The sequence below is a fragment of the Bacillus sp. RO2 genome (assembly GCF_012911845.1).
Lineage (GTDB): Bacteria > Bacillota > Bacilli > Bacillales > Bacillaceae_I > Sutcliffiella_A.
Genome location: NZ_JAAXCU010000018.1, coordinates 1 through 55788, shown reverse-complemented (window position 1 = coordinate 55788; position 55788 = coordinate 1). Strand labels below are relative to the sequence as shown.

Genomic DNA, 55788 nt, shown 5'->3' with positions numbered 1-55788 from the left:
GGAGTGGTTCTAAGAAGATGTTGCTGAAGTTTCCTTGATTAACATACCCTTTAATATTTTCTGTCATCCAGTCTTTAAGGCTTCCCCAGCTAGATGCTTGGACTTGAGTGCCAGCGAAGAAAAAACAAGACAGAATCAGAAACGAAAACATAAACTTATTTCTAATGACTCGTTACCTCCTTTTCTTCTTTATTAAGAACTAATGATAAAGGAAATTCTAAAATTTAATAAGTTGCATAATGCCTATTTTATTCACTATATAGAACGGTACGAATTGGTTTATTTTACCTATTTTAATTTAAATTCTAGGAAAGTATGTGAATTACTGCTTGGGTAGAATGGCGGACTAATGGCGGACAAACATATCTACCTTTTGTCCAAACACCAAAAAACCCCCAACCACAAAGGGTCGGGGGTTTTCCATATTGGAATCCGAAGATTAACGTTTTGAGAACTGAGGTGCACGACGAGCGCCCTTAAGTCCGTATTTTTTACGCTCTTTCATACGCGCGTCACGAGTCAGAAGACCTGCACGCTTTAAAGAAGCACGGAACTCAGGATCAGCTTGTAATAATGCACGAGCGATTCCGTGACGGATCGCACCAGCTTGACCAGTGTATCCTCCACCGTCAACGTTTACTAATACATCGTAGTTACCTTCTGTTTCAGTAACTGCCAATGGTTGTTTAACAACGTTACGTAGAGCTTCGAATGGGATGTAGTTTTCGATATCACGATCGTTGATCACGATTTGTCCGTTACCAGGAACTAGACGTACACGTGCAACGGAGCTTTTACGACGACCTGTGCCGTAGTATTGTACTTGTGCCAAAGTTATACCCTCCTTATTAATTAACCGCGAAGTTCGTAAACTTCAGGTTGTTGTGCTTGGTGTGGATGCTCGCTTCCAGCATACACATTCAATTTTTTAGCTTGCTGACGTCCAAGACTTCCTTTTGGAAGCATGCCTTTGATTGCTAGTTCTAACATCTTTGTAGGATAGTTAGTACGCATTTCTAAAGCCGTTCTTTGTTTAAGTCCACCTGGGTGCATTGTGTGACGGTAGTAGATCTTACCGTTCAACTTGTTACCTGTTAAGTGGATTTTTTCTGCATTGATGATGATTACATGATCTCCAGTGTCTACGTTTGGAGTAAAAGTTGGTTTATGTTTACCACGTAAAATGGATGCAACTTCACTTGCAAGACGACCTAAAGTTTGACCTTCAGCGTCAACCACGTACCATTTACGATTTACTTCGCTAGCTTTCGCCATAAACGTTGTACGCATTAAATTTCCCTCCTAAAAAAAATAAACCTTTTATTTTTCATTTCTTCATATATTTTATTCAACACGATGAAACTCTTCCGGGGCTTGATCGTGGGGTTAAAATACATACCATGTGATATCTTATATCTTTTTTGCGATATTGTCAAGAAAATGTTACACCAGGATTAGTTGTCATCATAAACCACGTCCCAAAGGTATAAACCGTGTGCTGGTGCCGTTTTTCCTGCCGCTCCCCGATCTCTTGCTTCCAGGATTGAAAAAATATCTCTTGGTAATTTTTTACCTTGTCCTATTTCCAGTAAAGTACCTACAATGATGCGGACCATGTTATATAAAAAGCCGTTACCGACAATGCGGAACACAAGCTCCTCCCCATTCAACTCTACATCAAGCGAGTAAATGAACCGCACCTTGTCCTCCACTTCCGTTTTTGCAGAACAGAAACTGGTGAAGTCGTGTTCTCCAATAAAATGCCCACACGCCTCCTTAACAGCTTCTAAATCTAACGGGTAAGGGTAGTGAAACACTTGATTTCGGTCAAAAACATTAAAGTCCTTTGCAAGGCTCACCTTGTAACGGTACTCCTTTTTTACCACATCAAAACGCGCGTGAAAGTCCCCTGAGACAGACTCCACTCTCTTCACCCAAATATCTTTTGGCAAATGAGCATTCAGCGCCTTCTGCCAGGCTGCCTTAGGAATGGTTAAAGGAGAATCATAGTGCAATACTTGACCTACGGCGTGAACACCTGCATCGGTGCGGCCTGAAGCGGAAACCTTTATCTCCTTCCCTTTGTGGATTCGAGACAAGGCCTTCTGGACCTCCAGCTGAACTGTACGCTTTTCCTTTTGAATCTGATAGCCTTCAAACTGTGCCCCGTCATAGGTTAGGGTACATTTCAATCTATTCATCATATCTAACTCCATTATGTTCGAATAAGAACTAAGATAAACGTAAGGATAGCCAGCGTCACCAACAACAAAGTGTCTTTCCACTGCCATTCAAGCAGACGGAATTTCGTTCTTCCTTCGCCGCCTCTATACCCTCGTGCTTCCATCGCCGTAGCAAGCTCCTCTGCGCGTTTAAACGCACTGATGAACAATGGGACAAGCAAAGGCACCAATGCCTTAACACGCTCTTTCAGAGGTCCTACAGTGAAGTCTGCACCTCTCGCACTCTGCGCCTTCATAATTTTGTCCGTTTCTTGCATCAAGGTTGGGATGAATCGCAAGGAAATTGACATCATAAGCGCAAGTTCATGAACAGGGACCCCTACCTTTTTAAACGGACCAAATAACGTCTCCATCCCGTCAGTCACCTCAATTGGTGTAGTGGTCAAGGTAAGGATGGTGGTGATCGTAATCAAGAATAAAAAACGCAAAGATATAAAGATAGCCTGTATGATGCCTTCTTCGTACACTTCAATAAAACCTACTTCAAAGAGCAAGTTGCCCTCTTTTGTTAAAAAAACATGAAAAAGCATGGTGAAAATAATGATCCAGAGAATCGGCTTCAAACCTTTTAATATAAATGGAACCGGTATTCTGGTAAGCAACACAATGGTCAATGTAAAGGCAGCAAGCATGGCATAGCCCCAGACATTATTGGCAATAAACACAACCATGACGAAAATAAAGACAAGCAGCAATTTTGCTCTCGGATCCATCCGGTGAATAAGAGAGGTACCCGGCACATAACGACCGATTATTAAATTATTCATCACCCTCACCCCCCTTTTTCAAACGGGAGGCGATCGCTTCTGCCACTTCTTCAACAGTCAGACACACTTCACTGAATTCTAAATTCAAACGCGAACCCAGCTCTTTCATAAACAAAACCGTCTCCGGAACGTCCAGCCCAAGTTTCTTAATTTCCTCTGCCTGGCTGAATATTTCCCTTGGTGTCCCTTTTAACCCAACCGTCCCTTTATTCATGACCACAATCGAATCTGCGTACTTTGCCGCATCCTCCATGCTGTGTGTGACTAGAATGGTGGTAAGGTTCTGCTCTTTATGCAGTTTATAAAACAGGTCCATGATCTCTTTACGTCCTCGTGGATCGAGACCAGCTGTCGGCTCGTCCAGTACAAGGACTTCCGGTTGCATTGCAAGCACGCCGGCAATGGCAACCCTGCGCATCTGTCCCCCACTTAAATCGAACGGAGAAGACTCCAGATATCTATCTGGCAGACCGACAAGCTTAAGTGCTTCTCTAGCCCGTTTTTTTGCTTCCTCTTCAGGAACACCAAAATTAAGCGGACCAAAACAAACATCCTTCTCCACGGTTTCATCAAACAACTGGTGCTCAGGGAATTGAAAAACAATTCCTACCTTTTTACGCAGGGCTTTTATATTCTTTTCTTTTTTATTCGCATGTAAGGTGATATCTCCAACTTGAATGCTTCCACTCGTAGGTCTTAACAGTCCATTAAGATGTTGTAACAATGTAGACTTCCCGGACCCTGTATGGCCAATAATGGAGGTATAGGAGTTCTCAGGAATTATCATGTCTACATCATAAAGCGCGACCCTTTCAAAGGGAGTATTCAGCTGATAACGATGCTCTAAATCTTTGATTGTAATTTGCATAACTCATTCATCAGCCTTTCCCTATTGGTCGGGTCTGTATCAAACTCCACACCCAACTGTTGCAGTTTATTCGCCAAGATGATAGGAAAAGGCAAATCAAGACCTATCTCCACAAGCTTATCTCCCATTAGAAAAACTTCCTCGGGGGTTCCTTCGCCATACACTTCTCCTGCGTTCAGTACAATGATTCGGTCTGCTCTTGCTGCCTCTTCCAGATCATGGGTAATGGATATAACCGTTACTCCCACCTGTTGTCTAAGCTCTTCTATTGTGTCAATTACTTCTTTCCGTCCAATAGGATCGAGCATGCTTGTAGCTTCATCCAAAATGATAATGGATGGTCGCAGCGCAATTAAGCCTGCAATCGCCACCCGCTGCTTTTGGCCTCCAGAGAGCTGATGTGGCTCTTGGGTTAAAAAAGATTCCATCCCTACTTTTTCAATCCCCTCTGCCACGCGGGAAATCATTTCTTCACGGGGGACGCCAATATTTTCTAAACCAAACGCAACATCGTCCTCTACCGTTGAGCCTACAAATTGATTATCGGGATTTTGAAAGACCATTCCTACCTGCCTTCTAATATCCCAAATCGTATCTTCTGCTAACTTTATTCCCTGCACGGTAACAGATCCTTCTGTCGGAAGCTGCAAGCCGTTTAATATTCTAGCCAACGTGGATTTGCCTGAGCCGTTATGGCCAACGATGGCGGTCCATTCTCCTTGTTCCACTTTAAGGTTAATATTCTTTAACGTATTCTCTTCTTGGTTTGCGTAGCGGAAGGACAAACCCTTCACTTCTAAGATGGCCATCGAAAATACAACTCCTCTCTTCTCCGCTTAACTGACTCTCTCTATTATAGCCTTTCAACTCAAAAGAACTCTACTAACACCGCTGTTGATTTCCGCAAATGGCTTCGCTTTCCTAGGGGCGCTGCTGGAGCCTCCTCGGCAAGCCTGCGGGGTCTCCACCTAGCGCTACCTCCCTCAGGAGTCTACGCCTTTTGCTCCAATCAACAGCTATAAATTTTATAGAATATTGGTTGAAAGATTTCACTTCATCTCGAAACTTTAGGAAAAATACTTAAACTTGAATATAGTGAAACCAGTAACCCCCTGTTGCTTGGAGTGCAAGGTGTGAGACTCCTGCGGGGGAGAAAAGGTTGGTTTAGACCCCGCAACGAAGTGAGGAGGCTCAAGCACCTTCCCGCGGAAAGCGAACACCTGGAACGCAAAGCAACAAGGGCGTTAAACCAAATCCATAAATCAAGACAAAAAAATAAAGGGCTTAGATCAGTCATTACAACTGTCCGCCCTTATTTATGACTGACTATAGTAAGCTCAAAGATTCGTTGCCTCCTCTTTAGCCCACTATCATCTAATATATATTATACAAGTTCAATGATAACCATTGGAGCTCCGTCTCCACGACGAGGTCCAAGTTTCATGATACGAGTGTATCCACCTTGACGCTCTTCATAACGTGGAGCGATATCAGCGAATAACTTTTGAACTGCGTCTTGACCAGTTTCTGCGTTCGCTACTTCATGACGAACGTAAGAAGCTGCTTGACGACGAGCGTGTAAGTCACCACGCTTACCAAGAGTAATCATTTTTTCTACTAAAGAACGTAATTCTTTCGCACGTGCTTCTGTAGTTTCAATGCGCTCGCTGATGATCAAGTCAGTAGTCAAGTCACGTAACATTGCTTTACGCTGTGCGCTAGTACGACCTAATTTTCTGTATCCCATGTTGATGTTCCCTCCTTCTGTAGAAAGTCATGAAACGTTCAAACACATAAAGATGCCTAGTTTTCCAAGTAAAAACTAGTCATCTTTACGCAGGCCAAGACCAAGCTCTTCTAATTTGTGCTTGACTTCTTCTAAAGATTTACGGCCTAAGTTACGAACTTTCATCATATCTTCTTCTGTCTTATTTGCAAGTTCCTGAACAGTGTTGATGCCAGCACGCTTCAGGCAGTTGTAAGAACGAACAGATAGATCTAATTCTTCGATAGTCATCTCTAGAACTTTTTCTTTCTGATCTTCTTCTTTTTCTACCATGATTTCAGCGTTTTGCGCTTCATCTGTTAGACCTACAAATATATTTAAGTGTTCAGTTAAAATCTTTGCCCCAAGTGCTACTGCTTCTTGTGGACCGTTACTACCATCTGTCCATACATCTAATGTAAGCTTGTCATAGTTAGAGACTTGGCCTACACGTGTATTTTCAACATAATAAGAAACACGAGAAACTGGAGTGAAAATGGAATCAATCGGAATAACACCGATCGGTTGGTCTTCACGTTTGTTTCCGTCCGCTGGTACATATCCACGACCGCGTTTTGCAGTGAAACGGATACGCAGGTGAGCGTCCTTCGCTAACGTCGCGATATGAAGGTCAGGGTTAAGGATTTCAACATCGCTGTCATGTGTAATGTCAGCAGCTGTTACAGCACCTTCACCTTGCACATCAATCTCTAACGTCTTCTCATCATCTGAATAGATTTTTAATGCTAGCTTCTTAACGTTCAAAATAACTGTTGTAACATCTTCAACGACGCCTTCAATTGTTGAGAACTCATGCAGTACACCATCTATTTGGATAGATGTTACAGCGGCACCAGGAAGTGAGGATAAAAGAATACGACGTAAGGAGTTACCCAAAGTTGTTCCATATCCACGCTCAAGTGGCTCGACGACGAATTTACCATAGTTGGCGTCATCGCTGATTTCAACCGTTTCGATTTTTGGTTTTTCGATTTCTAACATTCATAACCCTCCTTCAAAACGTCGAAACCCCGGAAAGACATATAATGTCTTACCGAAATTCCCCATAGGTATGTCCCGATTGTGCACAACAACAACATTTAATTATCTCTGTATATTTTTAAACTGTATCATCAGCCATTATTGACATGTATACAAAATCTATACAGACAAATTAAACACGGCGACGTTTTGGTGGACGGCAACCGTTATGAGGTACTGGGGTTACGTCTCTGATCGCAGTTACTTCAAGACCAGCTGCTTGTAAAGCACGAATTGCTGCTTCACGGCCAGCTCCAGGGCCTTTAACTGTAACTTCAAGAGTTTTTAAACCGTGCTCCATGCAAGCTTTAGCTGCTGTTTCAGCTGCCATTTGTGCTGCGAATGGAGTAGATTTACGAGAACCTCTGAAGCCAAGAGCACCTGCACTAGACCACCCAATTGCATTTCCGTGAGAGTCAGTAATCGTTACGATTGTGTTATTGAATGTAGAACGGATATGCGCGATACCAGTTTCAATATTCTTTTTCACACGGCGTTTACGTGTATTAGTTTTGCGTGCCATATTTAACTTACCTCCTTACTTACTTAAAATTATTTCTTTTTGTTTGCTACAGTACGACGAGGTCCTTTACGTGTACGAGCGTTGTTTTTAGTGTTTTGACCGCGAACCGGTAAACCACGACGGTGACGAAGACCACGGTAGCAACCGATCTCGATAAGACGTTTAATGTTTAGAGATACTTCACGACGAAGGTCTCCCTCAACTTTAATTTTGTCTACGATGTCACGAATCTTTCCTAATTCTTCTTCCGTTAAGTCGCGAACGCGAGTTTCTTCAGAAACACCAGCTTCAGCCAATACTTTCTCAGCTGTAGAACGACCAATACCGAAAATGTATGTTAATGAAATTACAACGCGCTTGTCGCGAGGAACATCAACACCAGCAATACGTGCCATATATGCGCACCTCCCTCAAGTTATCCTTGTTTTTGTTTGTGTTTCGGGTTTTCACAAATAACCATGACTTTGCCTTTTCTACGAATAACTTTACATTTTTCGCAGATCGGCTTAACAGATGGTCTCACTTTCATCTTATATTACCTCCCTGATAGTACGGAGTGCTAAAATAGGTTTATTTAAAACGATACGTAATTCTACCGCGTGTTAAATCGTATGGAGAAAGCTCCACCGTTACTTTATCTCCTGGTAGGATTCGAATAAAGTGCATACGTATTTTCCCAGATACATGAGCCAACACAGTATGACCATTTTCCAATTCTACTTTAAACATAGCATTTGGTAAAGTCTCAATGACCGTACCTTCTACTTCAATTACATCGTCTTTCGCCATTAATTAAGTTCTCCCTTCTTCAAATCAGTAACAAGCTCATTGACATACTTGGTTAGTGCAAAACGCAGCTTCCCATTTGTCACACGGCCTGTTTCCTTCATACTGTTCTGAACTTCTGGAGACACGTAATCAAAAAATTCAAGATGATGAATGTTCTTTTTCTTTGGGCGGTCAAACTTCCGCTTGTCTCCATCCGCTAGGACGACAAAACGCTCATCAAGAATTTTAATAATTACGGCATACTGTCCGGCATCTCTGCCTTGAGTAATCGAAACAATTTGGCCTACTTGCAAAGTCGAATCAGATTCGATCAAGCAATATCACCTCTTAGGCTTTTGTTAAGATCTCGTAGCCTGTTTCTGTAATAGCGACCGTATGTTCAAAATGAGCACACATTTTACCGTCAACAGTAACAACAGTCCAGTCATCTGCTAGCGTTTTTACGTAGCGGGTGCCTGCATTGACCATTGGTTCAATTGCAAGAACCATACCAGGTTTTAACCGTGGACCTTTATTAGGAGGTCCATAATGAGGAATTTGTGGGTCTTCATGTAAGTCTTGACCAATTCCATGCCCTACATACTCTCTCACAATTGAAAAATCGTGTGCTTCCGCATACGTTTGAATCGCATGGGATACATCAGAGAGACGAGCGCCCGGTTTTACTTCCTTGATGCCTTCATACAATGATTGTTCCGTGACTTCAAGTAATCGCTTTGTTTCATCGGATATGTTACCTACAGCATACGTCCAAGCGGAGTCACCGTGGTAACCATTATACTTAGCACCAATATCTATGCTAATGATATCTCCGTCTTTCAGAACACGATCGCCGGGAATACCATGAACAAGTTCTTCATTAACAGAAGCGCAGATGCTTCCGCGAAAACCATTATACCCCTTAAACGAAGGAATTGCATCATGTTTGCGGATGAATTTCTCAGCAATATCATCCAATTGCTTCGTTGTTACACCAGGTACAATGTGCTTTTTTAATTCTTGGTGTGTCAGAGCGACAATTCTACCTGCTTCTCTCATGATCTCAAGTTCACGAGGAGTTTTACAGATAATCATTACGCACGACCTCCAAGAAGTTCTTCTATATCAGCGAATACTTTATCGATCGCTTGTTGGCCATTAATGTTGCGAAGATAGCCTTTGGACTCATAAAAGTCTAACAATGGCTTAGATTGTTTCACGTTAACTTCAAGACGGTTACCCACTGTCTCTTCGTTGTCATCAGCACGTTGGTAAAGCTCTCCTCCACATTTGTCACAAACGCCATCCTTTGCAGGCGGGTTGAATACCAAATGATAAGTAGCTCCGCAATCTTTACAGATACGACGCCCTGTTAAACGTTCCATAAGAATGCTTTGGTCCACATTGACGTTGATGACAAAGTCAATTTTACGACCTAGTTCTTCTAGCATTTGCTCAAGTGCATCTGCTTGGGGAACCGTTCTTGGGAAACCGTCTAATAGAAAGCCGTCTTTGCAATCTTCTTTTTCTAATCTTTCACGAACGATACCGATCGTCACTTCATCCGGAACAAGCTGACCTTGATCCATGAAAGACTTGGCTTTCATGCCTAGTTCAGTTTCTTCCTTCATAGCAGCACGAAACATATCTCCAGTAGAGATATGAGGGATATTGTACTTTTCGACAATTCGTTCTGCTTGAGTACCTTTACCGGCACCCGGAAGTCCCATTAGAACTAAATTCATCTTTTTGCCCCCTCAGTATCTTGTGAAGTATATTGGGATAAATTTATCCCAATTACTTCATTACTTGATGAACCCTTTATAATGACGCTTCACTAACTGGCTTTCTAGTTGTTTCATCGTCTCAAGTGCTACACCTACGACGATTAATAGACTAGTACCGCCAATCTGCACTGCTGCAGGAAGACCTGCAAAGCTCATAAAGATAATAGGTAGGATAGAAATAGCTGCTAAGAATAATGCCCCAACAAATGTTAGTCGGTAAATAATCTTTGTCAAATATTCCTGTGTATTTAAACCAGGACGAATTCCTGGAATATATCCGCCTTGTTTCTTTAAGTTTTCTGCCATCTGTTCAGGATTAGACTGAACAAATGTGTAGAAGTAAGTGAAGGCAATTATAAGAGCTACATATACAACCATACCGATTGGATTCGTATAGTCAAACGTACTAATGATCCATCTAGTCACAGCATTCTCGTTAAAGAATGAAGCGATTGTCGGTGGTGTAATGATAAAGGATACTGCAAAGATAACCGGAATTACCCCTGCTGCATTAACCTTTAAAGGTAAGTGTGTAGTGTGTCCTCCACCAGTAGGAGCGCGACCTGCCGTCTTCTTCGCATACTGAATCGGAATTTTACGTAACGCTTGTTGAATGAAGATTACACCTACGATTACAGCCAAGATTGCAAGGATGATGAGTGCAACAATAACAAGATTTAAGAACAACTGATCACCAGCATCCTGGATTAAAGATGCGTAAATCTGATTTGCGCCGGTTGGGATTGCAGATACGATACCAGCGAAGATTAGAATGGAGATTCCGTTTCCTACGCCATGTGCCGTGATTTGCTCACCAAGCCACATCAAGAATGCAGTTCCTGCTGTTAACACTAATGCTATAAGCAGATAAGTAGTGAAAGTCGGATTCATAATCAATTGACCATTGGCCATTGTATTGAAACCGATCGACATACCAATTGCCTGGATGAAACCAAGTACAATGGTGAAATACCTAGTGAATTGAGCTAATTTGCGACGTCCAGCTTCTCCTTGTTTTGACCACTCCGTAAATTTCGGAACAACATCCATTTGCAATAACTGCACAATGATGGACGCTGTGATGTATGGCATTACACCCATGGCAAGAATAGAGAAGTTCTGAAGAGCTCCACCACCAAAAGTATTCAGGATACCAAAAACACTAAGTTCATCCTGGAATTTCAAAATGTCAGAGTTCACCCCTGGTACTGGGATAAACGTACCGATACGGAATATTACTAACATTAATAGGGTGAAGACAATTTTCTTTCTTATATCACCCACGCGCATAAAATTGGAGAATGTCTGGAACATTAAATCACCTCAACTGAACCGCCAGCTGCTTCGATAGCTTCCTTAGCTGCTGAGGAGAATTTATGAGCACGAACTGTAAGCTTTTTCTCGATAGAACCATTACCCAATACTTTAAGACCAGCGTTTAATTTGCTAACTAAACCTGTTTCAACAAGTAATTCAGGAGTAACTTCAGTTCCTTCGTCAAAGCGGTTTAAAGTATCAAGGTTGATAATTGCGTACTCTTTGCGATTGATGTTCGTGAATCCGCGCTTAGGTAAGCGTTGGAATAGAGGTGTTTGACCACCTTCGAATCCAGGACGAACGCCACCGCCAGAGCGTGCATTTTGACCTTTATGACCTTTACCAGAAGTTTTTCCGTTACCAGAACCAGTTCCGCGACCTACACGGTTGCGCTCTTTACGAGATCCTTCGTTAGGTTTTAACTCATGAAGTTTCATTGTGGCACCTCCTTATTTAAAAAACCGTTTCTATTTATTGCTCTTTCACAGTAACAAGGTGAGATACCTTGTTAATCATTCCACGGATAGCTGCGTTATCCTCATGGACAACTGTTTGGTGCATCTTTTTCAAACCAAGAGTTTGAACAGTCGCACGTTGATCTTGTGGACGACCGATTACACTGCGAGTGAGGGTGATTGCTAATTTGTTCGCCATTTTGTTTCCCTCCTTATCCTAACAGTTCTTCTACCGTTTTACCACGCAATTTAGCAACGTCCTCTGCACGTTTCAATTGCTTTAATCCGTTAAGTGTTGCACGGATCATGTTGATTGGTGTGTTAGATCCTAAAGATTTAGAAAGGATGTCTTGAACACCCGCTAACTCAAGTACCGCACGAACTGGTCCTCCAGCGATAACCCCTGTACCTTCAGAAGCAGGTTTCAATAGGATTTCACCAGAACCGAACTCACCAAGTACTTGGTGAGGAATTGTTGTACCAACGATAGGTACAGCAACCAAGTTCTTTTTCGCATCTTCAATTGCTTTACGGATTGCTTCAGGTACCTCTTGAGCTTTACCAGTACCAAAACCAACATTACCGTTTTTATCTCCTACTACTACAAGAGCAGCAAAGCGGAAACGACGTCCACCTTTTACTACTTTCGCAACGCGGTTAACCGTAACAACGCGTTCTTCAAGTTCTAATTTGTTTGGATCAATACGACGCATCAGTGTCCCTCCTTTGTCGATTAAAATTCTAGACCAGCCTCACGTGCAGCATCTGCTAATGCTTTCACACGGCCGTGATATAAGTATCCACCGCGGTCGAATACTACTGATTTGATTCCTTTTTCAATTGCGCGCTTTGCAACAAGTTCTCCAACTGCTTTAGCGGACTCAACGTTGCTACCGTTTGCTGTTACATCTTTGTCAAGTGTAGAAGCACTTGCGATTGTTACAGCGTTAGTATCGTCGATCACTTGAGCGTAAATGTGTTGGTTGGAACGGAACACATTTAAACGTGGACGAGTTGCAGTTCCTGATAACTTAGCACGAACACGAGTGTGTCTTTTCTTACGAGTAGAATTCTTATCAGGTTTTGTAATCATCGTGCAGTCACTCCTTTCTATCTGCTTATGCCGTATTACTTAGCAGTTTTACCTTCTTTACGACGTACTTGTTCACCTTCATAACGAATACCTTTACCTTTGTAAGGCTCTGGTGGGCGAACGTCACGAATGTTAGCTGCTAAAGCACCTACGCGCTCTTTATCAATACCTTTAATAACGATCTTTGTGTTTGCCGGTACTTCCACTTCGATCCCCTGTTCAGGAGTGATCTCAACTGGATGAGAGTAACCAACGTTAAGAACTAGTTTGTTACCTTGCTTAGATGCACGGTAACCTACCCCGATAAGTTCCAATCCTCTTTCGAAACCAGTTGTAACACCTTGAACCATGTTGTTTAAAAGTGCACGAGTTGTTCCGTGGATTGTACGGTGTTCTTTGCTTTCAGAAGGACGTACTACTGTTAATACGTTCTCTTCAACTGTAATAGCCATATCTTGGCTGAATGTACGAGTTAATTCACCTTTAGGACCTTTTACGGTAACTGTGTTGTTGTCGTTTGTAATTGTAACCCCAGTTGGGATTTCAATAGGTTTTTTACCTACACGTGACATAGTTACACCTCCGTTCATTTAAAGAAATTTATTACCAAACGTATGCTAATACTTCTCCACCAGCTTGTTTTTGACGAGCTTCTTTATCAGTGATAACACCTTGAGAAGTAGAGATGATCGCAATACCTAAACCGTTTAATACACGAGGTACTTCATTTGCTTTTGCATAAACACGAAGACCAGGCTTACTGATACGCTTAAGACCAGTAATAACACGCTCGTTGTTTGCACCGTATTTCAAGAAAATACGAATGATACCTTGTTTGTTGTCTTCGATAAATTCTACGTCACGTACGAAACCTTCACGCTTTAAGATTTCAGCAACTTCTTTTTTGATTTTAGAAGCAGGAAGTTCAAGCTTCTCGTGACGTACCATGTTCGCATTGCGGATGCGAGTAAGCATATCTGCAATAGGATCTGTCATAACCATTTAATTTACCTCCTTCCCAATTATCGGGTTTTACCAACTTGCTTTTTTAACGCCAGGAATTTGGCCTTTATAAGCTAATTCACGGAAACAAATACGGCAAAGCTTAAACTTACGGATTACAGAGTGGGGACGTCCACAACGTTCGCAACGAGTGTAAGCCTGCACGTTATATTTTGGTGTGCGCTTTTGTTTCGCAATCATTGATTTTTTAGCCACATTTTCGCCTCCCTCTACCACACGCTGGTATTATTTTTGGAATGGCATTCCGAATGATGTTAAAAGCTCACGAGCTTCTTCATCAGTGTTAGCAGTAGTAACGATAACGATATCCATACCACGAACTTTGCTAACTTTATCGTAATCAATTTCAGGGAAGATAAGTTGCTCTTTCACTCCAAGAGTGTAGTTTCCACGACCGTCGAAAGACTTTTTAGAGATTCCACGGAAGTCACGAACACGTGGTAGAGAAACAGATACTAACTTATCTAGGAATTCGTACATACGCTCACCGCGTAATGTAACTTTCGCACCGATAGGCATTCCTTCACGAAGACGGAAACCAGCGATAGATTTTTTCGCTCTTGTTACAACAGGTTTTTGACCAGTGATTGAAGTTAACTCTTCAACAGCTGCGTCTAAAGCCTTAGAGTTTGCTACTGCATCACCAACACCCATGTTGATAACGATTTTCTCAAGCTTTGGAGCTTGCATCACAGATTTATAGTTAAACTTGCCCATTAGAGCAGGAATAATTTCGCTTTGATACTTTTCTTTTAGGCGGTTCATCAAAAGTACCTCCTTTCTTAAACGTTCTATTTATCTAATTGTTCACCTGATTTTGTTGCAACACGTACTTTTTTACCGTCAACTACCTTGTATCCTACACGAGTCGGTTCACCGGACTTAGGATCTAAAGGCATAACGTTTGATACATGAATAGGTGCCTCACGGTTGATGATTCCACCTTGAGGATTTTCTTGAGATGGTTTAGCGTGCTTTTTGATCACGTTGATACCTTCTACAAGAACACGGTCTTTCTTAGGATAAGATTCAAGAATAACTCCTTGTTTCCCTTTATCCTTACCAGAGATAACTACAACTTTATCACCTTTTTTGACATGCATCCTTTCGCACCTCCTTGACAAACATCTTTTCGATTTATTACAGAACTTCTGGAGCTAAAGATACAATCTTCATGTAGTTGTTATCACGTAGTTCACGTGCAACTGGTCCGAAGATACGAGTTCCACGAGGGCTCTTATCATCCTTGATGATTACGCATGCGTTCTCATCGAAACGGATGTATGAACCGTCATTACGACGAACTCCGCGCTTTGTACGTACTACAACAGCTTTCACTACGTCACCTTTTTTAACAACGCCTCCTGGTGTTGCTTGTTTCACTGTACAAACAATTACATCACCAATGTTAGCGTAACGACGACCAGATCCACCTAGTACTTTAATAGCAAGCACTTCACGAGCACCTGAGTTATCAGCAACTTTCAAACGAGATTCTTGTTGAATCATGCATGGTACCTCCCTTCGGAATTAAATATCCGAACTTATATATTAGATAATTACAGCTTTCTCTACAACCTCTAGCAAACGGAAACGCTTCGTAGAAGATAATGGACGAGTCTCCATGATTTTTACGATGTCGCCAGTTTTAGCCGTGCTATTCTCATCATGCGCTTTGTACTTTTTAGAGTACTTAACACGTTTGCCGTAGAGTGGGTGAGTTTTGTAAGTTTCAACTAGTACTGTGATTGTTTTATCCATTTTATCGGAAACAACACGACCAGTGTAAACTTTACGTTGGTTACGTTCACTCATTTTCGCGAACCTCCTCTTGATTATTTGTTAGAAGCGATCTCTCTCTCGCGAACTACTGTTTTCATACGAGCGATTGACTTACGTACTTCGCGAATACGAGCAGTGTTTTCTAATTGACCAGTCGCTAATTGAAAGCGTAGGTTAAATAACTCTTCTTTTAAAGATTTCACTTTTTGTTCAATCTCGGCAGTGGTTAAGTCGCGTAGTTCATTAGCTTTCATTAGATTCACCACCAATTTCTTCACGTTTTACGAACTTACATTTAACTGGCAACTTGTGCATAGCTAAACGTAATGCTTCACGAGCTACTTCTTCAGATACACCTGAAATTTCAAACATAACCTTTCCAGGTTTAACAACTGCTACCCATCCTTCTGGAGCACCTTTACCGGAACCCATTCGGACCTCTAGAGGTTTTGCAGTGTATGGTTTTGAAGGGAAAATTTTAATCCAAACTTTACCGCCACGTTTCATGTAACGAGTCATCGCACGACGCGCAGCTTCGATTTGACGGTTAGTGATCCAAGAAGCTTCAAGAGATTGTAATCCGAACTCTCCGAAATGTACTTCTGTACCGCCTTTCGCTTTACCACGCATTTTTCCACGATGTTCGCGGCGATATTTTACGCGTTTTGGTAATAACATAATTATTTTCCTCCTTCCTCAGTTTTCTTCTTCGTAGGAAGGACCTCTCCACGGTAGATCCATACTTTCACACCTAATTTACCGTAAGTTGTATCAGCTTCTGCTGTACCATAGTCAATATCAGCGCGAAGAGTATGAAGTGGAACTGTACCCTCACTATAATGTTCAGAACGAGCGATATCTGCTCCGCCTAAGCGACCAGAAACCATCGTTTTAATACCTTTCGCACCAGCGCGCATTGCACGTTGAAGTGATTGCTTTTGAGCACGACGGAAAGATACGCGGTTTTCTAATTGACGAGCGATGTTTTCAGCTACTAATTTAGCATCAAGATCTGCTCTCTTAACCTCTAAAATGTTGATGTGTACACGTTTACCAGTTAATTGGTTAAGTGCTTTACGTAATGCTTCAACTTCCGTACCACCTTTACCAATAACCATACCTGGCTTAGCAGTGTGAACAGTAACGTTCAGACGGTTTGCAGCACGTTCGATTTCTACTTTAGAAACAGATGCGTCATTTAGACGTTTTGCGATGTATTCGCGAACTTTGATGTCTTCATGTAGCAGGTTAGCATAATCTTTGCCTGCGTACCATTTGGACTCCCAGTCACGAATGACTCCTACACGAAGACCGATCGGATTTACCTTTTGACCCACTGGTTATCCCTCCTTCTTTTCTGATACCACGATTGTAATGTGGCTAGTACGTTTGTTAATTTGGCTCGCACGACCCATTGCACGAGGGCGGAAACGTTTCAAAGTTGGACCTTCGTTAACGTATGCCTCTGTTACAACTAGTGAGTTTGCGTCCATTTCAAAATTGTGCTCTGCATTTGCAATAGCGGACTTTAGAACCTTTTCGATTACTGGTGAAGCAGCTTTTGGAGTTAATGCCAAAATAGCTACCGCTTCGCCTACTTGCTTGCCTCGAATTAAATCCATAACTAGACGAGCTTTACGAGGAGCAATACGAACTGTTCTTGCAACAGCTTTAGCTTGCATGTAAAAGCCTCCTCTCTAATTAGCGTTTTGTTTTCTTATCATCATTTCCGTGACCTTTGTAAGCACGAGATGGAGCGAATTCTCCAAGCTTGTGACCTACCATGTCTTCTGTCACATATACTGGTACGTGTTTACGGCCATCATATACAGCGATTGTATGTCCGATAAATTGTGGGAAAATAGTAGAACGACGAGACCAAGTTTTAACAACTTGTTTACCCTCAGTTTCATTTAACTTTTCAATCTTGTTCATTAAATGATCATCTACAAAAGGCCCTTTTTTCAAGCTGCGACCCATGTGGAAACCTCCCTTCGTGATTGCTCTACGGCTCCGTTGAACCGTAGTACAACCCCGTTATTTTTTACGACGACGAACGATAAATTTGTCAGACTTGTTCTTTTTCTTACGAGTTTTGAATCCAAGAGTCGGTTTGCCCCAAGGAGTCATAGGTGACTTACGTCCGATTGGAGAACGTCCTTCACCACCACCGTGTGGGTGATCGTTAGGGTTCATTACAGAACCACGTACAGTTGGGCGAATACCCATCCAACGAGAACGTCCTGCTTTACCAATGTTGATAAGTTCGTGTTGTTCGTTACCAACTTGACCTACAGTAGCGCGGCAAGTGGATAGAATCATACGAGTTTCACCAGAAGTTAAACGTACAAGTACGTATTTACCTTCTTTACCAAGTACTTGAGCAGAAGTTCCTGCAGAGCGAACTAATTGTCCACCTTTACCTGGTTTTAACTCGATGTTGTGGATTACAGTACCAACTGGGATGTTGATTAGTGGTAATGCATTTCCTACTTTGATGTCTGCTTCAGGACCAGCCATTACAGTCATTCCCACTTCTAAGTTCTTAGGAGCTAGGATGTAACGCTTTTCCCCATCTGCATAATTGATTAACGCGATATTAGCGGAACGGTTAGGATCGTACTCGATTGTAGCAACGCGTCCTGGTATACCATCTTTATCACGTTTAAAGTCGATGACGCGGTATTGACGTTTGTGTCCACCACCTTGGTGACGTACAGTCAATTTACCTTGGTTATTACGACCACCTTTTCTGTGTAACGGTTGAAGCAAGCTTTTTTCTGGTTTGTCTGTAGTGATCTCAGCAAAATCAGAAACTGTCATGCCACGACGTCCATTAGAGGTTGGTTTGTATTTTTTAATCGCCATCATGTTCCCTCCTTTTCGATGATGTTATTATTTTTGTATTAAACCTCGAAGAATTCGATTTCTTTGCTATCAGCTTTTAAAGTTACGATAGCTTTTCTACGACGGTTAGTTAATCCGCTATGACGACCTACACGACGGAATTTACCTTTGTAGTTCATGATGTTTACTTTTTCAACATCTACGCCAAAGATCGCTTCAACAGCGTCTTTAACTTCAGTTTTATTAGCTCTAACATCTACTTCAAAAGTATATTTCTTTTCAGTCATTAAATCTGTAGAACGCTCAGTAATCACGGGGCGCTTAAGAACATCACGATGATCTCTCATTATGCAAGCACCTCCTCTAATTTTTGAACAGCGTCTTTCGTAAAGATTACTTTATCGTGGTTAACAACGTCTAATACGTTCACACCAGTTACTGTAACAACTGTTACTCCAGGAATGTTACGAGCAGATAAAGCAACGTTTTCGTCAGCGTCAGCTGTTACGATCAACGCTTTACGATTGATTTCTAAACCTTTTAATACAGAAGTCATTTCTTTTGTTTTTGGTGCATCAAAAGCTAATCCTTCTAATACTAATAGTTCGTTTTCTAATACCTTAGATGATAATGCAGATTTGATAGCTAAGCGACGAACTTTTTTAGGAAGTTTGTAGCTGTAGCTTCTTGGTGTAGGACCGAATACGATACCACCACCACGCCATTGTGGAGAGCGGATAGATCCTTGACGAGCACGACCAGTACCCTTTTGACGCCATGGTTTGCGTCCACCACCTGCTACTTCAGAACGTCCTTTTACTTTTGCAGTACCTTGACGTTGAGATGCTCTTTGCATAACGATCGCATCGAACAATACGCTGTTATTTGGCTCAATACCGAATACAGCATCTGCTAATTCAACTTCACCAACGTTTGCGCCAGCTTGGTTGTATAATGCTACTTTAGGCATTTGTAGTTCCTCCTTTCCTAAACAATTAGTTTGCTTTTATAGCACTTTTAATTGTGATTAAAGATTTTTTTGGACCAGGTACGTTACCTTTAACAAGTAATAGGTTACGTTCTACGTCTACTTTCACGATCTCAAGGTTCTGGATAGTAATGCGCTCTCCACCCATGCGTCCAGGTAATAGTTTACCTTTGAAAACACGGTTTGGAGCAACAGGTCCCATAGAACCAGGACGACGGTGATAACGGGAACCGTGACTCATTGGGCCACGAGATTGGTTATGGCGCTTAATTGAGCCTTGGAAACCTTTACCCTTTGAGATTCCTGTTACATCTACTACATCGCCTTCTGCGAAAATATCAACTTTGACTTCTTGACCAACTTCTAAGTTAGCTCCACTGATTTCACGAATGAAGCGCTTAGGTGCTGTGTTCGCTTTAGCAACGTGTCCTTTTAAAGGCTTGTTCGCTAATTTATCGCGTTTGTCAGCAAAACCAATCTGAACCGCTTCGTATCCGTCTGTTTCAACAGTTTTAACTTGAAGTACAACGTTTGGTGTAGCTTCAATTACTGTTACAGGGATAAGATCGCCGTTTTCAGCAAAAACTTGAGTCATACCAACTTTTCTTCCTAAGATTCCTTTGGTCATCAGTCACACCTCCTAGATTAATTAAGTAATTTATTGATTAAAGCTTGATTTCGATATCTACACCAGATGGTAGGTCTAAACGCATTAAGCTGTCAACCGTTTGTGGTGTTGGATTAATGATGTCGATTAAGCGCTTATGAGTGCGCATTTCGAATTGCTCACGAGAATCTTTATATTTGTGTACCGCACGTAAGATTGTGTATACAGATCTTTCCGTTGGCAACGGAATAGGACCAGAAACAGTTGCACCTGAACGTTTTGCAGTTTCAACGATCTTCTCAGAAGATTGATCTAGAATTCTGTGATCATAAGCTTTTAAACGAATGCGAATCTTTTCTTTTGCCATTATTTTTCCCTCCTTTTTTCGCCTATATTATTGATAGACATTCTCCGTGAAAATTAACCTGTCACACTCGCCATGGCAAAGCGGCCGGGTGTGCCAGCAACCTTTCACATCATCGCAGTCAAAGACCAACATTACCTATTATACATGGTGTTAATAGACAATGCAACTATATTTCAAATAAATCTCTGAGCACTTTTCATATTATAACGAGAAGTGAGGTTTATTGCAACAAGTGGGCAAGAGATTTATTCGTTTCAGTTTTTTCCAGTGGAAGATGGTTGTTATTTATATAGAAGAAAGAGGTTATTTTGAGTATTATCAAAGATGTTGTATGGGGGTGTGATCGACGATTGGACCGGAGGGTACTGGTGGATGTGGTTGCATAATCATTATTAGTGGCCGATGAGGGCTGCTAATGTCAATTGTCCGAAGTTTTCGTAAAGTTAGCCGAAGTTTCTTTGAAATTGACCGAAGAAATCCGATAGTTGATCAAAGTTTTTCAGAAATTGACCAAAATAAAAATTAAGTTGACCGAACCTCCCCTTTAAGTTAGTAGTTTTTGTCCGAAGGAAAGCGAAAAATGACCGAACGATTTTTGCAGCACTTAAAACGAGGTGTTATTTATAAATATCTAACTATTATTAAACGTTTTTTGTTTTATGACTACTTTTCATTCGGCACATAACATTACCAGTATTCCAAAGCAGCACCTCACCCTCCCACACTCCCTTAAAAAAACAAAATCAAAAAGCCGGCAACCCTCAATCGGGATGCCGGCTTATAAAAAGATCTATGATAGATCCAAAAATTACTCTTGGATAGTCGCTACAACACCAGCGCCTACAGTACGTCCACCTTCACGAATAGAGAACTTAGTTCCTTCTTCGATAGCGATTGGAGAGATAAGCTCAACAGTCATCTCAACGTTGTCGCCAGGCATAACCATTTCGATACCTTCAGGTAGGTTACAAATACCAGTTACGTCAGTTGTACGGAAGTAGAACTGAGGACGGTAGTTTGTGAAGAATGGAGTGTGACGTCCACCCTCTTCTTTAGATAGTACGTAAACTTCAGCTTTGAACTTTGTGTGTGGAGTGATTGTACCAGGCTTAGCTAATACTTGTCCACGTTGGATGTCGTCACGAGCAACCCCACGAAGAAGTGCACCGATGTTGTCTCCAGCTTCAGCATAGTCAAGAAGCTTACGGAACATTTCTACTCCAGTTACAGTAGTAGATTTAGGCTCTTCAGTTAAACCGATGATTTCGATAGTGTCACCAACTTTAACTTGTCCACGCTCAACACGTCCAGTAGCAACTGTTCCACGACCAGTGATAGAGAATACGTCCTCAACTGGCATCATGAATGGCTTTTCAGTGTCACGAGCTGGTGTTGGGATGTAGTCATCAACTGCAGCCATAAGCTCAACGATTCTTTCTTCCCACTCAGCGTCTCCTTCAAGAGCTTTAAGAGCAGAACCTTTGATTACAGGAACATCGTCTCCAGGGAAATCGTACTCAGAAAGAAGGTCACGAACTTCCATTTCAACTAGTTCTAATAATTCTTCATCGTCTACCATGTCGCATTTGTTTAAGAATACTACTAGGTAAGGTACACCTACTTGACGAGAAAGAAGGATGTGCTCACGAGTTTGTGGCATTGGGCCGTCAGCAGCAGATACTACTAGGATTCCGCCGTCCATTTGAGCAGCACCAGTGATCATGTTTTTAACATAGTCAGCATGTCCTGGGCAGTCAACGTGCGCATAGTGACGAGTATCAGTTTCGTACTCAACGTGAGCTGTAGAAATTGTGATTCCACGCTCTCTTTCTTCTGGAGCAGCATCGATCATGTCGTATGCCATTGCAGCACCTTTACCGCTCTTCTTAGCAAGAACAGTAGTGATTGCAGCTGTTAAAGTTGTTTTACCGTGGTCAACGTGACCGATTGTACCGATATTAGCATGAGTCTTGGATCTATCGAATTTCTCTTTACCCATTGTTATATCCTCCTTAGAATTTCATTAATTTTTATTTTATATGTTATTAACAAGTGATTTCCACTTATTAACCTACATACTATTTATAAAACAAGATTAGGTGAAAATCAATTATTCACCTTTATTTTTTTTGATGATTTCTTCAGAAATCGATTTTGGTACTTCTTCATAGTGATCGAAATGCATTGTGAACACTCCACGTCCTTGTGTGTTAGAACGTAGGGATGTTGCATAACCAAACATTTCAGATAGTGGAACCATAGCGCGAACAACTTGAGCGTTACCGCGAGCTTCCATACCTTCTACACGACCACGACGGGAAGTGATACCACCCATGATGTCTCCCATGTACTCTTCAGGTGTCACTACTTCAACTTTCATGACAGGCTCAAGGATTACAGGGTTACATTTGGATACTGCATTTTTAAGAGCTAAAGATGCAGCTACTTTAAACGCCATCTCAGAGGAGTCAACGTCATGGTAAGAACCATCAACCAATGCTGCTTTAACATCGATTAGAGGGTAACCAGCTAGTACACCGTTCGCCATTGCATCTTCAAGACCAGCTTGAACTGCAGGTACGTATTCACGAGGTACAACCCCACCTACGATTTTGTTTTCAAATTCGAAGCCTTTTCCTTCTTCGTTTGGTTCAAATTCGATCCAAACGTGTCCGAATTGACCACGTCCACCAGATTGACGAGCAAATTTACCTTCAACCTTAGCAGATCCACGGAACGTTTCACGGTAAGCAACCTGAGGTGCACCAACGTTTGCTTCTACTTTGAATTCACGCTTCATACGATCAACTAGGATATCAAGGTGAAGCTCACCCATACCTGCGATGATTGTTTGACCAGTTTCCTGATCTGTATGTGCACGGAAAGTAGGATCTTCTTCTTGTAGCTTTTGAAGAGCAGTTGTCATTTTGTCTTGGTCAGCCTTGGATTTAGGCTCAACAGACAATTGGATAACCGGCTCTGGGAACTCCATGGACTCCAAGATAACTTGGTTTTTATCGTCACATAGCGTGTCACCAGTAGTTGTGTCTTTAAGACCAACTGCAGCAGCGATATCTCCAGAATATACAACAGGAATCTCTTCACGGCTGTTTGCGTGCATTTGTAGGATACGTCCTACACGCTCACGCTTACCTTTTGTAGAGTTGATTACGTAAGATCCGGAGTTTAATGTACCAGAGTACACACGGAAGAACGTTAATTTACCTACATAAGGGTCAGTCATAACTTTGAATGCAAGAGCAGCAAACGGGTTGTCGTCTCCAGATTCACGAGTTACTTCTTCTTCAGTGTCAGGAACGATACCTTTGATTGCAGGTACGTCTGTTGGCGCTGGAAGGTAATCAATAACAGCGTCAAGCATTAATTGAACACCTTTGTTTTTGAATGCAGAACCACAGATTACTGGGTAGAAGTTAACGTCACAAGTACCTTTACGGATAGTCGCTTTCAACTCTTCAGTAGTAAGCTCTTCTCCTTCAAGGTATTTCATCATTAATTCTTCATCCAATTCTGCTACTGCTTCCACTAAGCGTTGACGATATTCGTCTGCTTTGTCTTTGTACTCAGCTGGAATATCTTTCGCTTCAGAACGAGTACCTAAGTCATCTTCGTAGTAGAATGCTTTCATCTCTACTAAGTCGATGATACCTTCAAACTCATCTTCAGCTCCGATAGGAAGTTGAATTGGATGAGCATTAGCTTGAAGGCGATCATGGATAGTTCCTACAGAATATAAGAAGTCTGCACCGATCTTGTCCATCTTGTTAACGAACACGATACGTGGAACACCATAAGTTGTAGCTTGGCGCCAAACTGTTTCAGTTTGAGGCTCAACTCCTGATTGGGCATCAAGAACTGCTACCGCACCATCAAGTACACGTAGGGAACGTTCTACTTCAACAGTGAAGTCTACGTGACCAGGTGTATCGATAATGTTTACGCGGTGACCTTTCCATTGAGCTGTTGTCGCAGCAGATGTGATCGTGATTCCACGCTCTTGCTCCTGCTCCATCCAGTCCATTTGAGAAGCACCTTCGTGAGTTTCACCAATTTTGTGAATACGTCCTGTGTAGAACAAAACACGCTCAGTTGTTGTTGTTTTACCAGCATCGATGTGAGCCATGATACCGATATTACGTGTTTTATCTAAGGAGAACTCTCTTGCCATAGTGTATTTCTCCTTCCTAAGTAACTAGATTTAATTTATACCGAAAGCTGTTAAGTACTTGTCTTAACAGCTCCAGATAATATGTGATCTTACCAGCGGTAGTGAGCAAACGCTTTGTTTGCTTCTGCCATTTTGTGCATATCTTCACGCTTCTTAACGGAAGCACCAGTGTTGTTAGCAGCATCAAGGATTTCATTAGCTAAACGCTCTTCCATCGTTTTCTCTCCACGAAGACGAGAGTAGTTAACTAAATAACGAAGTCCAAGAGTTGTACGACGATCTGGGCGCACCTCTACAGGTACTTGGTAGTTTGCTCCACCTACACGACGTGCTCTAACTTCAAGAACAGGCATGATGTTTTTCATAGCTTGTTCGAACACTTCCATAGGTTCTTGTCCGGAACGCTCACCAACTAGTTTGAATGCGTTATAGATGATAGCTTGAGATTTTCCTCTCTTACCATCGATCATTAATTTATTTACAAGACGAGTTACTAATTTAGAGTTGTATAACGGATCTGGTAATACGTCTCTTTTTGCAACAGGGCCTTTACGTGGCATATTATTTTCCTCCTTTCGGGTAACTTAATGTTAAGCAGTTTGAAGTTTATTACTTCTTAGGTGCTTTTGGTCTCTTAGTACCATATTTAGAACGACCTTGCATACGGTTGTTAACTCCCGCAGTATCAAGTGCTCCACGAACGATGTGGTAACGTACCCCTGGTAAGTCTTTTACACGACCGCCGCGAATTAATACTACGCTGTGCTCTTGTAGGTTGTGACCGATACCTGGGATATAAGCAGTTACCTCAATTTGGTTAGTTAAACGAACACGAGCATATTTACGTAATGCGGAGTTCGGTTTCTTTGGAGTCATTGTACCAACACGAGTACATACACCACGTTTTTGAGGTGAAGACACATCAGTTTGAGCCTTCTTGAAACTGTTATAACCTTTGTTCAAAGCTGGAGATTTTGACTTTACAACTTTACTTGTACGTCCTTTGCGGACTAACTGGTTAATAGTAGGCATTAATATTTCCTCCTTCCTAGTGTTTTAAGACCACATATCCAGGTGGTTCATTTTTAGGTAAAAAACAAAGTCTTTGCGAATCTGCACTCACAAAAACAGTTTTTAATGAATGATCGCAACAGCGGAGGCACCCACTTCAATCCCGCAAGCTTTTCCGAGTTTTTTCATCGAATCTACTTTTAAGACTGGTATGTTGTGCTCATTGGCAGTTTGGACAACTTTCTGTGTGACAATCACATCAGCATCCTCTGCAATGACAACCTCTTTTACTGTTCCGGATTTCAGCGCCTTCACTGTTTGTTTGGTACCAACAATGAAGGTGTTTGCCTGCATCACTTTTTCATAAGACATTAACATATCCTCCAAAGCAACAGGTTATATAAGCACCTTTGCTATATTACCATCTCTATTTTTGAATGTCAACACTTTATCGAATAACATTGAAAAGATTGTCGGGGGCTGCCCGACAATCTTCCTTTTATTCTACTGTTACAGGTTCTTCCTGGCCCACTTCTTTCGTTAGATCGAATTTGCGGTAACGGTTCATACCTGTACCAGCTGGAACTAGTTTACCGATGATAACATTCTCTTTAAGACCTAGTAGCTCATCACGTTTTCCTTTAATTGCTGCGTCTGTCAGGACTCTAGTCGTTTCCTGGAAGGATGCTGCTGATAAGAAGGAATCCGTTTCAAGAGAAGCTTTCGTGATACCTAGTAATACTGGGCGTCCAGTTGCAGGTGTTCTACCTTCAAGAAGTACACGTTCGTTTGCATCAGTGAATTGGTGAACATCAAGCAGTGTTCCTGGTAGTACATCTGTATCACCAGCATCAATAACACGTACTTTACGTAGCATCTGGCGAACCATAACTTCTACGTGCTTGTCACCGATTTCTACCCCTTGCATACGGTATACTTTTTGAACTTCAAGCAATAGATACTCCTGTACAGATACCATATCTTTCACTTTCAGTAGTTCTTTCGGATCGATGGAACCTTCTGTTAGTTCCTGACCACGTGATACTTCTGAATTTACGCCGACTTTAAGGCGGCCAGTGTATGGTACTGTGTAGTTTCTCGTTTCCACTTCACCTTGGACAGTGATTTCTTGCTGACGGTCACGACCTTCGTTGATAGATGTAACAACACCATCAATTTCAGAGATGACCGCTTGACCTTTAGGATTACGCGCTTCGAAGATCTCTTGGATACGCGGTAAACCTTGTGTAATATCGTCTCCTGCAACCCCACCTGTATGGAATGTACGCATCGTCAACTGAGTTCCCGGCTCACCAATAGATTGGGCAGCGATAATACCTACTGCTTCTCCCACTTCTACTTCTAAGCCTGTCGCAAGGTTGCGGCCGTAACATTTTTTACATACACCATGACGAGTGTCACATGTGAACACAGAGCGGATCCAAACATCTTCCACGCCTGCTTCTACAATGGTTGTTGCAAGGTCTTCAGTGATTAAATCGTTCGATGCAACAAGAACTTCCCCTGTTTCAGGATGCTTCACAGCTTTTCTTGCATATCGGCCAACTAAACGCTCTTCTAACTTTTCTACTACTTCTGTGCCATCTTTCAGAGAAGAGATGTGTAGACCGCGGTCTGTTCCACAATCCATCTCACGAACGATAACATCCTGCGCCACGTCTACAAGACGACGAGTCAAGTAACCGGAATCGGCAGTTTTCAGTGCTGTATCGGCAAGACCTTTACGCGCACCGTGAGTAGAGATAAAGTATTCCAATACCGTAAGACCTTCACGGAAACTGGATTTGATTGGTAATTCGATGATACGTCCAGACGGGTTGGCCATCAGTCCACGCATACCAGCTAACTGTGTAAAGTTAGATGCGTTACCACGGGCACCGGAATCACTCATCATGAAGATGTGGTTCAGGCGTGGCAAGGACGCCATTAGCAACCCTTGGATCTTATCTTTAGCAGCACTCCAGATGGAAATAACGCGGTCATAACGTTCTTCCTCTGTGATTAAACCACGGCGGAACTGCTTAAGGACTGTATCAACTTTTGTTTGTGCTTCCACCAAGATTTCATCTTTCTCTTTAAGAACTACGATATCTGCTACACCAACGGTGATACCAGCTTTAGTAGAGTAACGGAATCCAAGGTTTTTCATGCGGTCAAGCATTTCGGATGTTTGCGTGATCTTGAAGCGTTTGAACACTTCTGCAATGATGTTACCAAGGATTTTCTTCTTAAATGGATCGATTATTTCTTGTGCTTGTATCGCTTCTTTTACATTCGCACCTTTTTCCACAAAGTATTTATCAGGAGTGTTCACTTCTAAGTTGAACTTTGTAGGTTCGTTAATGTAAGGGAATGACGGCGGCAGGATTTCGTTGAAGATCAACTTTCCTACTGTCGTAATTAGAAGCTTTTGTTTTTGCTCTTCGGTAAATGTTTCGTTATTTAAGGATCCTGCATATACCGCTACACGAGTGTGCAGATGTACATAGCCGTTTGAATAAGCGATAAGCGCTTCATTCGTATCCTTGAATACCATTCCTTCACCTACAGCATTTTCTCGCTCTAGTGTTAAGTAGTAGTTACCAAGCACCATATCCTGGGAAGGTGTTACTACAGGTTTTCCATCCTTAGGGTTAAGGATGTTTTGTGCAGCAAGCATCAAGATGCGTGCTTCAGCCTGTGCTTCAGCAGAAAGAGGTACGTGAACTGCCATTTGGTCACCGTCAAAGTCCGCATTGTATGCAGTACATACAAGAGGATGTAGACGAATAGCACGGCCTTCTACAAGGGTAGGTTCAAATGCTTGAATACCTAGTCTGTGTAGAGTTGGTGCGCGGTTCAGTAATACTGGGTGTTCCTTAATAACGGATTCCAATACGTCCCAAACCTCAGGTTGTACGCGTTCGATCTTACGCTTCGCACTCTTAATGTTATGTGCAAGCCCGCGTTCTACAAGTTCTTTCATTACGAAAGGCTTGAATAGCTCAAGGGCCATTTCTTTCGGTAATCCACATTGGTACATTTTTAAGTTAGGTCCTACTACGATAACGGAACGACCAGAGTAGTCAACACGTTTTCCTAGTAAGTTCTGACGGAAACGACCTTGCTTCCCTTTCAGCATGTGAGAAAGAGATTTCAATGGACGGTTACCAGGTCCTGTTACAGGACGGCCACGGCGACCATTGTCGATAAGTGCGTCAACAGCTTCTTGTAACATACGTTTTTCATTCTGTACGATGATGCTTGGGGCACCAAGGTCAAGAAGACGTTTTAAACGGTTGTTACGGTTGATTACACGGCGATACAAGTCATTCAAGTCAGAAGTCGCAAAACGACCACCATCCAATTGCACCATCGGACGTAATTCAGGAGGAATGACAGGAAGTACATCAAGGATCATCCAAGATGGTTCGTTGCCGGATCCTCTGAAGGATTCCAATACTTCTAGACGCTTAATTGCTCTTGTACGGCGTTGGCCTTGAGCAGTTTTAAGCTCTTCTTTTAGTGTATCTACTTCTTTTTCTAAGTCGATATCAAAAAGAAGTTTCTTGATTGCCTCTGCACCCATGGCAGCTTGGAATGTTTGACCATACTTTTCACGGTATGCACGGAATTCCTTTTCAGAAAGCAGTTGCTTCTTCTCCAAAGGAGTGTCGCCTGTTTCTGTTACCACGTAAGATGCAAAGTAAATTACTTCCTCAAGCGCACGTGGGGACATGTCAAGAACAAGACCCATGCGGCTTGGGATTCCTTTGAAGTACCAGATGTGGGATACAGGAGCAGCAAGTTCGATGTGACCCATGCGTTCACGACGTACTTTCGCTCTTGTCACTTCTACACCACAGCGGTCACAAACGACGCCCTTATAACGGACGCGCTTGTATTTACCACAGTGACATTCCCAGTCTTTTGTAGGACCGAAAATTCTTTCGCAGAATAACCCATCTTTTTCTGGCTTTAATGTACGATAGTTAATTGTCTCAGGCTTCTTGACTTCCCCGAAAGACCAGGATCTGATCTTGTCGGGTGAAGCAAGGCCTATTTTCATATATTCAAAATTATTAACATCTAGCAAGGGGCCTACCTCCCTTATAATCTACAGGTTCTACCCAAATGCTTATCTTTAAAGTACTGTTGGCCATCAGTCTTTAGCGACAGTTTCTTTTACTTCTTCTACTTGATCTGAATCAAGGGAAATACCTTCGGAAGCTTGTTCTTCATCTTCCTCTAGATCTCTCATTTCTATCTCTTCTTCATCGCCTGACAGGATTTTTACATCCATACCTAAACTTTGAAGTTCTTTGATCAATACTTTGAAGGATTCAGGTACACCAGGTTCAGGTACATTTTCACCTTTTACGATCGCCTCGTACGTTTTCACACGTCCTACTACGTCATCGGATTTTACTGTAAGGATTTCTTGTAGTGTGTATGCGGCACCATAAGCCTCAAGTGCCCATACCTCCATCTCACCGAAACGTTGTCCACCAAATTGCGCTTTACCGCCAAGTGGTTGTTGTGTAACAAGTGAGTAAGGTCCAGTAGAACGTGCGTGAAGCTTATCATCAACCATGTGCGCAAGTTTGATCATATACATGATCCCTACGGATACACGGCTGTCGAACGGCTCACCTGTTCTTCCGTCATACAATACTGTTTTCGCATCTCTTGCCATGCCAGCTTCTTCAAGTGTGCTCCATACGTCTTCTTCACGCGCGCCATCAAATACGGCGGAAGCAACGTGGATGCCCAATGTTCTTGCTGCCATTCCTAGGTGAAGCTCCAATACCTGCCCGATGTTCATACGAGAAGGTACCCCTAGTGGGTTTAACATGATGTCAATTGGTGTTCCATCTGGCAAGTAAGGCATATCTTCTTCCGGTAAGATACGGGAGATTACCCCTTTGTTACCATGTCGTCCGGCCATTTTATCACCTTCAGAGATTTTACGCTTCTGAACGATGTATGCACGAACTAATTGGTTAACACCTGGTGGCAATTCGTCACCATCTTCACGGTTGAATACTTTTACATCAAGTACGATACCGCCACCACCGTGTGGAACTCTTAGTGATGTATCTCGTACTTCTCTTGCTTTCTCACCGAAGATTGCGTGTAATAGACGTTCTTCAGCAGTAAGTTCCGTAACCCCTTTAGGTGTTACCTTACCTACTAATAGGTCTCCGTCTTTTACTTCCGCACCTACTCTGATGATTCCGCGGTCGTCAAGGTTTTTAAGTGCCTCTTCCCCGACGTTCGGGATATCACGTGTGATTTCCTCTGGTCCAAGTTTTGTGTCACGTGCTTCTGACTCATATTCTTCAATATGAATGGAAGTGTACACATCATCTTTTACCAGACGCTCACTCATGATGATAGCATCCTCATAGTTATATCCGTCCCATGTCATGAAACCGACCATTACGTTACGGCCAAGTGCCAATTCACCTTTTTCCATGGATGGTCCGTCTGCAAGGATTTCTCCTTTTGTTACAACGTCACCAACGGAAACAATCGGACGTTGGTTATAGCATGTACCTTGGTTGGAACGAATGAATTTAAGCATTCTGTACTTATCAAGGTTGCCTTTAACTTGTTGTCCGTCGACTTCTTCCATACGGCGCACCCAAACTTCGCGGGCTTCTACTCGCTCTACAACACCAGGGTGTTTACAGATAACGGCAGCTCCGGAGTCTTTTGCGGAAACGTGCTCCATCCCTGTACCAACAATCGGGGATTCCGGTTGCAATAAAGGTACAGCTTGACGTTGCATGTTCGCTCCCATTAGGGCACGGTTGGAGTCATCGTTTTCCAAGAAAGGAATACAAGCTGTCGCAGCAGATACAACCTGCTTAGGAGAAACGTCCATGTAGTCGATTCTCTCGCTTACAACAACCGTATTTTCCCCACGGAAACGGGATACAACATTTTGGTCCAAGAAACTTCCATCTTCACCAAGACGGGCATTTGCTTGGGCTACTACATAGTTATCTTCTTCATCTGCAGTCAAGTAATCAATTTGGTCTGTCACACGTCCCGTTTCAGGGTCAACTCTTCTGTATGGAGTTTCGATAAAACCAAATTTATTCACTTTCGCAAAAGAAGAAAGGGAGTTAATCAAACCGATGTTTGGTCCCTCAGGAGTCTCGATCGGACACATACGGCCATAGTGAGAGTAGTGAACGTCACGAACTTCAAAGCCGGCACGCTCACGCGTTAAACCACCAGGTCCAAGCGCAGACAATCTACGTTTATGTGTTAATTCAGCTAATGGATTCGTTTGATCCATGAACTGAGATAACTGAGAGCTTCCGAAGAACTCTTTAATAGATGCAATAACAGGTCTGATGTTGATCAATTGTTGCGGAGTAATGGTGTTCGTATCCTGGATGGACATTCTCTCACGAACCACACGCTCCATTCTCGATAGACCGATACGGAACTGGTTTTGAAGAAGTTCTCCAACAGAACGTAAACGACGGTTACCAAGGTGATCAATATCATCTGTATCGCCTACACCATGTAGAAGGTCAAAGAAATAACTGATAGAAGCAATAATATCCGCAGGAGCGATATGCTTTACTTTTTCTTCAATAAAACCGTTGCCTAAAACGACGATTTCTTTTTCACCTTCTGCATCATTTGGTGCATATATCTTAATAGATTGCATAGGCACTTCATCTTCTACTACTCCACCATGCGGATGGAAAGAAGTCAGGCCGATGCCATCTTCAATGTTAGGTAGAATGCGGTCTAAAGTTCTACGATCTAATAGCGTACCTTTTTCTACAATAATTTCCCCAGTTTCTGGGTCTACAAGTGTTTCAGCGATACGTTGATTGAAAAGTCTGTTTTTGATATGAAGCTTTTTATTAATCTTGTATCTTCCAACACTTGCCAAATCATAGCGTTTAGGATCGAAAAATCTAGACTCTAATAAACTTTTCGCGTTTTCAACCGTTGGTGGTTCACCAGGGCGTAGACGCTCATATATTTCTAGTAATGCCTTTTCTGTGCTTTCTGTGTTATCCTTATCTAAAGTATTGCGAAGGTACTCGTTTTCGCCAAGAAGATCAATGATTTCCTGGTCGGAACCGAATCCAAGAGCACGCAAAAGAACCGTTACTGGTAGTTTACGAGTACGATCTATACGAACATATACAACATCTTTAGCGTCAGTCTCGTATTCTAACCATGCACCACGGTTTGGAATAACAGTAGCCGAAAAGCCTTTTTTACCATTTTTATCTACTTTTCCGCTGTAATACACACTTGGAGAACGCACTAACTGAGATACAATAACACGTTCTGCACCATTAATAACGAACGTACCAGTATCCGTCATCAACGGGAAATCACCCATAAATACATCCTGGTCTTTTACTTCACCAGTTTCTTTGTTAATGAGACGAACCTTCACACGTAAAGGAGCTGAGTATGTAACATCTCTTTCCTTTGATTCTTCAACAGAATATTTAGGTTCCCCTAAGCTATAATCGATGAATTCTAAAGATAGATTTCCTGTGAAGTCTTCAATCGGGGAAATGTCATGAAACATTTCTCTTAACCCCTCATCAAGGAACCATTGATAAGAAGATGTTTGAATCTCTATTAGATTTGGTAAATCTAATACTTCACTAATGCGAGCATAACTTCTGCGTTGGCGGTGTCGTCCGTATTGAACTAGTTGACCTGTCAACTGATTCACCCCTCGTATCAAGCGTTATTAATAGTAGTTTAAAAAATATAAACCACTCAAAGCCAAACATAAAAAAACATTCAACATGGAAACAATACTGCTTAAACGAATCCATGTTAAAAATAAAAAATGGTTTCAATACAGAAAACCACGTTTTTACAATCGCTCTATTGATTTTACTATCTTTTCCAAGCATACTAATTTTATACATGCAAAATACATAAAATTATTAGTGCTCAGAAAAATACATATTGGCATTAAACAATGCTACCATAACAAAAAAACCAAGTCAACCCTTTTTTGATTTGATGATAGAGTAACCTTTTTTCTTTGTCACAACTTCCACTTCCTCAAACAATGATTCTAATTTCTCCATTGCAGAAGGAGCTCCCTGTTTCTTTTGGATCACAATCCACAGTTCACCTTTTGGCGCTAAGTGCGTCCAAGCTTTTTCTAAAATTTCATGAACTACTTTTTTGCCAGCGCGTATCGGCGGATTAGAAAGTATTGCCGCATAATCGGTGGAAGTGACATTTTCATAGATATCACTAGTAAAAACAGTGATATTCTCCACTTTGTTAATAGAACCGTTTTCTTTGGCTAGCTCAACAGCTCTTTCATTGACATCAATCATGTCCACATGGCGATGTGGATAATATTTTGCAAGAGACAATCCAATCGGACCATATCCACAGCCAACATCTAGAATGCGACCTTCCACTTCCGGTTCTTCAAAAGCCTCTATCAGCACTCTTGATCCAAAGTCCACTTCTTTTTTCGAAAAAACACCGCTATCCGTTATGAAAGAAAAGTTGTTACCTTTTAAATCAAATTTCCATTGTTGACGGTTGCTTTCCACTGATGGCTTGTTTGTATAATAATGATTCGTCATATTTAGTCTCCTTATCTGAATAGCTATCGCTAGCTTTTCAACAAATCAACTTCATATATTAGCACCCTTGAAAAAGACAGTAACCAAACGGTCCTTACATCAAGTGTGGCACCGTTTAAAAAAAGCCCGCTAACACGTAGCGAGCTTTCCTTTTTAAGAGCCTGTAATTACTTAACTTCTACAGAAGCTCCAACTTCTTCAAGTTTAGCTTTGATTTCTTCAGCTTCTTCTTTAGCAATACCTTCTTTAAGAGCTTTAGGAGCGTTGTCTACAACTTCCTTAGCTTCTTTAAGACCAAGACCAGTGATTTCACGTACTACTTTGATAACCTTGATTTTTTGTCCGCCAGCGTTAGCTAGGATTACGTCGAATTCAGTTTGCTCAGCAGCAGCTTCAGCAGCTCCACCACCAGCTACAGCTACAGGAGCAGCAGCAGTTACACCAAATTCTTCTTCGATTGCTTTTACTAGGTCGTTTAGTTCTAAAACAGTCATATTTTTAACCGCTTCAATGATTTGTTCGTGTGTCATTGTTAATTTCCTCCTTAGATATTATAAGTTTTTTGTTTTTCTTACTTAACTTGCTAGATTGAAATTAAGCGCCTTGCTCTTCTTTTTGATCTGCAACTGCTTTCGTAACAAGAGCCAAGTTGCGGATTGGAGCTTGAAGGACGCTAAGCAACATGGAAAGAAGACCTTCGCGGGATGGAAGTTCAGCAAGAGCTTTCACTTCTTCAACCGTTGCAACATTTCCTTCGATTACACCAGCTTTGATTTCTAATGCTTCGTGCTTTTTCGCGAAGTCATTAAGGATCTTAGCAGGAGCTACTACATCTTCAGTAGAGAATGCGATAGCGTTAGGTCCTGTTAATGCGTCGTTAAGTCCGTTGATGTCTGCTGCTTCAGCCGCACGGCGAGTTAAAGAGTTTTTGTAAACCTTGAACTCAACACCTGCTTCACGAAGTTGTTTACGAAGTTCAGTTACTTCAGAAACGTTAAGTCCACGGTAGTCAACTACGATAGTAGATACAGAACCTTTAAACTTGTCAGCGATTTCTCCAACAGCTTGCTTTTTTACTTCAACTGCTTTGCTCATCGTTACACCTCCTAAAAAGTTGGTTACCACTTATACCGACCGGTGTACATAAAGAATGCCTCCACGCAGGTGGAGGCAGAAGTTTTATCGTTAAAAGCACAAGGCTTTATATCGTAAAAATTCACACCTCGGTAGGAAATTAAGCCATTCGGCACCTACTGTCTACGGTACAAACAATATCATTTTATAAACACAACGATTATTATAACCGTCTAGTTATCTTGTGTCAATATGTTAGTTTTTGGTAGCTACGAAAGTAGAAGTGTCAACTTTTACTCCAGGGCCCATTGTAGAAGTAACGGCAACGTTCTTCATGAATGTACCTTTTGCAGCAGCCGGTTTAGCTTTTAGTAAAGTCTCATAGATAGTTGTGAAGTTTTCAACAAGCTTCGTATCTTCGAAAGAGATTTTACCTACTGGTACGTGGATGTTACCGGATTTATCAAGGCGGTATTCAACTTTACCAGCTTTGATCTCGTTAACAGCTTTCGTTACATCAAATGTAACTGTACCAGTTTTAGGGTTTGGCATTAGTCCTTTAGGTCCTAATACGCGTCCTAATTTACCAACTTCACCCATCATGTCTGGTGTAGCAACGATTACGTCGAAATCGAACCAACCTTGGTTGATTTTCGCGATCATGTCAGCATCCCCAACATAGTCAGCTCCAGCAGCTTCTGCTTCTTTCGCTTTTTCGCCTTTAGCGAAAACTAGGACTTTTTGAGTTTTACCAGTTCCATGAGGAAGCACTACTGCTCCACGGATCTGTTGGTCATTTTTACGAGGGTCAACTCCAAGACGGAATGCAACTTCCACAGTAGCGTCGAACTTCGCAGTGTTTGTTTTCTTAACTAATTCGATAGCTTCGTTAACAGAGTAAGCCGTTTGACGGTCTACAAGTTTCGCAGCTTCGATGTACTTTTTACCTCTTTTAGCCATTTTAAACGTCCTCCTTATGTGGTTTTAGCGGAATAACCTCCCACGAATAAAGGTTGCGAATTGGCCATAAACCAAAGTCCGCAACCCTGAACAGCAGTTAAATCAAAAGCAATGGGATTAGTCTTCGATAGTGATACCCATGCTACGAGCAGTACCTTCAACCATGCGCATTGCAGCTTCTACGCTTGCAGCGTTTAGATCTGGCATTTTCGTCTCCGCAATTTCGCGTACTTTATCACGCTTAACTGTTGCAACTTTATTACGGTTTGGTTCACCAGAACCAGACTCAATACCAGCTGCTTTTTTAAGTAAAACTGCAGCAGGTGGAGTTTTCGTAATAAATGTAAATGAACGGTCTTCAAAAACCGTGATTTCAACAGGGATAATCAAACCAGCTTGATCAGCTGTACGAGCGTTAAACTCTTTACAGAAACCCATGATGTTAACACCTGCTTGACCTAGTGCTGGTCCAACTGGTGGTGCTGGGTTAGCTTTCGCTGCTGGAATTTGTAACTTTACCATTTTAATTACTTTTTTAGCCACGAGACACACCTCCTTAAGTCCGTGATGTGGTATCTGGGATTTCTCCCTCCCACTCAACTCATTCTTTATATATTTAATAAAGAATATTTTTTTATTAATAGTCTCTGTTTCAGAGACATACTGACCTTTGAAATAATATCATTTTTACGAAACTATTTCAAGTTTTTTTACATTATAATTTTTCGATCTGAGTAAAGTCAAGCTCCACAGGGGTTTCACGGCCGAACATATTGACTAGAACTTTCACTTTATGCTTGTCTTTATCCAACTCTACGATGTGGCCAGTGAAGTTTGCAAATGGTCCTTCTGTTACTTTTACGGATTCTTTCAAGTCGAAGTCTACTTCTACTTGTTTCTCCATCATGCCCATTCTCTTTAGGATGAATGCAATTTCGTCATCCAATAGAGGTGTTGGCTTGGAACCAGATCCACTTGATCCTACGAAACCTGTTACGCCAGGTGTGTTACGCACGACATACCAAGAGTCGTCTGTCATGACGATTTCTACTAGAACGTAACCTGGGAAAACTTTTTTCTTGGTTACTTTCTTTTTGCCGTTTTTGATGTCTGTTTCTTCTTCTTCAGGAACTACGACACGGAAGATTTTGTCTTGCATCCCCATTGACTCTACTCGTTTTTCTAAGTTCGCTTTTACTTTATTCTCGTATCCGGAATAAGTATGAACAACGTACCAGTTTTTCTCCATTGTTTAGGACTTGTGTCCGTCCCTCCCTTTTCTAGTATTTTATTTTTGAGACTATAAATGGTAATCATCAGGATTCCGTTGGACTCCCTGTTGATTTCCGTTATGGGTGTTCGCTTATCCTTTGGGCGGTGCTTGAGCCTCCTCACAACGCTTCAGGGGTCTCAAGCTACCGCTAGGAACGCTACGGAAGCGAAGCATCGCACGAAGAAAATGCGCTAGCATTTTCGAGGAGTCTCACACCCTTCAATACAATCAACATGGGAAGTTCGGCTAATCGCCAAGAATACCATCTTATAAAAACCAGTGAAACTATTAAAACAACGTGGTGTTTTTTTCCAAATGAAAAAACCCGTTGAACGGGCTTTTTGTCAGAAAGTATTATTTACATTATACCATGATATAACATTACTTATTCAAGAGCAAAAGGAATAAGGAAAAAATTTTGTTCGCTCTAAAAAGATTAGTTAATCAAAGCACGGATTAACTCGGAAATACCTAAGTCAATAACCCAAAAAAACACTGCCACAAACAATACAGTTGTTACTACTGTAATTGTGTAGCGAGTTAGTTCCTGGCGTTTTGGCCAGCTTACTTTTTTCATTTCGCGAGCTACATCACGAAAAAAATTAGTCAAACGTCCCATCCATGTAACCTCCAACCCCAGATAGTGATCTATTTTGTCTCCCGATGAACGGTGTGAGCATTACAAACTTTACAAAACTTCTTTATCTCTAATCGCTCTGCGCTTTGTGATTTTCCTTTCACTGTTGAATAGTTGCGGGAAGAGCACGTCGCGCAAGCAAGTGCTACCTTACTTTGCATGTGTTACACCACCAAAACATAGATGTCCCTAAAAATGTAACATAGGCGTAATAATTAGTCAATGTGATTTGAAGGCGCCACCATTCGGTATTTCAGCTTAGGAGATGTTACTGTTTATAATGTAATCTCTCTCAGCTCCAAGTACCTTTCTAACTTGCGTTTTACCCTTTGTAATGCGTTATCGATGGATTTTACATGCCGGTTTAAATCTTCTGAAATTTCTTGATAGGAACGTCCGTCCAGGTAAAGGGCAAGAACCTTTCTCTCAAGGTCGCTCAGCAACTCTCCCATCTTAACTTCTATATCATCAAATTCCTCTTGATTTATAATTAATTCTTCAGGGTCCATGACCTTAGCACCCGAAATGACATCCATTAATGTGCGGTCCGATTCTTCGTCATAGATAGGCTTGTCCAATGATACGTACGAATTCAATGGAATATGCTTCTGTCTTGTAGCAGTTTTAATCGCAGTAATGATTTGTCTTGTAATGCATAGTTCGGCAAATGCCTTGAAAGAAGTCAACTTGTCCTCTTTAAAGTCTCTTATTGCCTTGTATAGACCTATCATCCCTTCTTGCACAATATCCTCGCGATCTGCACCAATAAGAAAATAGGATCTAGCCTTCGCGCGAACGAAGTTCTTATACTTGTTGATTAAATAATCTAGCGCTTCACTATCACCTAAATGCACAAGTTCTACCATCTGTTCGTCTTCCATAAGCTCTAATATCCTGTTAGCATTTCTTGGATCGCTCACTATCACACCTATCCCTCCGACTGAATCAGTAGATAGAAATATTATACAGTAGGCATAAATTGACCGTCAACCACTCATCGCTGTCCTCGACGCCATTTTTCGAAAATTGCTGAAATTTCATGGTCGAGTTCTATGCGTTTTGACGGCTTTTCATTGGTAAATTTTGTTACGCGTTTTTTTATTCTTTCCTCAATAGCATTTGACTCATTTAACAGTTCACGAGCAGATTTCCGCAATGCACCTTGACCGAAGATGGCCCATTGTTCTGTAAAGTCAGAAGTGGCCACATGAATTTGTGTGCGGATGTCACTTAGGCTGATGGCCAGTTTTTCAATTCTTTCATCGGCTGTTTCGTTTTCACGAGTATAAATGACTTCCACGCGATGATTTTTGTACTTCGTCTCTATTCCCTGTGACATATGGGCATCAAAAACAATAATTACCTTGTAGCCTGTATACGCCTGGTACTCTGCCATTCTAGAAATAAGGATATCACGGGCCATTGCGAGATCCTGATCTTTCAAGACCCTAAGCTCTGGCCACGCACCGATAATGTTATATCCATCTACCAGTAGAATATCCATTCTTCCTTACTCTCCTGCCGACAATCTTTTGCGGAAAACCTCATACATTAATAAACTTGCTGCTACAGATGCATTCAGTGACGTTACTTTTCCTACCATCGGTAAAGATACAAGAAAATCGCATTTTTCTTTTAAAAGTCTAGCCATTCCTTTTCCTTCACTGCCGATAATAAGCCCTAGCGGCAAGGAGCCATCCATTTTTGTATAATCAACAGTTCCCTTTGCGTCTGTACCGTAGATCCAAAGTCCTCGCTCTTTTAGCTCGTCCACTGTTCGAGCAAGATTGGTTACTCGTACAACCGGTATATGCTCAATGGCACCTGTGGAGGCTTTAGCAACTGTGGCAGTCAATCCCACCGCTCTGCGCTTAGGTATGATGATGCCGTGTGCCCCTACTGCATCTGCTGTACGCATGATGGAGCCTAAGTTATGGGGATCTTCAATTTCATCAAGAATCAGAAAGAATGGATCTTCGTTTCGTTGTTCTGCAGCCTTATATAGATCATCAAGCTCAGCATAATCATAGGCAGCTACGGAAGCGACAACTCCTTGATGATTTCCCTCCACCATTTGATCGATTTTTTTACGAGGGACGAATTGCACGAGAACATTTGCTTCCTTCGCCATTGCAATTACCTGTTGGATAGAGCCTTTTTGACCACCTTCTGCAATCCATAGCTTGTTGATTTCACGATTAGATTTAAGCGCCTCTAGTACTGGGTTTCTTCCCATAATGAATTCTTTAGTCATCTCTATTCACCTCTCTTGCTGTCTACCAGTTCTATGCAGGTAAACACGATTTCTTCCATGCGGTCTATTTTATCACTTAAGTAATGATAGCCGATCAGCGCTTCAAATGCGGTAGAGTAACGGTATGTTTGCACGTCTGTATTCTTTGGTACCGAACCGGATTTTGCATTCCTTCCGCGTCTGATTACACCTTGTTCTTCTTCGGTAAAAAATTCACGCTCCATCAGTTGGTGAAGCAGATGTGCCTGCGATTTCGCAGACACATAGTTTGTTGCAGCTCGGTGCAACTGGTTTGGGCGAATCTTTCCGGATTTCAAAAGGTGGTGGCGGATGTATCCTTCATACACCGCATCCCCCATATAGGCAAGCGCTAGACTATTTAATTGCTTAGCATCTACTTGTGTTTTGCTCATTCAGATATTAGCCTCTTTTCCAACGCGTGCCTTGTGCAGTATCTTCGAGGATGATATTTTTCGCTTTCAATTCGTCACGAATTTCATCCGCTCTAGCAAAATCACGGTTTTTCCTTGCATCGATTCGCTGTTGGATCAAGCTTTCAATTTCCTCATCCAATAGTTCTTCCTCGGCAGTAAGGGACACACCGATAACAGAAAATAGTTCTTCAAACTGGGCAATGAATGCCTGCAACACTTTTTCAGTAGTGTTTTTCCCGTTTAAGTAAAGGTTGGCTTGTTTTGCCATATCAAACAAAACAGAAATAGCATTGGCTGTATTAAAATCATCATCCATTACTTGAATGAATTCATTTTTAAATTCTTCTACTTTTTCTAGCCATTCCGCATCATCAGTTGCGAGATCCGCTGTATTGTCCAAACGATGCTTTAAGTTAGCGTAAGCTGTTCGAATACGGTCCAGGCCGTTTTTGGTGCTTTGCAGCAGCTCCTCATTATAGTTGATTGGATGACGATAATGGACAGAAAGCATAAAGAAACGCAATAATTGCGGGTCATGCTTTTTGATGATGTCATGAACCAACACGAAATTGCCAAGAGATTTAGACATTTTTTCATTATCGATATTAATATACCCATTGTGCAACCAATAGTTAGCAAAAGTCTTACCTGTCAACGCTTCGGATTGGGCAATTTCATTTTCATGATGCGGGAAGGACAAGTCCTGTCCACCGGCATGGATATCTATAGTGTCGCCGAGGTATTTAAGAGCCATTGCCGAGCACTCGATGTGCCAACCAGGTCTACCTTGGCCCCATGGACTCTCCCAATAAATTTCTCCCTCCTTTGCTGCTTTCCATAGGACAAAATCAAGTGCATCTTGTTTCTTATCTCCTACTTCAATACGAGTTCCAAGCTGAAGATCTTCTATCGGTTGATGTGAAAGCTTTCCATACTCCTTAAATTCGCGGGTTCTGTAATAAACATCTCCACCAGACTCATAGGCATATCCTTTTTCAATCAATGCTTCAATAAACTCAATAATAATATCCATACTTTCTGTCACTCTTGGGTGAACAGTTGCTTGTTTGCAACCCAAAGCAGAGACATCTTCGTGGTATGCTTCTATAAACCGTTCTGCAATGGTCGGTACATCTTCTCCTAATTCGTTTGCAGCCTTGATCAGCTTATCATCCACATCCGTAAAATTAGAAACGTAGTTCACTTCATAGCCACGGTATTCTAAGTATCTTCTGACCGTATCAAACACGATTGGCGGCCTTGCATTCCCGATATGAATGTAGTTATATACGGTCGGTCCGCACACATACATCTTTACCTTGCCCTCTTCAAGCGGGACGAACTTTTCCTTTTGACGTGTTAAAGTATTATAAAGATGAATGGTCATCTATTTTCTTCCTCTCTTTTAAAAGTAGCAGTTCATTTTGCAGGCGGGCAATTTGATTTTCCAATTCCACAAACCTGTCACCTGTCGGATCTGGCATTTCGTGATGATTCAGATCTCTTTTTACCTTCACTCCATCTTGTATGACGATCTTTCCTGGTATTCCGACAACTGTGGAGTTAGCAGGCACGTCTTTCAATACGACCGACCCCGCTCCAACTTTGGAGTTTTCACCGATTGTGATAGAACCCAATACCTTGGCGCCAGTCGCAATAAGTGCGTTGTCCTGTATGGTAGGATGTCGTTTTCCTTTTTCTTTCCCGGTACCACCGAGGGTTACTCCTTGGAAGACAGTAACATTATTCCCAATTTCACAGGTTTCTCCTATAACAACTCCCATTCCGTGGTCAATAAAAAATCTGCGGCCGATTTTAGCACCTGGATGAATTTCAATTCCGGTGAAGAACCGGCTCACTTGGGAGATGGCTCTTGCTATGAAGAACATTTTTCGTTTAAAGAATGCATGTGCAACTCGATGTGCCCATACAGCATGAAGACCGGAGTATGTTAAGATTACTTCGAAGTAATTTCTTGCAGCTGGGTCTTGTTCAAATACCACTTCTATGTCTTCCTTTATTGTGCGAAACATGGAGTACCTCCTTTCTTCTGTCCATAAGTGTTTATCAAAAATAAAAACGCCTCCGTGTCATTGACACAGAGACGCTTATGGCGCGGTTCCACTCTGTTTGGATATGGGTTGACTAATAGAAGGACCCATACCCCCACTTAAGCCTCGTAACGGGAGGTTGCCGCTGTCACTTACTCAGCTTTAGGGCCTTTTAGTAACAGACTCCGAGGTGCATTTCAAAAAAGTCATCGCATGAATCGCTTGCAGCCATGGCGATTCTCTCTGGAAAGGATGTACCTTTTCTACTCTCCTCTTCAACATTCATCTATGGTTATCTCATTTAAAAATATGTTAGTTCTATCATATTATGTTTTACGTAAAATGTTAACCGATTAGCTTCGACAATCTCGCTAAAACTGTATCTTTTCCTAGTAGATGGATCGTTTGCGGCAGGTCACGACCATGTGTTTGACCCGTCGTTGCCACACGGATTGGCATAAACAGCTTTTTCCCTTTATGACCAGTTGCTTTTTGTACAGCTTTCGTTGCAGCTTTGATGTTGTCCACAGAGAAGTCCTCCATCTCTTCCAATTCCTTATGGAAGGCAACCATTACTTCTGGTACTTGTTCTTCAGCAAGGACAGCTTTTGCTTCTTCATCGTATTCGATATGCGTTTGGAAGAACATTTCCGTCAATTCCACAATTTCCGCTCCAAAACTCATCTGCTCTTGGTAAAGCCCGATAAGTTCCTTCGCCCAATCCTTCTGATCCTCTGTCATTGTTTCTTCCAGACGGCCTGCTTTTACTAGGTGCGGTAAGGAAAGATCAACAAGGCGATCCAGGTCCATTGTTTTGATGTATTGGTTATTCATCCAAGTTAATTTGTTTGTATCAAATACCGCTGGTGATTTGGATAAACGAGCAGTGTCAAAAATCTCAATAAATTGATCCTTTGAGAAGACTTCCTCTTCACCGACTGGAGACCAGCCAAGCAAGGCAATAAAGTTGAACAAAGCCTCAGGCAGATAGCCAAGTTCCTCGTATTGCTCAATAAACTGGATGATGGACTCATCACGTTTACTTAATTTTTTACGACTTTCGTTCACGATTAACGTCATATGACCAAATACAGGAACATCCCAGCCTAATGCTTCAAAAATCATGATTTGTTTTGGCGTGTTCGAGATATGATCGTCACCACGAAGGACGTGAGAAATCTGCATCAGGTGATCATCGACCGCCACCGCGAAATTGTAAGTAGGTGTTCCATCCTTTTTCACGATAACAAAATCACCAATGCCATCCGACTCAAAAGATACGTCACCTTTTACCATGTCATGGAACTTAATTTCTTTTCCCTTTGGAACGCGGAAGCGAATGCTTGGTTCTCTTCCTTCTGCATCAAAGGCTTTTTGCTCTTCTTCCGTTAAGTTGCTGTGTTTGCCGGAGTAGCTAGGATTCTCTCCGCGGGCAATCTGTTCTTCGCGCTCCGCTTCAAGTTCCTCTTCCGTGCAATAACATTTATAGGCAAGCCCTTTTTCTAAAAGCTCGTTATAAAATTTGGTGTAGATTTCATTACGTTCTGATTGGCGGTATGGGCCATATTCGCCACCGACATCAACGCTTTCATCCCAGTCCATTCCAAGCCACTTCAAATATTTCAGCTGGCTTTCTTCTCCGCCTGCGATATTACGTTTTTTGTCTGTATCTTCAATACGGATGATGAACTTCCCATTTTGGCTGCGTGCAAACAGGTAGTTGAATAGTGCGGTTCTGGCGTTTCCTATATGTAAGTGCCCTGTTGGACTTGGGGCATATCGTACACGAACTGTCATGTTTTGTTACCTCCATTTTCCGTCGGCTTTCGGGCCCGGACGGTTTTTAAAACTAAGCATTATTTTAACATAAAAATGCTGGAGTACGTAGCTATTTCTTTCTATGGACTTCCTACTACGCCGCTGTTGATTTCCGCAAATGGCTTCGCTTTCCTAGGGGCACTGCTGGAGCCTCCTCGGCTTCGCCCGCGGGGTCTCCATCTAGCGCTAGCTCCCTCAGGAGTCTTCGCCTTTTGCTACAATCAACAGCTATAGATCACGTTTTCCAAAAACTATCTCTTTATTAAGAGAACGGCTGCTTGGGCGGCGATTCCTTCTTCTCTGCCGGTGAAGCCTAGTTTTTCGGTGGTGGTGGCTTTTACATTGACTTGTTCCACGTTCGCTTCTAGGAGTTCTGCAATTCGTTTACGCATCGGTTCGATATGTGGCGCCATTTTTGGTTTTTGTGCAATGATGGTACAGTCCACATTTCCAAGTGTATAGCCTTTTTCTTTTACTATTGCCCATACCTGTTCCATTAAAACAGCGGAATCTGCATTTTTGAATGCCGGGTCTGTGTCTGGGAAGTGTTTTCCGATATCTCCTTCTCCAATTGCGCCTAGGCATGCGTCGGAGATTGTATGTAATAGTACGTCAGCATCGGAATGTCCTAGCAGCCCTTTTTCGTAAGGGATGGTTATGCCTCCGATTATAAGTGGTCTGCCTTCTGCAAACTGATGTACGTCAAAACCTTGTCCAATTCGAAACATAGTGCACCTCTCCAATTAAAAAAGTATAGTCCGTTTAACTCCTTGGCTCTGTTAAACACCGCTGGTGATTTCCGCACTAGGCTTCGCTTTCCTAGGGGCGTTTGGGGAGCCTCCTCGGAAAAGCGCCTGCGGGGTCTCCCCTAAACGCTATCTCCCTCAGGAGTCTTCGCCTATTGCTCCAATCAACAGCTAGGTTGTTGCAAAAATCAACAATATACTTTAACAGAGCCAACTCCTTTAGATTTCCGTTTCAGGTGTTCGCTTTCCGAGGGACGGTGCTTGAGCCTCCTCACAACGCTTCAGGGGTCTCAACCTACCGCTACCTCCCTTCGGAGTCTCACACCTTGCACTCCAACCTCAAGGAGTTTACGGTTTGATAACAATTATTTTTGTAAAAAAGCTTTTGCAAGGATTAGATCTTCTGGTGTGGTCAGTTTGAAGTTTTCGTATTCGCCTTGTACTATGTGTACTGGGACTTGGATACGTTCTACGAGACTTGCTTCATCGGTTCCTAAATAGTTTTCTGTTTTTGCTTTTTCGTGCGCAGCTTTCAGGATTGGATACCGGAAAGCTTGAGGCGTTTGGATGGACCATAAGCTGGATCGTTCCACCGTTTCTTCCACTATTCCCGCCACGCTAACACGTTTTATCGTATCTTTAACAGGCACCCCTACAATAGCAGCCCCCTCTTTGGACGCTTTTTCTACCAGATTGTGAATGACGTCGCGAGAAATGAAAGGCCTTGCTCCATCATGAACAAGAACAATTTCTGCTGCTTGAAGCGAGGTAAGCCCATTATACACGCTATCCTGCCGCTCTTCTCCACCAAGGACCATTTCTTTTATTTTAGGTACCGGGTATTGGATAAGAAGTTCTTTGAATATATCTTTTTCTTTTTCATTAATGACGAGTTTAATTTCTTTACACCATGGGTCCGCTTCAAAGACGGAGAGGGTATGTATGATGACAGGTTTCCCCTCAAGCTTGATGAACTGCTTGTTTTTTCCTGCTTTCATCCGCTTTCCTTGTCCTGCTGCTAGTACGATTACTTGGTAGTTCATTGTTTAACTCTCCCGTGGGTGTTGTTTTTTTTCACAAAATAACTTATACCCTCTAAGCATAGCTTAAGAGGGTAAGGGTTACTACTATTTACTTATAACGCTGCCCGTTCTAGTTGTTTGGGCTTGGCAAAGATCATTCGTCCGGCAGATGTCTGGAGGACGCTTGTGACTAGTACCTGGATGTGCTTGCCGATGTAATCACGGCCTTCTTCCACTACAATCATGGTACCGTCATCTAGGTATGCGACACCTTGATTATGTTCTTTTCCGTCTTTTATGACTTGTACAGTCAGCTCTTCGCCAGGAAGAACGACAGGCTTTACCGCATTCGCGAGATCGTTGATATTTAACACTTCAACATTTTGGAGCTCACATACTTTGTTTAAGTTAAAGTCATTGGTCACTACTACACCAGAGGTCAACTTTGCTAGCTTCACAAGCTTAGAATCCACTTCCTGGATATCTTCAAAATTGCCTTCATATATCTCTACTTTTATAGCTAATTCTTTTTGAATTCTGTTTAGTATATCTAATCCTCGTCGACCACGATTTCGTTTTAATACATCGGAAGAATCAGCAATATGCTGAAGCTCTTCTAGTACAAATCGCGGAATGACGATTGTTCCTTCTAGAAAACCAGTTTGGCAAATATCCGCCACCCTGCCATCAATAATAACGCTCGTATCCAAGATTTTCAGCTTCTTTGAGGACAAATCTAACTCATCATCTTCTACTGATTTTTTCTTCCCAAACTTTGAAGAGATGGAAAATAAACTTACCAATTCATCTCGCTTCTTAAAACCTACTTGAAATCCAAGGTATCCTAATAAAATGGTAATGAAAATAGGGAAAATGGCGCTGACAAAAGGGATTCTCTCCAAAGGAATAACTGCCAGATACGCAACAATTAGTCCAAAAATAAGTCCTAGACTACCAAATAATACATCGGTAACAGGCGCTTTTACTAAAGATTCCTCTATCCATTTAATGAATCCTACAACATAATCCACTAACCAAAAAGTAAGGATAAAAAATATAATTGCTCCTAAAATAGCAACAGTATAAGGCTTCGTAAGAAAAGGGATATCCCCTAGATCCAAGAGAGAAAACAGCTCGGGAATGAAAAAGATCCCTAATGTTCCGCCAAGGATTAAAAAGAATAGTTGAACCGTACGCCTTAACATTGCCTCACCTCCCTTTATTCATTATAAACAGTTTCCTTTAAATAAAACGTCGAAAAAACTTTTAATTTACTTTTGTAAGGATTTTGTCACATTCCTGATTTTACGGCTTACATTTGACGGTCTATTAATAGTTGGTCTTGTATTCGTTTTAATCCCTCTTTGATTTTTCGGGCTCGCACCTCACCAATCCCGTCCACTTCATCCAGTTCCTCCACGGTTGCATGAAGGATATGTTTTAAATTCCAAAACTTGCAGACAAGATTTTCGATGACGAGAGGCGGAAGTCTCGGGATCTTATGCAATACTCTATATCCTCTTGGCAGGACAATTTCATCCGGATTCATAAACCCAGAATACCCCAGCATCTTCAGGATAACAGCATCGTCCAATAGATCGGTATTTGCCAACTCCTGCAATCTTCTTAAAATCATAAACGCATCCATTTCTTTATCAAGACAATAATCTTTTATAAGTAGAATCGCTTCTTCTTCAATATGAGCCAGCAGTTCTGTCATTTGTAGACGGATGAGTCTGCCTTCCGTTCCAAGCTCATTTATATAGCTTAGTATTTCATTTTTTATGCGGAGTACCATTTCTATACGATGGATTACCTGTAAAAGTTCCGATAATGATACTTGTTCTTCAAATTCCAAGGCACCTAAATTGGTAATACCTTGATCTAGCACTGTTTTATATTTTTCCAACGTTTGAATCGCTTGGTTTGCTTTCGTAAAAATAACCCCAATATCACGCAATGCATAACGAAAATCGCCTTTATACAATGTAATGACATTACGGCGCTGAGATATCGCTACCACAAGACAGCCTGTCTGCTTTGCCACACGCTCTGCTGTTCGATGCCTCATTCCTGTTTCTGTAGAAATGATGGTGGAGTTAGGTGTCAATTGCGCATTGGCATACAGGATTTTCGTCCCTTTTTCATTCAGGATGATGGCACCATCCATTTTGGCTAATTCATATACATAAGCAGGACTGAATGGACAATTGATGGAAAACCCGCCGTCTACCATGTCTTTCACTTTATCATTGAATCCCACGACCACAAGTCCGCCGGTTTGGGACCTTAGAATATTGTTGATTCCTTCCCGAATAGGTGTTCCCGGTGCGATAAACTGTAACGTATCTGCCATTATTTTTTCTTTCTGCCGTTGTTCTTCCATCTCTATCCCCCTAGAGTATATTGAAGAGCCTGTTCAATGGTGTTAACGCCAATTACATTAATCTCTTTTGGAATGGTCCATCCTCCCAGATTTTTCGCGGGTATGATCACTCGTTTGAATCCAAGCTTTGCCGCTTCTTGAACACGTTGTTCGATGCGGGATACCCGTCTGATTTCGCCAGTCAGTCCCACTTCTCCTATCACTACATCTGTTGGTTCAGATGTTTGGTTACGAAAGCTGGAGGCAATGCTGACCGCTACTGCAAGGTCAATGGCTGGTTCATCGAGTTTAACCCCTCCTGCCACTTTCAAGTAGGCATCCTGGTTTTGAAGCAACAGTCCCACTCTTTTTTCAAGTACCGCCATGATGAGTGATACCCTGTTATGGTCGATTCCTGTTGCCATTCTTCTTGGATTCCCATAACCTGTCGGAGAGATCAACGCCTGGATTTCCACCAATACGGGCCTTGTACCTTCCATGGATGCTACTACCGTGGAACCTGCCGCTCCTTTTGACCGTTCTTCTAAAAAGATTTCTGACGGATTTTTTACTTCCGTCAACCCCTCTTCCTTCATTTCAAAAATACCAATCTCGTTTGTGGAGCCGAATCTATTTTTCACCGAACGCAAGATACGGTATGTGTGGTGTCTTTCTCCTTCAAAATACAACACCGTGTCCACCATATGCTCCAAAAGTCGCGGCCCTGCAATGGATCCTTCTTTTGTTACATGACCTACGATGAAGACAGCAATATTTTTAGTCTTAGCAATTCGCATCAACTCAGCCGTACATTCTCTAACCTGGGACACACTCCCCGGAGCGGAAGTAACAGCAGGATGATAAACAGTTTGTATGGAATCGACAACAAGCAAGGTTGGTTGTACATCGTCCACTGATTTTGCAACAAGCTCAAAGTCCGTTTCTGATAAAACAAACAATTCTTCTGCCTGTACTCCTAAACGATCTGCTCGCAGCTTTGTTTGCTGAACAGATTCTTCCCCCGATATGTATAGGACACGATGTTTTTTTAATGCCAATTGACAGCACACCTGCAGCAATAAAGTAGATTTACCAATGCCGGGGTCTCCCCCAATAAGTACAAGTGACCCTTGGACCAATCCCCCACCAAGCACTCTATTGCACTCTTCCATATCCGTATAAATTCTTGACTGCTTTATATTTTCCACTTTTGTGATGGATTCCGCTTTTCTTGCCAGTGTAGATGAGGACGTCGTAAAACCTCCGCGTCTTGGCGTCCTGGACTCTTCCAGTTCCTCCACCATTGTATTCCAAGCATTGCATCCGGGACATTTCCCCATCCACTTAGGAGACTCATACCCGCATTCCTTACACATAAACTTTGTCTTACGCTTTGCCATCCAAAAATCCTCTCTCTATTAACAATAATCTTTATGAAAAGAGTATAATAAAAATACCATTGTTTTCCTTCTTTTATGATACCTTATTTCACATAACTTACGCTAATCTTAACCTTTGGAAAATACAAGAAAGGAGGAAAGCCCTTATATCACGAGCTAACCTCCACTTCTATTCAGCCATGTAAAACGACCATCAACCTTATTTTACTTTTTCCACATCGCGGACAACAAATTCTCCGTCTACCACATCTAATGAAATTTTCTTGCCTTTCTCGATATTTCCTTTTAACAGCTCTTCCGATAGTTTATCTTCCACGTGCTTTTGGATGGCGCGACGTAACGGTCTTGCACCATATTCCGGATCATAGCCTTCTTCTGAAATCTTTTCTTTTGCAGCATCCGTCAGCTCCAAGTCGATATCCTGTTCTTTCAGACGCTTCGTCAACTGCTCAGATAGCAACGTTACGATTTCTTTCAAGTGTGTCTTCTCTAAAGAGTGGAACACAATCATTTCATCAACACGGTTTAGGAACTCTGGACGGAACGCCTTTTTGAGCTCATCCATCACTTTCCCTTTCATGTCTTTATAGTTCTGGTTCTCATCTTGTACATTGAAACCTACATATTTGTTGCGCTTTAAGGCATCTGCACCAACATTAGATGTCATAATGACAAGCGTGTTACGGAAGTCGACTGTTCGACCCTTTGAATCTGTCAAACGGCCATCCTCTAACACTTGTAATAGAATATTGAACACATCAGGATGCGCCTTCTCAATTTCATCTAAAAGAATAACAGAATACGGTTTGCGACGAACCTTCTCCGTTAATTGGCCGCCTTCATCATATCCCACATATCCTGGAGGAGAACCAACAAGACGGGAAGTTGAATGCTTCTCCATATACTCAGACATATCAATACGAATCATCGCATCTTCGTCACCAAAGATAGATTCAGCTAGGGCTCTTGCAAGTTCCGTTTTACCTACCCCAGTTGGCCCAAGGAAGATGAAGGATCCTATTGGACGCTTCGGATCTTTCAAACCGGCACGTGCACGACGAACAGCTTTCGATACTGCTTTAACTGCTTCATCCTGCCCAATGACACGGGAGTGCAATAAAGATTCCATGTTTAACAGTTTATCTGTTTCTGTTTGTGCAAGTTTTGATACCGGAATTCCCGTCCAGCTCGATACCACCATCGCAATATCTTCCACTGTCACCTCAGAATTCTCTTGTCCTTGCTTTTCTTTCCACGTTTTCTTTGTTTCTTCTAATTGTTCACGAAGACGTTGCTCTGTATCTCTTAAAGAAGCCGCTTTTTCAAACTCTTGGCTCTGTACGGCAGCATCCTTCTCGTTTCGAACAGTTTCTAGCTTTACCTCTAACTCTTTTAAGTTTGGAGGTGTGGTAAAGGAACGAAGTCGCACTTTTGAGCCTGCTTCATCAATCAAGTCGATCGCTTTATCCGGCAAGAAGCGGTCCGAAATGTAACGGTCAGAAAGTTTAACCGCCTGCTCAATCGCCTCATCAGTGATAGATACTCGGTGATGGGCTTCATAACGGTCTCGAAGTCCTGTCAAAATCTGAATGGATTCTTCTGTAGTCGGCTCATCCACCTGGATTGGTTGGAAGCGTCGTTCAAGTGCAGCATCTTTTTCAATATATTTACGGTACTCATCTAGCGTGGTGGCTCCAATACATTGCAACTCTCCACGCGCTAAGGACGGTTTTAAGATATTGGATGCGTCAATGGCACCCTCTGCCCCGCCGGCACCGATCAATGTATGAAGTTCGTCGATGAAAAGGATGATGTTGCCAGCTTGACGGATCTCATCCATCACTTTCTTCAGGCGGTCCTCAAACTCCCCGCGATATTTCGTACCAGCAACAACTGTTCCCATATCCAGTGTCATAACGCGCTTATCACGAAGGATTTCTGGAACTTCGTTGCTCACAATTTGCTGTGCGAGTCCTTCAGCAATGGCCGTTTTACCCACTCCAGGTTCCCCGATCAATACAGGATTGTTTTTTGTTCTTCTGCTAAGCACCTCAATGACACGCTGAATTTCCTTGCTTCGTCCGATAACAGGATCCAGGCTGCCCTCACGCGCGACCGCTGTCAAATCCCTTGCTAAGCTATCCAAAGTAGGTGTATTCACATTAGCCGACGCACCACCTTGATGTCCTCCGGAAGACTCGTTGCTTCCAAGTAATTGCAACACTTGCTGGCGAGCCTTGTTCAAACTCACTCCCAAGTTATTCAATACGCGTGCCGCCACACCTTCTCCCTCGCGAATCAAGCCAAGCAATACATGCTCTGTTCCCACGTAGGAATGACCAAGTTTACGGGCTTCATCCATGGAGAGCTCTATTACCTTCTTCGCTCTTGGTGTGTAGTGGGGGATGGACTGACCACTGTCCTGCCCTCTGCCAATGAGGTTTTCCACTTCTTTTTGAATTTTTTCAGGTCCCAGGCCAAGGGCAATCAGCGCTTTAGCAGCAATCCCTTCCCCTTCTCTGACCAGTCCAAGCAGGATATGCTCTGTTCCAATATTATTATGGCTTAGGCGCAATGCCTCTTCTTGTGCCAATGCCAATACTTTTTGCGCTCTTTCTGTAAATCGACCAAACATCATATCCAATCGCCTCCCGAATATTTTATCTATTTAATCGCATTCTTTCCCTAATCAACCCAGCCCTGCGAACATCTCTTTCATTTGGCTTTAATGGTCCTCCAGCATATTGTTGTAAGAAGCCCGGTTGAGTTAATATCATTAATTCATTCAAAATGGATCTGGAGATGTCGGTGATATAGCCTAAATCTATACCAAGCCGCACATTCGACAAACACTTTGCCGCCTCTTTCGTCTCCATTACCCGGCTATGTGCCAGCAACCCGTATGAGCGAAATACCCTATCTTCTAATTGTATGTTCGAAGTTTTGACTAATGCTTCCCTGGCAGAGCGCTCTTGTGAAATAAGTTGATGCACAACACCCATAAGGTCCTGGACAATATCTTCTTCTGACTTACCAAGTGTCATTTGGTTAGATATCTGAAAGATGTTCCCTAAAGCTTCGCTGCCTTCCCCATAAATTCCTCTAACAACTAATCCCAATTGATTAATTGCTGGAACAATTCTGTTCATCTGCTGAGTCAACACTAGTGCAGGCAAGTGCATCATGACGGAAGCGCGCAGCCCCGTCCCCACATTTGTCGGGCAACTCGTTAAGTATCCTCGTTTTTCATCAAACGCATAATCAATCTTGTCTTCTATCCAATCATCCAATGAATTAGCCATCTGCAACGCTTCATTTAATTGCAGGCCCGGAAACAAGCATTGTATTCTGATATGATCCTCCTCATTTATCATAATGCTCACTTCTTCATTCGGTGATAACAAACATGCTCCAAATGCCGAATCCTCCGCCAGTTGTGGACTGATTAAGTGCTTTTCTACTAACACTCTTTTCTCTAAGGCATTCATTTCCTCCATAAGAAGAAACTCTAGCTCCCCAAGATCCTGGAACTCCTTTTCTCCAAAATGCTGCCTCATGATATCCACTATTTGTTGAGCTTCCTCATTGCTAGAGACTGTAGGAAACTGCATTTTTTCTAGATTCCTAGCAAGTCGCACCCTACTACTAAGGACGATATCTGAATCCGGACCCTCCTGCTTCATCCAAGAGCTGACCGCATTATTCAAAAAGTGTTCAAGAGACATCTACTGCTCCCCCTCTCTTTTTTCACTTAATTGCCTTTCCAATTCTCTGATTCTATCTCTAGTATTCGCCGCACTCTCGAATTCTTCCTGTAAAATAAGCTCTTGTAATTCTTGTCTTAGCGAATCAATTTCTTTCCTTACATGCATACTTCCACCGATTCGTTTCGGTATTTTCCCTGCATGCACCGTATTTCCACTATGCAACCTTTTTAATATAGGCTGCATTTTGTCGGAAAAAGTATGGTAACACTCCGAACAACCAAACCGGCCAATTTTCGTAAACTGCGGAAATGTCATCTTACATCTCTCACACTGTAAGATCTTCCGCGGCTCAAGATCTTCCTGTTGTGGATTGGGAATGGCGTGTTCCGTATTTAACAATCCGGCGATCAGGTTATTAATCGAAAAACCTGAACCACCCGTAAACAATGACATACTGCCTTTTTCTTGAGCACATTGCTCACATATATGAATCTCGGATTTTTCTCCATTAATTATCTTCGTAAAGTGCAAAGCAGCCGGACGCTCATTACATTCTTGACATACCATTTTCATCCCCCCTACCTATACTTCAGTGTAGTCAGCATGGCCGTTAACATCCTTGCCCGCAACTCATCTCTTTCAGGCAGGCCCAAATATAAAACTGAGCGATCCATGACACTAACCATTATCTTCGCCTCCCTAGCGGAAATAACCTTCTCTTCCACCAACCGAAAGATAACATCCTCCGCACTAGCTTGGGAAACTCTAACATCTATCAGTTCTATAAGCTGGTCGATTAATTGCAAATGGTCATGCGGCTTAATTTTGATAATCCTAATATACCCGCCGCCCCCACGCTTGCTCTCCACCAAATATCCTCGTTCAATCGTAAATCTAGTATTAATCACATAATTAATTTGAGAGGGCACACATTCAAACTTATCTGCTATCTCACTTCGTTTAATTTCAGCAGAATTCTCCCTGCTCCCCTCTAACACTTGTTTCAAATAATGCTCAATGACATCAGATATGTTCCTCATGCTATCCTCCTATCTGACCTTGACTATCTTTGACTATATGTAAAATATATAAGACCTTCCGAAAAAATTCAATAGATAACCTTTCGCTAAAAACTGTCATTCCGGCGAGTTTGGGGTGTTTTTGCGTCAATATATGTAGGGTATTGGATGTAGGGAGCTTTTCTTACAAAATAATCTCTCTCAAACAGAATTCCACTTTTGTGAGGTGTTTAAACGTCAATTGGTCAAAATTGTTCAAAAGAATTGTTTGGGGGTAAGGGCGTCATAGTTAGGGATTTCTGTTTGTGAAGGGCTTTATAACGGTGGTTAAGGCTTCTTGGTTAGGGATATCTGCTCTTGAAGGGCTTTATTACAATGGTTAAGACCTCTAAGATGAAATTCTCACCTCCTACATGTCCTTAAAACCTCCATGAAGACATTCTCCATAAAAACTCTCCCTCCAAAGTGTCTTCATCCACCACATGATGACACTCTCAATAAATTTTCCTCTCTCAAAATGTCTTCATCCCACGGATGATGACATTCTCAATGAATATATTCTCTCTAAATGGTGTTCATCCAACTTATGGTCTATGGGTTCCACTTCACTCATCGAATTTGCATTTGCTAAACGGTGACAAAGTTGGCTCCGTTTCTTGTTTTTTGGCGCAGTTCTCGCTCTACAATGACAGAACTACCTTTTCCTCCGCTGTTTTGGCATCGTTCCTCTTCTGCGATGACAAAACCACCTTCTTCTCCCCTGTTTTGGCATCGTTCCGCCTCTGCAATGTCAAAACCTCCCCTTTCCAAAGAATTTTGTCATTGTTTCGCCACCAATTTCTCCAAAAAAGAAAACACAAAAAAACCAGCGCCTAATCTAATAAGCACTGGTTTCCCATAAATTTGCCTGGCAACGTCCTACTCTCACAGGGGGAGATCCCCCAACTACCATCGGCGCTGAAGAGCTTAACTTCC

General features: G+C 42.1%; 70 protein-coding genes and 2 other annotated features (1 of these 72 only partly in view). All 70 genes read right to left on the bottom strand.

All coding sequences use genetic code 11. The annotated features are described in order from the left end of the window. Positions 1-67 carry the beginning of a hypothetical protein gene (locus HF078_RS02740; protein WP_169289725.1) on the bottom strand. 251 nt of this gene lie to the left of the window's left edge, so 67 of the gene's 318 nt are visible here — the first part of the coding sequence; its start codon is at positions 65-67; the stop codon falls past the left edge of the window. Positions 68-439: 372 nt separating this feature from the next. Next, positions 440-832, bottom strand: coding sequence for a 30S ribosomal protein S9 (gene rpsI / locus HF078_RS02735; RefSeq protein WP_060666582.1), 393 nt, complete (start codon positions 830-832; stop codon positions 440-442). A 20-nt stretch (positions 833-852) separates the two neighbouring features. Continuing rightward, a complete protein-coding gene (gene rplM, locus HF078_RS02730) occupies positions 853-1290 on the bottom strand; it encodes a 50S ribosomal protein L13 (protein WP_060666583.1) in 438 nt (145 codons plus the stop codon). 164 nt (positions 1291-1454) lie between these two features. After that, positions 1455-2201, bottom strand: coding sequence for a tRNA pseudouridine(38-40) synthase TruA (gene truA / locus HF078_RS02725; RefSeq protein WP_346775303.1), 747 nt, complete (start codon positions 2199-2201; stop codon positions 1455-1457). Positions 2202-2215: 14 nt separating this feature from the next. Further along, positions 2216-3013, bottom strand: coding sequence for an energy-coupling factor transporter transmembrane component T family protein (locus tag HF078_RS02720; protein ID WP_346775302.1), 798 nt, complete (start codon positions 3011-3013; stop codon positions 2216-2218). Then, a complete protein-coding gene (locus HF078_RS02715; protein WP_169289722.1) occupies positions 3003-3878 on the bottom strand; it encodes an energy-coupling factor ABC transporter ATP-binding protein in 876 nt (291 codons plus the stop codon). Before HF078_RS02715 ends, HF078_RS02720 begins: the two co-directional genes overlap by 11 nt. Next, positions 3854-4687, bottom strand: coding sequence for an energy-coupling factor ABC transporter ATP-binding protein (locus HF078_RS02710; protein WP_169289721.1), 834 nt, complete (start codon positions 4685-4687; stop codon positions 3854-3856). The genes HF078_RS02715 and HF078_RS02710 overlap by 25 nt, the downstream gene beginning before the upstream one ends. 575 nt (positions 4688-5262) lie before the next feature. Then, positions 5263-5625: a 50S ribosomal protein L17 gene (gene rplQ / locus HF078_RS02705; protein WP_010191541.1), complete on the bottom strand. Its 363-nt coding sequence runs from the start codon at positions 5623-5625 to the stop codon at positions 5263-5265. Positions 5626-5700: 75 nt separating this feature from the next. Continuing rightward, positions 5701-6645, bottom strand: a complete 945-nt coding sequence (locus HF078_RS02700) for a DNA-directed RNA polymerase subunit alpha (RefSeq protein WP_148990109.1) — start codon at positions 6643-6645, stop codon at positions 5701-5703. Between the two features lie 172 nt (positions 6646-6817). After that, positions 6818-7207 carry a 30S ribosomal protein S11 gene (gene rpsK, locus HF078_RS02695; RefSeq protein ID WP_060666589.1) on the bottom strand — a complete coding sequence of 130 codons (390 nt, stop codon included), beginning with the start codon at positions 7205-7207 and terminating at the stop codon, positions 6818-6820. Positions 7208-7236: 29 nt separating this feature from the next. Further along, on the bottom strand, positions 7237-7602 hold the full coding sequence (rpsM, locus tag HF078_RS02690; RefSeq protein ID WP_060666590.1) for a 30S ribosomal protein S13: 366 nt from the start codon (positions 7600-7602) through the stop codon (positions 7237-7239). A 20-nt stretch (positions 7603-7622) separates the two neighbouring features. Then, complete coding sequence (rpmJ, locus tag HF078_RS02685) at positions 7623-7736, bottom strand: 50S ribosomal protein L36 (RefSeq protein ID WP_003156543.1); 114 nt, start codon at positions 7734-7736, stop codon at positions 7623-7625. A 41-nt stretch (positions 7737-7777) separates the two neighbouring features. Continuing rightward, positions 7778-7996 carry a translation initiation factor IF-1 gene (gene infA, locus HF078_RS02680; RefSeq protein WP_010191517.1) on the bottom strand — a complete coding sequence of 73 codons (219 nt, stop codon included), beginning with the start codon at positions 7994-7996 and terminating at the stop codon, positions 7778-7780. Further along, positions 7996-8310 carry a KOW domain-containing RNA-binding protein gene (locus HF078_RS02675; protein ID WP_060666591.1) on the bottom strand — a complete coding sequence of 105 codons (315 nt, stop codon included), beginning with the start codon at positions 8308-8310 and terminating at the stop codon, positions 7996-7998. The genes infA and HF078_RS02675 overlap by 1 nt, the downstream gene beginning before the upstream one ends. A gap of 13 nt (positions 8311-8323) precedes the next feature. Further along, on the bottom strand, positions 8324-9070 hold the full coding sequence (gene map, locus HF078_RS02670; protein WP_010191515.1) for a type I methionyl aminopeptidase: 747 nt from the start codon (positions 9068-9070) through the stop codon (positions 8324-8326). After that, positions 9070-9720, bottom strand: coding sequence for an adenylate kinase (locus tag HF078_RS02665; RefSeq protein WP_060666593.1), 651 nt, complete (start codon positions 9718-9720; stop codon positions 9070-9072). Before HF078_RS02665 ends, map begins: the two co-directional genes overlap by 1 nt. Before the next feature lie 60 nt (positions 9721-9780). After that, positions 9781-11076, bottom strand: a complete 1296-nt coding sequence (gene secY / locus HF078_RS02660) for a preprotein translocase subunit SecY (protein WP_060666594.1) — start codon at positions 11074-11076, stop codon at positions 9781-9783. After that, positions 11076-11516, bottom strand: coding sequence for a 50S ribosomal protein L15 (gene rplO / locus HF078_RS02655; RefSeq protein ID WP_169289720.1), 441 nt, complete (start codon positions 11514-11516; stop codon positions 11076-11078). The genes secY and rplO overlap by 1 nt, the downstream gene beginning before the upstream one ends. Positions 11517-11550: 34 nt before the next feature. Then, positions 11551-11733, bottom strand: coding sequence for a 50S ribosomal protein L30 (gene rpmD / locus HF078_RS02650; RefSeq protein ID WP_060666596.1), 183 nt, complete (start codon positions 11731-11733; stop codon positions 11551-11553). Between the two features lie 13 nt (positions 11734-11746). Continuing rightward, a complete protein-coding gene (gene rpsE, locus HF078_RS02645; RefSeq protein ID WP_060666597.1) occupies positions 11747-12247 on the bottom strand; it encodes a 30S ribosomal protein S5 in 501 nt (166 codons plus the stop codon). A gap of 20 nt (positions 12248-12267) precedes the next feature. Continuing rightward, positions 12268-12627, bottom strand: a complete 360-nt coding sequence (gene rplR / locus HF078_RS02640) for a 50S ribosomal protein L18 (RefSeq protein WP_060666598.1) — start codon at positions 12625-12627, stop codon at positions 12268-12270. A gap of 35 nt (positions 12628-12662) precedes the next feature. Then, positions 12663-13199 carry a 50S ribosomal protein L6 gene (gene rplF / locus HF078_RS02635; RefSeq protein WP_060666599.1) on the bottom strand — a complete coding sequence of 179 codons (537 nt, stop codon included), beginning with the start codon at positions 13197-13199 and terminating at the stop codon, positions 12663-12665. Positions 13200-13230: 31 nt separating this feature from the next. Further along, complete coding sequence (gene rpsH / locus HF078_RS02630; protein ID WP_010191507.1) at positions 13231-13629, bottom strand: 30S ribosomal protein S8; 399 nt, start codon at positions 13627-13629, stop codon at positions 13231-13233. Positions 13630-13659: 30 nt separating this feature from the next. Then, complete coding sequence (locus HF078_RS02625; RefSeq protein WP_060666600.1) at positions 13660-13845, bottom strand: type Z 30S ribosomal protein S14; 186 nt, start codon at positions 13843-13845, stop codon at positions 13660-13662. Positions 13846-13875: 30 nt separating this feature from the next. Beyond that, complete coding sequence (rplE, locus tag HF078_RS02620) at positions 13876-14415, bottom strand: 50S ribosomal protein L5 (protein ID WP_168864267.1); 540 nt, start codon at positions 14413-14415, stop codon at positions 13876-13878. A 26-nt stretch (positions 14416-14441) separates the two neighbouring features. Further along, positions 14442-14753 carry a 50S ribosomal protein L24 gene (gene rplX / locus HF078_RS02615; RefSeq protein WP_010191502.1) on the bottom strand — a complete coding sequence of 104 codons (312 nt, stop codon included), beginning with the start codon at positions 14751-14753 and terminating at the stop codon, positions 14442-14444. Between the two features lie 37 nt (positions 14754-14790). Then, positions 14791-15159 carry a 50S ribosomal protein L14 gene (rplN, locus tag HF078_RS02610; protein WP_010191501.1) on the bottom strand — a complete coding sequence of 123 codons (369 nt, stop codon included), beginning with the start codon at positions 15157-15159 and terminating at the stop codon, positions 14791-14793. A gap of 42 nt (positions 15160-15201) precedes the next feature. Further along, positions 15202-15465: a 30S ribosomal protein S17 gene (gene rpsQ / locus HF078_RS02605; RefSeq protein ID WP_060666602.1), complete on the bottom strand. Its 264-nt coding sequence runs from the start codon at positions 15463-15465 to the stop codon at positions 15202-15204. Positions 15466-15485: 20 nt separating this feature from the next. After that, on the bottom strand, positions 15486-15686 hold the full coding sequence (gene rpmC / locus HF078_RS02600) for a 50S ribosomal protein L29 (RefSeq protein WP_010191499.1): 201 nt from the start codon (positions 15684-15686) through the stop codon (positions 15486-15488). After that, positions 15676-16110 carry a 50S ribosomal protein L16 gene (rplP, locus tag HF078_RS02595; protein WP_010191498.1) on the bottom strand — a complete coding sequence of 145 codons (435 nt, stop codon included), beginning with the start codon at positions 16108-16110 and terminating at the stop codon, positions 15676-15678. The genes rpmC and rplP overlap by 11 nt, the downstream gene beginning before the upstream one ends. A 2-nt stretch (positions 16111-16112) precedes the next feature. Continuing rightward, positions 16113-16769, bottom strand: coding sequence for a 30S ribosomal protein S3 (gene rpsC / locus HF078_RS02590; protein WP_060666603.1), 657 nt, complete (start codon positions 16767-16769; stop codon positions 16113-16115). A gap of 3 nt (positions 16770-16772) precedes the next feature. Continuing rightward, positions 16773-17114, bottom strand: coding sequence for a 50S ribosomal protein L22 (rplV, locus tag HF078_RS02585; protein ID WP_010191496.1), 342 nt, complete (start codon positions 17112-17114; stop codon positions 16773-16775). A gap of 19 nt (positions 17115-17133) precedes the next feature. Continuing rightward, complete coding sequence (gene rpsS / locus HF078_RS02580; RefSeq protein ID WP_060666604.1) at positions 17134-17412, bottom strand: 30S ribosomal protein S19; 279 nt, start codon at positions 17410-17412, stop codon at positions 17134-17136. Positions 17413-17469: 57 nt separating this feature from the next. Continuing rightward, positions 17470-18300, bottom strand: coding sequence for a 50S ribosomal protein L2 (gene rplB / locus HF078_RS02575; protein WP_148990122.1), 831 nt, complete (start codon positions 18298-18300; stop codon positions 17470-17472). A gap of 38 nt (positions 18301-18338) precedes the next feature. After that, the gene (rplW, locus tag HF078_RS02570) at positions 18339-18626 is read right to left on the bottom strand and encodes a 50S ribosomal protein L23 (RefSeq protein ID WP_010191491.1); all 288 of its coding nucleotides are present in this window, start codon (positions 18624-18626) and stop codon (positions 18339-18341) included. Beyond that, positions 18626-19249, bottom strand: coding sequence for a 50S ribosomal protein L4 (rplD, locus tag HF078_RS02565; protein WP_088016681.1), 624 nt, complete (start codon positions 19247-19249; stop codon positions 18626-18628). Before rplD ends, rplW begins: the two co-directional genes overlap by 1 nt. 25 nt (positions 19250-19274) lie before the next feature. Next, positions 19275-19895 carry a 50S ribosomal protein L3 gene (gene rplC / locus HF078_RS02560; protein WP_168864269.1) on the bottom strand — a complete coding sequence of 207 codons (621 nt, stop codon included), beginning with the start codon at positions 19893-19895 and terminating at the stop codon, positions 19275-19277. Between the two features lie 37 nt (positions 19896-19932). Further along, positions 19933-20241: a 30S ribosomal protein S10 gene (gene rpsJ / locus HF078_RS02555; RefSeq protein ID WP_010191483.1), complete on the bottom strand. Its 309-nt coding sequence runs from the start codon at positions 20239-20241 to the stop codon at positions 19933-19935. A gap of 808 nt (positions 20242-21049) precedes the next feature. Continuing rightward, entirely contained in the window at positions 21050-22240 is a 1191-nt protein-coding gene (tuf, locus tag HF078_RS02550; RefSeq protein WP_168864270.1) for an elongation factor Tu, read from the bottom strand. 111 nt (positions 22241-22351) lie between these two features. Further along, positions 22352-24430, bottom strand: coding sequence for an elongation factor G (fusA, locus tag HF078_RS02545; protein WP_168864271.1), 2079 nt, complete (start codon positions 24428-24430; stop codon positions 22352-22354). An 89-nt stretch (positions 24431-24519) separates the two neighbouring features. Beyond that, complete coding sequence (gene rpsG / locus HF078_RS02540) at positions 24520-24990, bottom strand: 30S ribosomal protein S7 (protein ID WP_010191480.1); 471 nt, start codon at positions 24988-24990, stop codon at positions 24520-24522. A gap of 49 nt (positions 24991-25039) precedes the next feature. Then, positions 25040-25462 carry a 30S ribosomal protein S12 gene (rpsL, locus tag HF078_RS02535; RefSeq protein ID WP_010191479.1) on the bottom strand — a complete coding sequence of 141 codons (423 nt, stop codon included), beginning with the start codon at positions 25460-25462 and terminating at the stop codon, positions 25040-25042. A 102-nt stretch (positions 25463-25564) separates the two neighbouring features. Beyond that, entirely contained in the window at positions 25565-25813 is a 249-nt protein-coding gene (locus HF078_RS02530; protein WP_010191478.1) for a 50S ribosomal protein L7ae-like protein, read from the bottom strand. Positions 25814-25940: 127 nt separating this feature from the next. Then, positions 25941-29537 carry a DNA-directed RNA polymerase subunit beta' gene (rpoC, locus tag HF078_RS02525; RefSeq protein WP_169289719.1) on the bottom strand — a complete coding sequence of 1199 codons (3597 nt, stop codon included), beginning with the start codon at positions 29535-29537 and terminating at the stop codon, positions 25941-25943. 66 nt (positions 29538-29603) lie between these two features. Continuing rightward, complete coding sequence (gene rpoB, locus HF078_RS02520) at positions 29604-33161, bottom strand: DNA-directed RNA polymerase subunit beta (protein WP_169289718.1); 3558 nt, start codon at positions 33159-33161, stop codon at positions 29604-29606. 289 nt (positions 33162-33450) lie between these two features. Beyond that, the gene (locus HF078_RS02515) at positions 33451-34053 is read right to left on the bottom strand and encodes a class I SAM-dependent methyltransferase (protein ID WP_169289717.1); all 603 of its coding nucleotides are present in this window, start codon (positions 34051-34053) and stop codon (positions 33451-33453) included. A 167-nt stretch (positions 34054-34220) separates the two neighbouring features. Then, a complete protein-coding gene (gene rplL / locus HF078_RS02510; RefSeq protein ID WP_060666612.1) occupies positions 34221-34583 on the bottom strand; it encodes a 50S ribosomal protein L7/L12 in 363 nt (120 codons plus the stop codon). 64 nt (positions 34584-34647) lie between these two features. Continuing rightward, positions 34648-35148 (bottom strand): 50S ribosomal protein L10, encoded by a 501-nt coding sequence (gene rplJ, locus HF078_RS02505; protein WP_169289716.1) that lies wholly within the window; start codon positions 35146-35148, stop codon positions 34648-34650. 40 nt (positions 35149-35188) lie between these two features. Continuing rightward, positions 35189-35334 (bottom strand) — a sequence feature (ribosomal protein L10 leader region). Between the two features lie 48 nt (positions 35335-35382). Continuing rightward, positions 35383-36087: a 50S ribosomal protein L1 gene (gene rplA, locus HF078_RS02500; RefSeq protein WP_148990098.1), complete on the bottom strand. Its 705-nt coding sequence runs from the start codon at positions 36085-36087 to the stop codon at positions 35383-35385. A 117-nt stretch (positions 36088-36204) separates the two neighbouring features. Continuing rightward, positions 36205-36630, bottom strand: coding sequence for a 50S ribosomal protein L11 (gene rplK, locus HF078_RS02495; protein ID WP_148967032.1), 426 nt, complete (start codon positions 36628-36630; stop codon positions 36205-36207). 172 nt (positions 36631-36802) lie between these two features. Beyond that, positions 36803-37336 carry a transcription termination/antitermination protein NusG gene (gene nusG, locus HF078_RS02490; protein ID WP_060666616.1) on the bottom strand — a complete coding sequence of 178 codons (534 nt, stop codon included), beginning with the start codon at positions 37334-37336 and terminating at the stop codon, positions 36803-36805. Between the two features lie 460 nt (positions 37337-37796). Further along, entirely contained in the window at positions 37797-37979 is a 183-nt protein-coding gene (secE, locus tag HF078_RS02485) for a preprotein translocase subunit SecE (RefSeq protein WP_010191465.1), read from the bottom strand. Positions 37980-38008: 29 nt separating this feature from the next. Then, positions 38009-38158, bottom strand: coding sequence for a 50S ribosomal protein L33 (gene rpmG / locus HF078_RS02480; protein WP_010191464.1), 150 nt, complete (start codon positions 38156-38158; stop codon positions 38009-38011). Positions 38159-38272: 114 nt separating this feature from the next. Continuing rightward, the gene (sigH, locus tag HF078_RS02475) at positions 38273-38878 is read right to left on the bottom strand and encodes an RNA polymerase sporulation sigma factor SigH (protein ID WP_087942026.1); all 606 of its coding nucleotides are present in this window, start codon (positions 38876-38878) and stop codon (positions 38273-38275) included. Between the two features lie 113 nt (positions 38879-38991). Further along, the gene (locus tag HF078_RS02470; RefSeq protein WP_060666617.1) at positions 38992-39501 is read right to left on the bottom strand and encodes an NYN domain-containing protein; all 510 of its coding nucleotides are present in this window, start codon (positions 39499-39501) and stop codon (positions 38992-38994) included. Between the two features lie 6 nt (positions 39502-39507). Continuing rightward, positions 39508-40251 (bottom strand): 23S rRNA (guanosine(2251)-2'-O)-methyltransferase RlmB, encoded by a 744-nt coding sequence (gene rlmB / locus HF078_RS02465; RefSeq protein ID WP_169289715.1) that lies wholly within the window; start codon positions 40249-40251, stop codon positions 39508-39510. 2 nt (positions 40252-40253) lie between these two features. After that, positions 40254-40664: a Mini-ribonuclease 3 gene (locus tag HF078_RS02460; protein WP_169289714.1), complete on the bottom strand. Its 411-nt coding sequence runs from the start codon at positions 40662-40664 to the stop codon at positions 40254-40256. A 7-nt stretch (positions 40665-40671) separates the two neighbouring features. Further along, a complete protein-coding gene (cysS, locus tag HF078_RS02455; RefSeq protein WP_169289713.1) occupies positions 40672-42072 on the bottom strand; it encodes a cysteine--tRNA ligase in 1401 nt (466 codons plus the stop codon). Further along, complete coding sequence (gene cysE, locus HF078_RS02450; RefSeq protein WP_169289712.1) at positions 42053-42718, bottom strand: serine O-acetyltransferase; 666 nt, start codon at positions 42716-42718, stop codon at positions 42053-42055. The genes cysS and cysE overlap by 20 nt, the downstream gene beginning before the upstream one ends. A gap of 64 nt (positions 42719-42782) precedes the next feature. Further along, positions 42783-43024, bottom strand: a binding site (T-box leader). Between the two features lie 57 nt (positions 43025-43081). After that, positions 43082-44533: a glutamate--tRNA ligase gene (gltX, locus tag HF078_RS02445; protein WP_169289711.1), complete on the bottom strand. Its 1452-nt coding sequence runs from the start codon at positions 44531-44533 to the stop codon at positions 43082-43084. 272 nt (positions 44534-44805) lie between these two features. Then, positions 44806-45282 carry a 2-C-methyl-D-erythritol 2,4-cyclodiphosphate synthase gene (gene ispF / locus HF078_RS02440; protein WP_169289710.1) on the bottom strand — a complete coding sequence of 159 codons (477 nt, stop codon included), beginning with the start codon at positions 45280-45282 and terminating at the stop codon, positions 44806-44808. Between the two features lie 383 nt (positions 45283-45665). Then, positions 45666-46343 (bottom strand): 2-C-methyl-D-erythritol 4-phosphate cytidylyltransferase, encoded by a 678-nt coding sequence (ispD, locus tag HF078_RS02435; RefSeq protein WP_169289709.1) that lies wholly within the window; start codon positions 46341-46343, stop codon positions 45666-45668. A 92-nt stretch (positions 46344-46435) separates the two neighbouring features. Further along, positions 46436-47527 carry a PIN/TRAM domain-containing protein gene (locus tag HF078_RS02430; protein ID WP_168864282.1) on the bottom strand — a complete coding sequence of 364 codons (1092 nt, stop codon included), beginning with the start codon at positions 47525-47527 and terminating at the stop codon, positions 46436-46438. 107 nt (positions 47528-47634) lie between these two features. Continuing rightward, complete coding sequence (gene disA / locus HF078_RS02425) at positions 47635-48708, bottom strand: DNA integrity scanning diadenylate cyclase DisA (protein WP_148990090.1); 1074 nt, start codon at positions 48706-48708, stop codon at positions 47635-47637. Between the two features lie 2 nt (positions 48709-48710). Next, positions 48711-50087 carry a DNA repair protein RadA gene (gene radA, locus HF078_RS02420; RefSeq protein ID WP_169289708.1) on the bottom strand — a complete coding sequence of 459 codons (1377 nt, stop codon included), beginning with the start codon at positions 50085-50087 and terminating at the stop codon, positions 48711-48713. A 199-nt stretch (positions 50088-50286) separates the two neighbouring features. Next, complete coding sequence (gene clpC, locus HF078_RS02415; protein WP_060666628.1) at positions 50287-52725, bottom strand: ATP-dependent protease ATP-binding subunit ClpC; 2439 nt, start codon at positions 52723-52725, stop codon at positions 50287-50289. 22 nt (positions 52726-52747) lie between these two features. Then, entirely contained in the window at positions 52748-53812 is a 1065-nt protein-coding gene (gene mcsB, locus HF078_RS02410; protein WP_169289707.1) for a protein-arginine kinase McsB, read from the bottom strand. After that, positions 53813-54361, bottom strand: coding sequence for a protein-arginine kinase activator protein McsA (gene mcsA / locus HF078_RS02405; protein WP_169289706.1), 549 nt, complete (start codon positions 54359-54361; stop codon positions 53813-53815). A gap of 11 nt (positions 54362-54372) precedes the next feature. Next, the gene (locus tag HF078_RS02400; RefSeq protein WP_148990085.1) at positions 54373-54834 is read right to left on the bottom strand and encodes a CtsR family transcriptional regulator; all 462 of its coding nucleotides are present in this window, start codon (positions 54832-54834) and stop codon (positions 54373-54375) included. A 606-nt stretch (positions 54835-55440) separates the two neighbouring features. After that, on the bottom strand, positions 55441-55623 hold the full coding sequence (locus tag HF078_RS02395; protein ID WP_169289705.1) for a hypothetical protein: 183 nt from the start codon (positions 55621-55623) through the stop codon (positions 55441-55443). Positions 55624-55788: the final 165 nt, after the last annotated feature.

What these genes read in the sequence shown, in the direction of transcription:
- rplL (WP_060666612.1), bottom strand. Translation starts at nt 34,583, where the DNA reads ATGACACACGAACAAATCATTGAAGCGGTTAAAAATATGACTGTTTTA.
- HF078_RS02470 (WP_060666617.1), bottom strand. Translation starts at nt 39,501, where the DNA reads ATGGATATTCTACTGGTAGATGGATATAACATTATCGGTGCGTGGCCA.
- rpsQ (WP_060666602.1), bottom strand. Translation starts at nt 15,465, where the DNA reads ATGAGTGAACGTAACCAACGTAAAGTTTACACTGGTCGTGTTGTTTCC.
- map (WP_010191515.1), bottom strand. Translation starts at nt 9,070, where the DNA reads ATGATTATCTGTAAAACTCCTCGTGAACTTGAGATCATGAGAGAAGCA.
- rplQ (WP_010191541.1), bottom strand. Translation starts at nt 5,625, where the DNA reads ATGGGATACAGAAAATTAGGTCGTACTAGCGCACAGCGTAAAGCAATG.
- ispF (WP_169289710.1), bottom strand. Translation starts at nt 45,282, where the DNA reads ATGTTTCGAATTGGACAAGGTTTTGACGTACATCAGTTTGCAGAAGGC.
- rplD (WP_088016681.1), bottom strand. Translation starts at nt 19,249, where the DNA reads ATGCCTAAAGTAGCATTATACAACCAAGCTGGCGCAAACGTTGGTGAA.
- rplJ (WP_169289716.1), bottom strand. Translation starts at nt 35,148, where the DNA reads ATGAGCAAAGCAGTTGAAGTAAAAAAGCAAGCTGTTGGAGAAATCGCT.
- truA (WP_346775303.1), bottom strand. Translation starts at nt 2,201, where the DNA reads ATGAATAGATTGAAATGTACCCTAACCTATGACGGGGCACAGTTTGAA.
- mcsB (WP_169289707.1), bottom strand. Translation starts at nt 53,812, where the DNA reads ATGTCTCTTGAACACTTTTTGAATAATGCGGTCAGCTCTTGGATGAAG.
- nusG (WP_060666616.1), bottom strand. Translation starts at nt 37,336, where the DNA reads ATGGAGAAAAACTGGTACGTTGTTCATACTTATTCCGGATACGAGAAT.
- rplV (WP_010191496.1), bottom strand. Translation starts at nt 17,114, where the DNA reads ATGCAAGCTAAAGCTGTTGCAAGAACAGTTCGTATTGCTCCTCGTAAA.
- rpmC (WP_010191499.1), bottom strand. Translation starts at nt 15,686, where the DNA reads ATGAAAGCTAATGAACTACGCGACTTAACCACTGCCGAGATTGAACAA.
- rplR (WP_060666598.1), bottom strand. Translation starts at nt 12,627, where the DNA reads ATGATTACAAAACCTGATAAGAATTCTACTCGTAAGAAAAGACACACT.
- secY (WP_060666594.1), bottom strand. Translation starts at nt 11,076, where the DNA reads ATGTTCCAGACATTCTCCAATTTTATGCGCGTGGGTGATATAAGAAAG.
- rlmB (WP_169289715.1), bottom strand. Translation starts at nt 40,251, where the DNA reads ATGACTAAAGAATTCATTATGGGAAGAAACCCAGTACTAGAGGCGCTT.
- HF078_RS02710 (WP_169289721.1), bottom strand. Translation starts at nt 4,687, where the DNA reads ATGGCCATCTTAGAAGTGAAGGGTTTGTCCTTCCGCTACGCAAACCAA.
- HF078_RS02715 (WP_169289722.1), bottom strand. Translation starts at nt 3,878, where the DNA reads ATGCAAATTACAATCAAAGATTTAGAGCATCGTTATCAGCTGAATACT.
- rpsJ (WP_010191483.1), bottom strand. Translation starts at nt 20,241, where the DNA reads ATGGCAAAAGAAAAGATTCGCATTCGTTTAAAAGCTTATGATCACAGA.
- rpsL (WP_010191479.1), bottom strand. Translation starts at nt 25,462, where the DNA reads ATGCCTACTATTAACCAGTTAGTCCGCAAAGGACGTACAAGTAAAGTT.
- rpsE (WP_060666597.1), bottom strand. Translation starts at nt 12,247, where the DNA reads ATGCGTCGTATTGATCCAAACAAATTAGAACTTGAAGAACGCGTTGTT.
- rplC (WP_168864269.1), bottom strand. Translation starts at nt 19,895, where the DNA reads ATGACCAAAGGAATCTTAGGAAGAAAAGTTGGTATGACTCAAGTTTTT.
- clpC (WP_060666628.1), bottom strand. Translation starts at nt 52,725, where the DNA reads ATGATGTTTGGTCGATTTACAGAAAGAGCGCAAAAAGTATTGGCATTG.
- disA (WP_148990090.1), bottom strand. Translation starts at nt 48,708, where the DNA reads ATGGAAGAACAACGGCAGAAAGAAAAAATAATGGCAGATACGTTACAG.
- rplO (WP_169289720.1), bottom strand. Translation starts at nt 11,516, where the DNA reads ATGAAACTTCATGAGTTAAAACCTAACGAAGGATCTCGTAAAGAGCGC.
- gltX (WP_169289711.1), bottom strand. Translation starts at nt 44,533, where the DNA reads ATGACAGTTCGTGTACGATATGCCCCAAGTCCAACAGGGCACTTACAT.
- rplW (WP_010191491.1), bottom strand. Translation starts at nt 18,626, where the DNA reads ATGAGAGATCATCGTGATGTTCTTAAGCGCCCCGTGATTACTGAGCGT.
- rpsM (WP_060666590.1), bottom strand. Translation starts at nt 7,602, where the DNA reads ATGGCACGTATTGCTGGTGTTGATGTTCCTCGCGACAAGCGCGTTGTA.
- rpsK (WP_060666589.1), bottom strand. Translation starts at nt 7,207, where the DNA reads ATGGCACGCAAAACTAATACACGTAAACGCCGTGTGAAAAAGAATATT.
- HF078_RS02515 (WP_169289717.1), bottom strand. Translation starts at nt 34,053, where the DNA reads ATGACGAATCATTATTATACAAACAAGCCATCAGTGGAAAGCAACCGT.
- rplE (WP_168864267.1), bottom strand. Translation starts at nt 14,415, where the DNA reads ATGAACCGCCTAAAAGAAAAGTATCAAAGCGAAATTATTCCTGCTCTA.
- rpsG (WP_010191480.1), bottom strand. Translation starts at nt 24,990, where the DNA reads ATGCCACGTAAAGGCCCTGTTGCAAAAAGAGACGTATTACCAGATCCG.
- cysS (WP_169289713.1), bottom strand. Translation starts at nt 42,072, where the DNA reads ATGACCATTCATCTTTATAATACTTTAACACGTCAAAAGGAAAAGTTC.
- rplN (WP_010191501.1), bottom strand. Translation starts at nt 15,159, where the DNA reads ATGATTCAACAAGAATCTCGTTTGAAAGTTGCTGATAACTCAGGTGCT.
- rpmG (WP_010191464.1), bottom strand. Translation starts at nt 38,158, where the DNA reads ATGCAAAGTAAGGTAGCACTTGCTTGCGCGACGTGCTCTTCCCGCAAC.
- rpmD (WP_060666596.1), bottom strand. Translation starts at nt 11,733, where the DNA reads ATGGCGAACAAATTAGCAATCACCCTCACTCGCAGTGTAATCGGTCGT.
- rplF (WP_060666599.1), bottom strand. Translation starts at nt 13,199, where the DNA reads ATGTCACGTGTAGGTAAAAAACCTATTGAAATCCCAACTGGGGTTACA.
- rplA (WP_148990098.1), bottom strand. Translation starts at nt 36,087, where the DNA reads ATGGCTAAAAGAGGTAAAAAGTACATCGAAGCTGCGAAACTTGTAGAC.
- rpsH (WP_010191507.1), bottom strand. Translation starts at nt 13,629, where the DNA reads ATGGTTATGACAGATCCTATTGCAGATATGCTTACTCGCATCCGCAAT.
- rplB (WP_148990122.1), bottom strand. Translation starts at nt 18,300, where the DNA reads ATGGCGATTAAAAAATACAAACCAACCTCTAATGGACGTCGTGGCATG.
- infA (WP_010191517.1), bottom strand. Translation starts at nt 7,996, where the DNA reads ATGGCGAAAGACGATGTAATTGAAGTAGAAGGTACGGTCATTGAGACT.
- HF078_RS02460 (WP_169289714.1), bottom strand. Translation starts at nt 40,664, where the DNA reads ATGAGCAAAACACAAGTAGATGCTAAGCAATTAAATAGTCTAGCGCTT.
- rpsS (WP_060666604.1), bottom strand. Translation starts at nt 17,412, where the DNA reads ATGGGTCGCAGCTTGAAAAAAGGGCCTTTTGTAGATGATCATTTAATG.
- HF078_RS02665 (WP_060666593.1), bottom strand. Translation starts at nt 9,720, where the DNA reads ATGAATTTAGTTCTAATGGGACTTCCGGGTGCCGGTAAAGGTACTCAA.
- mcsA (WP_169289706.1), bottom strand. Translation starts at nt 54,361, where the DNA reads ATGGTATGTCAAGAATGTAATGAGCGTCCGGCTGCTTTGCACTTTACG.
- fusA (WP_168864271.1), bottom strand. Translation starts at nt 24,430, where the DNA reads ATGGCAAGAGAGTTCTCCTTAGATAAAACACGTAATATCGGTATCATG.
- radA (WP_169289708.1), bottom strand. Translation starts at nt 50,087, where the DNA reads ATGGCAAAGCGTAAGACAAAGTTTATGTGTAAGGAATGCGGGTATGAG.
- rpmJ (WP_003156543.1), bottom strand. Translation starts at nt 7,736, where the DNA reads ATGAAAGTGAGACCATCTGTTAAGCCGATCTGCGAAAAATGTAAAGTT.
- rplM (WP_060666583.1), bottom strand. Translation starts at nt 1,290, where the DNA reads ATGCGTACAACGTTTATGGCGAAAGCTAGCGAAGTAAATCGTAAATGG.
- cysE (WP_169289712.1), bottom strand. Translation starts at nt 42,718, where the DNA reads ATGTTTCGCACAATAAAGGAAGACATAGAAGTGGTATTTGAACAAGAC.
- secE (WP_010191465.1), bottom strand. Translation starts at nt 37,979, where the DNA reads ATGGGACGTTTGACTAATTTTTTTCGTGATGTAGCTCGCGAAATGAAA.
- rplX (WP_010191502.1), bottom strand. Translation starts at nt 14,753, where the DNA reads ATGCATGTCAAAAAAGGTGATAAAGTTGTAGTTATCTCTGGTAAGGAT.
- HF078_RS02700 (WP_148990109.1), bottom strand. Translation starts at nt 6,645, where the DNA reads ATGTTAGAAATCGAAAAACCAAAAATCGAAACGGTTGAAATCAGCGAT.
- tuf (WP_168864270.1), bottom strand. Translation starts at nt 22,240, where the DNA reads ATGGGTAAAGAGAAATTCGATAGATCCAAGACTCATGCTAATATCGGT.
- HF078_RS02530 (WP_010191478.1), bottom strand. Translation starts at nt 25,813, where the DNA reads ATGTCTTATGAAAAAGTGATGCAGGCAAACACCTTCATTGTTGGTACC.
- rplP (WP_010191498.1), bottom strand. Translation starts at nt 16,110, where the DNA reads ATGTTATTACCAAAACGCGTAAAATATCGCCGCGAACATCGTGGAAAA.
- HF078_RS02400 (WP_148990085.1), bottom strand. Translation starts at nt 54,834, where the DNA reads ATGAGGAACATATCTGATGTCATTGAGCATTATTTGAAACAAGTGTTA.
- HF078_RS02430 (WP_168864282.1), bottom strand. Translation starts at nt 47,527, where the DNA reads ATGTTAAGGCGTACGGTTCAACTATTCTTTTTAATCCTTGGCGGAACA.
- ispD (WP_169289709.1), bottom strand. Translation starts at nt 46,343, where the DNA reads ATGAACTACCAAGTAATCGTACTAGCAGCAGGACAAGGAAAGCGGATG.
- sigH (WP_087942026.1), bottom strand. Translation starts at nt 38,878, where the DNA reads ATGGAAGACGAACAGATGGTAGAACTTGTGCATTTAGGTGATAGTGAA.